This is a genomic window from Streptomyces sp. NPDC088732 (genome assembly GCF_044751205.1).
GTDB lineage: Bacteria > Actinomycetota > Actinomycetes > Streptomycetales > Streptomycetaceae > Actinacidiphila.
Genome location: NZ_JBIVLI010000035.1, coordinates 1 through 54,675, shown reverse-complemented (window position 1 = coordinate 54,675; position 54,675 = coordinate 1). Strand labels below are relative to the sequence as shown.

Annotated in this window: 53 protein-coding genes and 1 pseudogene; 25 read left to right on the top strand and 29 right to left on the bottom strand. The window is 71.3% G+C overall.

Annotation, left to right across the window (positions count from 1 at the left end; all coding sequences use genetic code 11):
• Positions 1 to 134 precede the first annotated feature (134 nt).
• Positions 135 to 1,442: a sensor histidine kinase gene (locus ACIP9H_RS38850; RefSeq protein ID WP_401590704.1), complete on the top strand. Its 1,308-nt coding sequence runs from the start codon at positions 135 to 137 to the stop codon at positions 1,440 to 1,442.
• Between the two features lie 217 nt (positions 1,443 to 1,659).
• Entirely contained in the window at positions 1,660 to 2,547 is an 888-nt protein-coding gene (locus tag ACIP9H_RS38845) for a hypothetical protein (RefSeq protein ID WP_401590706.1), read from the top strand.
• A gap of 19 nt (positions 2,548 to 2,566) precedes the next feature.
• On the opposite strand, the gene ACIP9H_RS38840 is transcribed toward ACIP9H_RS38845, so the two are convergent.
• Positions 2,567 to 3,502 (bottom strand): M56 family metallopeptidase, encoded by a 936-nt coding sequence (locus tag ACIP9H_RS38840; RefSeq protein ID WP_401590708.1) that lies wholly within the window; start codon positions 3,500 to 3,502, stop codon positions 2,567 to 2,569.
• A gap of 11 nt (positions 3,503 to 3,513) precedes the next feature.
• Complete coding sequence (locus tag ACIP9H_RS38835; protein ID WP_401590711.1) at positions 3,514 to 3,897, bottom strand: BlaI/MecI/CopY family transcriptional regulator; 384 nt, start codon at positions 3,895 to 3,897, stop codon at positions 3,514 to 3,516.
• 140 nt (positions 3,898 to 4,037) lie between these two features.
• Here ACIP9H_RS38835 and ACIP9H_RS38830 point away from each other — a divergent pair, with 140 nt between their 5' ends.
• On the top strand, positions 4,038 to 4,703 hold the full coding sequence (locus tag ACIP9H_RS38830) for a DedA family protein (protein ID WP_401590713.1): 666 nt from the start codon (positions 4,038 to 4,040) through the stop codon (positions 4,701 to 4,703).
• Positions 4,704 to 4,786: 83 nt separating this feature from the next.
• Complete coding sequence (locus ACIP9H_RS38825) at positions 4,787 to 5,623, top strand: undecaprenyl-diphosphate phosphatase (RefSeq protein ID WP_401590715.1); 837 nt, start codon at positions 4,787 to 4,789, stop codon at positions 5,621 to 5,623.
• Positions 5,624 to 5,701: 78 nt separating this feature from the next.
• Here ACIP9H_RS38825 and ACIP9H_RS38820 read toward each other — a convergent pair whose 3' ends face one another.
• The 5 genes from ACIP9H_RS38820 to ACIP9H_RS38800 form a co-directional block, all read right to left on the bottom strand.
• On the bottom strand, positions 5,702 to 6,328 hold the full coding sequence (locus tag ACIP9H_RS38820) for a hypothetical protein (protein WP_401590718.1): 627 nt from the start codon (positions 6,326 to 6,328) through the stop codon (positions 5,702 to 5,704).
• Between the two features lie 2 nt (positions 6,329 to 6,330).
• Positions 6,331 to 7,179 carry an iron uptake transporter permease EfeU gene (gene efeU, locus ACIP9H_RS38815; protein WP_401590721.1) on the bottom strand — a complete coding sequence of 283 codons (849 nt, stop codon included), beginning with the start codon at positions 7,177 to 7,179 and terminating at the stop codon, positions 6,331 to 6,333.
• 20 nt (positions 7,180 to 7,199) lie between these two features.
• Positions 7,200 to 8,360 carry an iron uptake system protein EfeO gene (efeO, locus tag ACIP9H_RS38810; RefSeq protein ID WP_401590724.1) on the bottom strand — a complete coding sequence of 387 codons (1,161 nt, stop codon included), beginning with the start codon at positions 8,358 to 8,360 and terminating at the stop codon, positions 7,200 to 7,202.
• A gap of 110 nt (positions 8,361 to 8,470) precedes the next feature.
• Positions 8,471 to 9,430 (bottom strand): M56 family metallopeptidase, encoded by a 960-nt coding sequence (locus ACIP9H_RS38805; RefSeq protein ID WP_401590726.1) that lies wholly within the window; start codon positions 9,428 to 9,430, stop codon positions 8,471 to 8,473.
• Positions 9,427 to 9,798 carry a BlaI/MecI/CopY family transcriptional regulator gene (locus ACIP9H_RS38800; protein ID WP_401590729.1) on the bottom strand — a complete coding sequence of 124 codons (372 nt, stop codon included), beginning with the start codon at positions 9,796 to 9,798 and terminating at the stop codon, positions 9,427 to 9,429. Before ACIP9H_RS38800 ends, ACIP9H_RS38805 begins: the two co-directional genes overlap by 4 nt.
• Before the next feature lie 106 nt (positions 9,799 to 9,904).
• Here ACIP9H_RS38800 and ACIP9H_RS38795 point away from each other — a divergent pair, with 106 nt between their 5' ends.
• Both ACIP9H_RS38795 and ACIP9H_RS38790 read left to right on the top strand, forming a co-directional pair.
• A complete protein-coding gene (locus ACIP9H_RS38795) occupies positions 9,905 to 10,579 on the top strand; it encodes a DedA family protein (RefSeq protein WP_401590732.1) in 675 nt (224 codons plus the stop codon).
• Complete coding sequence (locus tag ACIP9H_RS38790) at positions 10,576 to 11,334, top strand: phosphatase PAP2 family protein (protein WP_401590734.1); 759 nt, start codon at positions 10,576 to 10,578, stop codon at positions 11,332 to 11,334. The genes ACIP9H_RS38795 and ACIP9H_RS38790 overlap by 4 nt, the downstream gene beginning before the upstream one ends.
• Before the next feature lie 13 nt (positions 11,335 to 11,347).
• On the opposite strand, the gene ACIP9H_RS38785 is transcribed toward ACIP9H_RS38790, so the two are convergent.
• The 3 genes from ACIP9H_RS38785 to ACIP9H_RS38775 form a co-directional block, all read right to left on the bottom strand.
• Entirely contained in the window at positions 11,348 to 13,489 is a 2,142-nt protein-coding gene (locus tag ACIP9H_RS38785; protein WP_401590737.1) for a bifunctional polysaccharide deacetylase/glycosyltransferase family 2 protein, read from the bottom strand.
• A complete protein-coding gene (locus ACIP9H_RS38780) occupies positions 13,486 to 13,725 on the bottom strand; it encodes a hypothetical protein (protein ID WP_401590740.1) in 240 nt (79 codons plus the stop codon). The genes ACIP9H_RS38785 and ACIP9H_RS38780 overlap by 4 nt, the downstream gene beginning before the upstream one ends.
• A gap of 239 nt (positions 13,726 to 13,964) precedes the next feature.
• Positions 13,965 to 14,711, bottom strand: coding sequence for a hypothetical protein (locus ACIP9H_RS38775; protein ID WP_401590743.1), 747 nt, complete (start codon positions 14,709 to 14,711; stop codon positions 13,965 to 13,967).
• Between the two features lie 212 nt (positions 14,712 to 14,923).
• Here ACIP9H_RS38775 and ACIP9H_RS38770 point away from each other — a divergent pair, with 212 nt between their 5' ends.
• From ACIP9H_RS38770 to ACIP9H_RS38755, 4 genes and pseudogenes are all read left to right on the top strand, one after another.
• Entirely contained in the window at positions 14,924 to 15,571 is a 648-nt protein-coding gene (locus tag ACIP9H_RS38770) for a hypothetical protein (RefSeq protein ID WP_401590746.1), read from the top strand.
• Positions 15,528 to 15,623 (top strand): annotated as a pseudogene (locus tag ACIP9H_RS38765) (hypothetical protein); the annotation flags it as partial. The gene ACIP9H_RS38770 and the pseudogene ACIP9H_RS38765, both read left to right, overlap by 44 nt.
• A gap of 6 nt (positions 15,624 to 15,629) precedes the next feature.
• Positions 15,630 to 16,166, top strand: a complete 537-nt coding sequence (locus tag ACIP9H_RS38760; RefSeq protein WP_401590749.1) for a hypothetical protein — start codon at positions 15,630 to 15,632, stop codon at positions 16,164 to 16,166.
• Between the two features lie 144 nt (positions 16,167 to 16,310).
• Positions 16,311 to 16,967, top strand: coding sequence for a class I SAM-dependent methyltransferase (locus tag ACIP9H_RS38755; protein WP_401590751.1), 657 nt, complete (start codon positions 16,311 to 16,313; stop codon positions 16,965 to 16,967).
• Between the two features lie 30 nt (positions 16,968 to 16,997).
• On the opposite strand, the gene ACIP9H_RS38750 is transcribed toward ACIP9H_RS38755, so the two are convergent.
• The 5 genes from ACIP9H_RS38750 to ACIP9H_RS38730 all read right to left on the bottom strand — a co-directional run bounded on the left by ACIP9H_RS38750 (position 16,998) and on the right by ACIP9H_RS38730 (position 21,802).
• Positions 16,998 to 17,540 carry a hypothetical protein gene (locus ACIP9H_RS38750; protein WP_401590754.1) on the bottom strand — a complete coding sequence of 181 codons (543 nt, stop codon included), beginning with the start codon at positions 17,538 to 17,540 and terminating at the stop codon, positions 16,998 to 17,000.
• Positions 17,541 to 17,617: 77 nt separating this feature from the next.
• Complete coding sequence (locus ACIP9H_RS38745) at positions 17,618 to 18,127, bottom strand: winged helix-turn-helix transcriptional regulator (RefSeq protein ID WP_401590756.1); 510 nt, start codon at positions 18,125 to 18,127, stop codon at positions 17,618 to 17,620.
• Between the two features lie 85 nt (positions 18,128 to 18,212).
• Positions 18,213 to 19,619 (bottom strand): amidase, encoded by a 1,407-nt coding sequence (locus ACIP9H_RS38740; RefSeq protein WP_401590759.1) that lies wholly within the window; start codon positions 19,617 to 19,619, stop codon positions 18,213 to 18,215.
• Positions 19,620 to 19,949: 330 nt separating this feature from the next.
• Positions 19,950 to 20,900 carry an SDR family NAD(P)-dependent oxidoreductase gene (locus ACIP9H_RS38735; protein ID WP_401590761.1) on the bottom strand — a complete coding sequence of 317 codons (951 nt, stop codon included), beginning with the start codon at positions 20,898 to 20,900 and terminating at the stop codon, positions 19,950 to 19,952.
• A 53-nt stretch (positions 20,901 to 20,953) separates the two neighbouring features.
• Positions 20,954 to 21,802: an SDR family NAD(P)-dependent oxidoreductase gene (locus tag ACIP9H_RS38730; RefSeq protein ID WP_401590763.1), complete on the bottom strand. Its 849-nt coding sequence runs from the start codon at positions 21,800 to 21,802 to the stop codon at positions 20,954 to 20,956.
• A 143-nt stretch (positions 21,803 to 21,945) separates the two neighbouring features.
• Here ACIP9H_RS38730 and ACIP9H_RS38725 point away from each other — a divergent pair, with 143 nt between their 5' ends.
• The 4 genes from ACIP9H_RS38725 to ACIP9H_RS38710 all read left to right on the top strand — a co-directional run bounded on the left by ACIP9H_RS38725 (position 21,946) and on the right by ACIP9H_RS38710 (position 25,102).
• On the top strand, positions 21,946 to 22,791 hold the full coding sequence (locus tag ACIP9H_RS38725) for a helix-turn-helix transcriptional regulator (protein WP_401590766.1): 846 nt from the start codon (positions 21,946 to 21,948) through the stop codon (positions 22,789 to 22,791).
• A 68-nt stretch (positions 22,792 to 22,859) separates the two neighbouring features.
• Positions 22,860 to 23,039, top strand: a complete 180-nt coding sequence (locus ACIP9H_RS38720) for a hypothetical protein (RefSeq protein ID WP_401590768.1) — start codon at positions 22,860 to 22,862, stop codon at positions 23,037 to 23,039.
• A gap of 207 nt (positions 23,040 to 23,246) precedes the next feature.
• Positions 23,247 to 24,266, top strand: a complete 1,020-nt coding sequence (locus ACIP9H_RS38715) for a DUF4331 family protein (protein WP_401590771.1) — start codon at positions 23,247 to 23,249, stop codon at positions 24,264 to 24,266.
• Between the two features lie 119 nt (positions 24,267 to 24,385).
• Positions 24,386 to 25,102, top strand: a complete 717-nt coding sequence (locus tag ACIP9H_RS38710) for a hypothetical protein (protein ID WP_401591114.1) — start codon at positions 24,386 to 24,388, stop codon at positions 25,100 to 25,102.
• 45 nt (positions 25,103 to 25,147) lie between these two features.
• Here ACIP9H_RS38710 and ACIP9H_RS38705 read toward each other — a convergent pair whose 3' ends face one another.
• Positions 25,148 to 25,540 carry a MerR family transcriptional regulator gene (locus ACIP9H_RS38705; protein WP_401590773.1) on the bottom strand — a complete coding sequence of 131 codons (393 nt, stop codon included), beginning with the start codon at positions 25,538 to 25,540 and terminating at the stop codon, positions 25,148 to 25,150.
• Between the two features lie 168 nt (positions 25,541 to 25,708).
• Here ACIP9H_RS38705 and ACIP9H_RS38700 point away from each other — a divergent pair, with 168 nt between their 5' ends.
• Positions 25,709 to 26,671 (top strand): TIGR03619 family F420-dependent LLM class oxidoreductase, encoded by a 963-nt coding sequence (locus ACIP9H_RS38700; protein WP_401590776.1) that lies wholly within the window; start codon positions 25,709 to 25,711, stop codon positions 26,669 to 26,671.
• A 245-nt stretch (positions 26,672 to 26,916) separates the two neighbouring features.
• Here the strand turns inward: ACIP9H_RS38700 and ACIP9H_RS38695 are convergent, their stop codons facing one another.
• The 4 genes from ACIP9H_RS38695 to ACIP9H_RS38680 all read right to left on the bottom strand — a co-directional run bounded on the left by ACIP9H_RS38695 (position 26,917) and on the right by ACIP9H_RS38680 (position 33,818).
• Positions 26,917 to 28,083: an ROK family protein gene (locus ACIP9H_RS38695; RefSeq protein WP_401590778.1), complete on the bottom strand. Its 1,167-nt coding sequence runs from the start codon at positions 28,081 to 28,083 to the stop codon at positions 26,917 to 26,919.
• Positions 28,084 to 28,367: 284 nt separating this feature from the next.
• Positions 28,368 to 31,664 (bottom strand): PQQ-dependent sugar dehydrogenase, encoded by a 3,297-nt coding sequence (locus tag ACIP9H_RS38690; RefSeq protein WP_401590780.1) that lies wholly within the window; start codon positions 31,662 to 31,664, stop codon positions 28,368 to 28,370.
• Positions 31,665 to 31,804: 140 nt separating this feature from the next.
• The gene (locus tag ACIP9H_RS38685) at positions 31,805 to 32,773 is read right to left on the bottom strand and encodes a sugar phosphate isomerase/epimerase family protein (RefSeq protein WP_401590783.1); all 969 of its coding nucleotides are present in this window, start codon (positions 32,771 to 32,773) and stop codon (positions 31,805 to 31,807) included.
• 94 nt (positions 32,774 to 32,867) lie between these two features.
• On the bottom strand, positions 32,868 to 33,818 hold the full coding sequence (locus ACIP9H_RS38680) for a hypothetical protein (protein WP_401590786.1): 951 nt from the start codon (positions 33,816 to 33,818) through the stop codon (positions 32,868 to 32,870).
• A 1,017-nt stretch (positions 33,819 to 34,835) separates the two neighbouring features.
• Between ACIP9H_RS38680 and ACIP9H_RS38675 the strand changes: the two genes are divergently transcribed.
• The 3 genes from ACIP9H_RS38675 to ACIP9H_RS38665 are packed head-to-tail and all read left to right on the top strand — an operon-like array spanning position 34,836 to position 36,350.
• On the top strand, positions 34,836 to 35,201 hold the full coding sequence (locus tag ACIP9H_RS38675) for an ArsR/SmtB family transcription factor (RefSeq protein WP_401590788.1): 366 nt from the start codon (positions 34,836 to 34,838) through the stop codon (positions 35,199 to 35,201).
• The gene (locus ACIP9H_RS38670; protein ID WP_401590791.1) at positions 35,182 to 35,685 is read left to right on the top strand and encodes an SRPBCC family protein; all 504 of its coding nucleotides are present in this window, start codon (positions 35,182 to 35,184) and stop codon (positions 35,683 to 35,685) included. Before ACIP9H_RS38675 ends, ACIP9H_RS38670 begins: the two co-directional genes overlap by 20 nt.
• Complete coding sequence (locus ACIP9H_RS38665) at positions 35,685 to 36,350, top strand: dihydrofolate reductase family protein (protein ID WP_401590794.1); 666 nt, start codon at positions 35,685 to 35,687, stop codon at positions 36,348 to 36,350. The genes ACIP9H_RS38670 and ACIP9H_RS38665 overlap by 1 nt, the downstream gene beginning before the upstream one ends.
• Positions 36,351 to 36,390: 40 nt before the next feature.
• Here ACIP9H_RS38665 and ACIP9H_RS38660 read toward each other — a convergent pair whose 3' ends face one another.
• Positions 36,391 to 37,026, bottom strand: a complete 636-nt coding sequence (locus ACIP9H_RS38660) for a hypothetical protein (RefSeq protein ID WP_401590796.1) — start codon at positions 37,024 to 37,026, stop codon at positions 36,391 to 36,393.
• Between the two features lie 236 nt (positions 37,027 to 37,262).
• Here ACIP9H_RS38660 and ACIP9H_RS38655 point away from each other — a divergent pair, with 236 nt between their 5' ends.
• From ACIP9H_RS38655 to ACIP9H_RS38645, 3 genes are all read left to right on the top strand, one after another.
• Complete coding sequence (locus tag ACIP9H_RS38655; RefSeq protein WP_401590798.1) at positions 37,263 to 37,940, top strand: helix-turn-helix domain-containing protein; 678 nt, start codon at positions 37,263 to 37,265, stop codon at positions 37,938 to 37,940.
• A gap of 174 nt (positions 37,941 to 38,114) precedes the next feature.
• Entirely contained in the window at positions 38,115 to 39,638 is a 1,524-nt protein-coding gene (locus tag ACIP9H_RS38650) for a GMC family oxidoreductase (protein ID WP_401590801.1), read from the top strand.
• A 110-nt stretch (positions 39,639 to 39,748) separates the two neighbouring features.
• On the top strand, positions 39,749 to 41,230 hold the full coding sequence (locus ACIP9H_RS38645; RefSeq protein WP_401590804.1) for an aldehyde dehydrogenase family protein: 1,482 nt from the start codon (positions 39,749 to 39,751) through the stop codon (positions 41,228 to 41,230).
• Positions 41,231 to 41,301: 71 nt separating this feature from the next.
• On the opposite strand, the gene ACIP9H_RS38640 is transcribed toward ACIP9H_RS38645, so the two are convergent.
• From ACIP9H_RS38640 to ACIP9H_RS38630, 3 genes are all read right to left on the bottom strand, one after another.
• Entirely contained in the window at positions 41,302 to 41,808 is a 507-nt protein-coding gene (locus tag ACIP9H_RS38640) for a hypothetical protein (protein ID WP_401590807.1), read from the bottom strand.
• Positions 41,809 to 42,024: 216 nt separating this feature from the next.
• Complete coding sequence (locus ACIP9H_RS38635; RefSeq protein WP_401590810.1) at positions 42,025 to 42,567, bottom strand: HAAS signaling domain-containing protein; 543 nt, start codon at positions 42,565 to 42,567, stop codon at positions 42,025 to 42,027.
• A gap of 222 nt (positions 42,568 to 42,789) precedes the next feature.
• Positions 42,790 to 43,149, bottom strand: coding sequence for a DoxX family protein (locus ACIP9H_RS38630; RefSeq protein WP_401590812.1), 360 nt, complete (start codon positions 43,147 to 43,149; stop codon positions 42,790 to 42,792).
• Positions 43,150 to 43,309: 160 nt separating this feature from the next.
• Here ACIP9H_RS38630 and ACIP9H_RS38625 point away from each other — a divergent pair, with 160 nt between their 5' ends.
• Entirely contained in the window at positions 43,310 to 44,161 is an 852-nt protein-coding gene (locus tag ACIP9H_RS38625; RefSeq protein WP_401590815.1) for a LysR family transcriptional regulator, read from the top strand.
• Positions 44,162 to 44,269: 108 nt separating this feature from the next.
• A complete protein-coding gene (locus ACIP9H_RS38620) occupies positions 44,270 to 45,571 on the top strand; it encodes an amidohydrolase family protein (protein ID WP_401590817.1) in 1,302 nt (433 codons plus the stop codon).
• Here ACIP9H_RS38620 and ACIP9H_RS38615 read toward each other — a convergent pair.
• The 5 genes from ACIP9H_RS38615 to ACIP9H_RS38595 form a co-directional block, all read right to left on the bottom strand.
• Complete coding sequence (locus tag ACIP9H_RS38615) at positions 45,568 to 48,309, bottom strand: AAA family ATPase (RefSeq protein WP_401963619.1); 2,742 nt, start codon at positions 48,307 to 48,309, stop codon at positions 45,568 to 45,570. The two genes, ACIP9H_RS38620 and ACIP9H_RS38615, sit on opposite strands and share 4 nt — an antisense overlap.
• Before the next feature lie 109 nt (positions 48,310 to 48,418).
• Positions 48,419 to 49,147, bottom strand: coding sequence for a YoaK family protein (locus ACIP9H_RS38610; protein ID WP_401590822.1), 729 nt, complete (start codon positions 49,145 to 49,147; stop codon positions 48,419 to 48,421).
• The gene (locus ACIP9H_RS38605; RefSeq protein WP_401590824.1) at positions 49,122 to 49,958 is read right to left on the bottom strand and encodes a fumarylacetoacetate hydrolase family protein; all 837 of its coding nucleotides are present in this window, start codon (positions 49,956 to 49,958) and stop codon (positions 49,122 to 49,124) included. Before ACIP9H_RS38605 ends, ACIP9H_RS38610 begins: the two co-directional genes overlap by 26 nt.
• A gap of 139 nt (positions 49,959 to 50,097) precedes the next feature.
• On the bottom strand, positions 50,098 to 50,661 hold the full coding sequence (locus tag ACIP9H_RS38600) for a GNAT family N-acetyltransferase (RefSeq protein WP_401590827.1): 564 nt from the start codon (positions 50,659 to 50,661) through the stop codon (positions 50,098 to 50,100).
• A 161-nt stretch (positions 50,662 to 50,822) separates the two neighbouring features.
• Positions 50,823 to 51,452: an SMI1/KNR4 family protein gene (locus ACIP9H_RS38595; RefSeq protein WP_401590830.1), complete on the bottom strand. Its 630-nt coding sequence runs from the start codon at positions 51,450 to 51,452 to the stop codon at positions 50,823 to 50,825.
• Between the two features lie 251 nt (positions 51,453 to 51,703).
• Here ACIP9H_RS38595 and alsS point away from each other — a divergent pair, with 251 nt between their 5' ends.
• Together alsS and ACIP9H_RS38585 are read left to right on the top strand one after the other, a co-directional pair.
• Positions 51,704 to 53,389 carry an acetolactate synthase AlsS gene (gene alsS, locus ACIP9H_RS38590; RefSeq protein ID WP_401590832.1) on the top strand — a complete coding sequence of 562 codons (1,686 nt, stop codon included), beginning with the start codon at positions 51,704 to 51,706 and terminating at the stop codon, positions 53,387 to 53,389.
• Between the two features lie 83 nt (positions 53,390 to 53,472).
• A complete protein-coding gene (locus tag ACIP9H_RS38585) occupies positions 53,473 to 54,528 on the top strand; it encodes an NAD(P)/FAD-dependent oxidoreductase (RefSeq protein ID WP_401590835.1) in 1,056 nt (351 codons plus the stop codon).
• Positions 54,529 to 54,675 lie beyond the last annotated feature (147 nt).

The window sequence follows — 54,675 nt, the reverse complement described above, 5'->3', positions numbered from 1 at the left end:
ACGACTTGCCACACCGCCGACGCTAGGAACCGGCCGGTTAAAGGCCCCTTCGCGGAAGGTGAGAGGACGGCAAAACCCGATCATGAGCTGTCGCGGCGACTCCGGAGGTGTCCTGCGGGGGCGACCATGGGGGCATGAGACAGCGTGTGGCCCGGGTGGCTCTGGTTGCCGCCCTCGTGGCCGTCGTTCTGCTGGCCGTGCCCCTGGCCCTGGTGATCCGCGCGGCCCTGTTCGCCGATGAGCGCAACGAACTCGAGCGCGAGGCCCTGGCCGCCGCCGTGCGGGTCAGTCCGCAATTCGCCGCCGGCGACGCGGTGGAGCTGCCGGCAGCCCGGGACGGTGAACTGCTGGGCGTCTACGACACGGCCTGGCGGCGGCGCTGGGGCACGGGCCCCGCCGCGGCCGACGCCGCCGTGCACCGTGCCGCCACAGGGAAGGTGGCACAGCGGCAGTCGGCGGGCGAGATCGTCGTCGCCGTTCCCGTGTCCGACGCCGAGCGTGTCATCGGAGTGGTCCGGGCCTCCACGGACACCGGTGAGGTCTGGAAGCGCATCCTGCTGGCATGGCTGGCGCTGGTGGGCGTTGCCCTGTCCGCGCTGGGGGTGGCCCTGCTCGTCGCCCGGCATCAGGCCCGTGCGCTGACGGGTCCACTGGAAGCCCTCGCTGCCACGTCGGCGAAGGTCACCGAGGGCGATCTCACGGCCCGGGCCGCGCCATCGGGCATCGCCGAGATCGATCAGGTCGGCGCCACGCACAACGACATGGTCGAGCGCCTCGGCGGGCTGCTGCACCATGAACGTGAGTTCGCCACCAACGCGTCCCACCAATTGCGCACCCCGCTCACCGGGCTGCAACTGGGCCTGGAAGCGGCGCTGTCGACATCAGGAGCCGATCTGCGGAGCGCGGCACGCGAAGCGCTGGAGCAGTCGCGGTACCTTCAGCACACCATTGACGAAGTGCTCCGGCTGGCGAGAACCGGGGCATCCGTCCATGACGGGCCCGCGGTCCGCTCCGTCGGCGACGTCCTGGAGCAGGCGGAGCGGCGGTGGCACGGCCCGCTGGCGCAGGACGGCCGCCGCCTGGCCTTCGCACCGGAACCCGGCACCGGTGGCCTCGGTGTTCCCGGTCGGACCAGCGACCAGATCCTGGACGTCCTCCTCGACAACGCCCGCCGGCACGGACGCGGCACGGTGCGCGTGACCGTGCGGGAACTCGGGGGAGTGGTCGCCTTGGACGTGGAGGACGAAGGAACACTCACGCTCGATCCGTCCGCCCTGTTCGCCCGCGGCACCACCACCGGCCAGGGCAGCGGCATCGGCCTGGCGCTTGCCAAGGAGATGGCTGCCGGGGCGGGCGGCCGACTCGGCGTGACCCGCGACCACCCGACGACCTTCACCTTGCTCCTGCCCCACCAGGGGGAGGGCCCCGGCCGGCCGTCGTGAAGTCCTTCGCCCCGGATCCCGGAAGTCACGGCGTGCCCTGACGGAGCCCGGCCGCAGTCCGTCCTACGCTACAGCTCAATGTCTACAAGGCTGTAGGCGTACGAGGGCAGCCATGCTCCGTCCCGCCGAGCCGACGGGTCTCGACGGCAGCGCGGACGGCGACACCGCACCCCACCCTCGACTCCTCCGTGACAGCCGGCATCCCAGGAGGACCGAGATGGAGAAACCGCAATCCCTGGCCGTGCCCCCGGCCGGTGTCGGCGAGAGCGCGGGGGCGTACGCGGTGGAGAAGCTGCCGCAGGTTTCCCTCGCCTTCTGGATCATGAAGATCGCGGCGACGACCCTCGGCGAGACGGCGGGGGACCTCTTCGCCCAGACCCTGAAGATCGGCTACTTCCTCACCACCATCGCCCTGTTCGCCGTCTTCCTGGCCACGCTGGCCGTGCAGCTCCGGTCGCGGCGCTACAACCCCTTCGTCTACTGGACGGTCATCCTCTCGACCAGCACGGCGGGCACCACGATGTCCGACTTCATGAACCGTGACGCCGGCGCCAAGTACCTCTCACCCGGTGCCACGGCACTGGGCCGGGGACCGCAGGGCCTCGGTCTGGGATACCCCACGGGCGCGGCGATCCTGGTCGCGCTGCTGATCGCGATTTTCGCCGTCTGGCGGCTGACCCGGCTGCCCTTCGCCCTCCAGGACATCCGCACCTTCCGCGCGGAGGCGCTGTTCTGGACGGCGATCCTCGTGTCCAACACCCTCGGCACCTCGATGGGTGACTTCCTGTCCGACAGCTCCGGACTCGGCTACGCCGGGGGCGCGCTGCTCATCACGGGCCTGCTCGCGTGTTTGCTCGTCCTGATGTACGTGCCGGCCGTGCCGAACGTCCTGCTGTTCTGGATCGCTTTCGTCCTCACCCGCCCCCTCGGCGCGACCGCGGGCGACCTGCTGACCAAGCCCACCGCGAAGGGCGGCCTCGACCTGGGCACCGCGGGGTCCTCGGCGGTACTCCTCGCGATCCTGCTCGGATTCATGGGCCACGCGTATCTGCGCGAACGCCGAAGTGCCGGTCCCCGGAGCGGGCCGTCCGCCCGAACCGCGTAACCCCCCCCCTCGCGCCGGCTCACGTGCCGACGGCCTCCAGCAGGACATGGAGGTCGCCGACGGCGTCGACGGTCGACAGGGCGGCGACGGCCAGGAACGCCGCGGTGGCGGAGGCGAGCGCCGGGTGGTGGCGGAGCGGCGGGGCGAGCAGCGCGGCCACGCGCCTCGGAACCGGTCCCGCACCGGCGAGCGGCGACGCGCCACGGCCGATGATGCCCAGCGCAGCCCACGCGGGGCGGGCGGGAGCGCGGTGGGCGGCCAGCGCGGCCCTGCCGACCGCGCGCGCGACCCGGCGGCGGTCGCCCGTGCCGGCTGCCGCCTTCTCGTCGGCCCAGCGTTCGATCGTGTAGGTGACGGCGGCGGCGAGAGGGCGCAGGAAGGGGTTGGCGGCGGCGCCGAGCTGGGCGAGGGCGACGAAGGCGTAGTGATGGCCCGACAGGTGGGCCCGTTCGTGGGCGAGCAGGATGTCGCGCTCGGAGACGTCCAAGGTCCGCAGCATGCCGGTGGAGACCACCACGCGGCCGGGCAGGCCGGGGATCGCGAAGGCGTCGGGGACCTCGTCGTCGACCACGACCAGGCCGTCCTGCGCGGGCATGCACGCCGCCTCCAGCACGGCGGCGGCCAGGGACCGGGCACGGCGCCAGAGCATGCGGGCGGCCGTCACCACGGCAGCGCCCAGGAGGAGGCCGGCGATCAGTGCCACGGACAGTTCGGCGGGATCCTTGTGCTGCGCGGCGTGGGCCGACCAATGGCCGAGCCCCGCCAGCGCGGGGATCCGGATCAGCCCGGTGATCGCCAGCAGGCCCAGCGAAACGGTGCTGGCCGCCCCCAGGACCACGCAGACGGCGGTCAGCAGCCAGGTCGCCAGGCGCGGATGGCAGCGGTCCGACAGAGGCCGGGCCCCGAGCGGGGCGAACAGCGACAGCAGCAGCGGCAGGTAGACGGCGATGCGCATCCGGCGCCCCTCTACGGATTCTGGTCGGGGCCGAGCAGCTGACGCAGGAGCTCCGCGTCGGCGGACGACAGGCCGTCGGCGAAGCGCGCGAGCACCGCCTCGCGATCGGGCCGCTCCTCCAGGACGGAACGCATGCGGCGGGCGGCGAAGCCGGGTTCGTCGGTCACCGGGGCGTAGGCGTAGGCCCGGCCGCGCTGCGTGCGGGTGAGCAGGTTCTTGGCGTACATGCGGGTGAGGATCGTCACCACGCTGCTGTAGGCCAGCTCGCCTTCCAGGCGCTCGGCGACCTCGCCAGGGGTCAGCGCACCCTCGGCCCGTTGCAGCACACCGAGGATCTCCGCCTCGCGTTCGCCGTTCGCCCGCTTGGGGCCCCGGCCCTGGGTGGGGGAGCTCATGACGTTTGCCGGTCCTCCTGAAATCTTCTACAGTCACGTAAAACCTCTACGGCGGTGTAGACGCCGTTGCCTCCCGAGTGTGCCATGCGCCCCTACCCGCCGGTCCAGACCCCCCGGCCCGCGCACGGCGGAAAGGCCTGTTGGTGCTCCACGCCCTCAACCCGCTGGATGCCACCTCACTGCTGACGGCGTTCGGCACCGTGGGTGTCTTCCTGGTGCTGTTCGCCGAGACCGGACTGCTGATCGGGTCCTTCCTCCCGGGCGACTCGCTGCTGTTCACCGCGGGACTGCTCTGCACCACCGGCGCCGGCGGCCTGCACCTGTCACTGCCCCGGGTACTGCTCGCGGCGGCGGCCGGGGCGCTGCTGGGAGCGCAAGCCGGCTATCTGATCGGCCGCCGCGCCGGCCGGACCCTGCTGAGCCGCACGCGCAACCGGCATCTGACCGACGGCATGGCCCGCGCCGAGGACCTGCTCGCCCGCTACGGCCACGGCAAGGCCATCGTCCTCGCGCGCTTCGTCCCCGTCGTACGGACCGTGCTCAACCCGCTGGCCGGAATCGTCCGCGTACCCGCCGGGACCTTCGCGCTGTGGCAGGCCGTCGGCGGTGTCGTGTGGACCGTCGGCCTGGTGCTCGGCGGCTACGCCCTCGGCGCGAGCATCCCCAACGTCGACCGCTACCTGCTCCCCCTCGTCGGCGTGATCGTCGCCCTCTCCCTGCTGCCGCTCGCCGTGGAGCTGCTGCGCGCCCGCCGCACCCGCGCCGGCACCGAGCCGGAACGGCAGCCGGAACGACGCTCCGTGTGATGACCCCGTAGCCCCTCGTCCGGCAGCACCGCAGCACCGCCGCACCGCCCGCGACCACCCAGCGACCACAGAAACGGAACCCCATGAGTGCCATCAGCGTCGGCCAGGCCGCAGTCCTGGGAGTCGTCGAAGGAATCACGGAATTCCTTCCCATCTCCTCCACCGGCCACCTGAAGATCACCGAGGGGCTGATGGGTATCCCCGTCGACGACACGTCCGTCGTCGGCTTCACCGCCGTGATCCAGGTCGGCGCGATCGCCGCCGTGCTCGTGTACTTCTTCAAGGACATCGTGCGGATCGTCTCCGCCTGGGGCCGCGGCATCGTCAACCGCCAGGAGCGCTACCACCACGACTACAAGTTCGGCTGGTGGGTGATCTACGCGACGATCCCGGTCGTCGCCGTGGGCCTGGCCGCGAAGAAGCTCATCCAGGGTCCGCTGGCCTCCCTGTGGGTGGTCGCGGGCTCGCTGATCGTGGGCAGCGGTGTGATGTGGGCCGCCGACCAGATGGGCCGGCACAAGCGCGGTGAGGACGACACCTCGCTCAAGGACGCGATGCTCGTCGGCTCGTCCCAGATCCTCGCGCTGCTCTTCCCCGGCTTCTCGCGGTCCGGCGCGACGATGTCCACCGCGCTGATGCTCGACCTGGACCGGGTCGCCGCCACCCGTCTGTCCTTCTTCCTCGGCATCCCCGCCCTGACCGGCGCCGGCCTGTACGAACTGAAGGATGCCGCCGGCGCCGGGACCGGCCTCGCCCCGCTCGTGGTGGGAACCGCGGTCTCCTTCGTGGTCGCCTACGCCTCGATCGCCTGGCTGCTGAAGTTCGTCGCCAAGCACTCGTTCAACGCCTTCGTGGTCTACCGCGTCGTCATCGGCGTGGTGCTGCTCGGCCTGCTCGCCACCGGCGCGGTCAACGCGTGAGCCGGCGCCCCGGATGAGGCCGGTGCGGTCCTGGCATGCAGGCGGCCAGGACCGCACCGCTGTCCGGGCTCAAGCACGTCAGTCCTGATCGGCAGGCGGGGGCGAGAGCACCGGGTCGTCCATGCGGAGCAGGCGGTACCCCTCGCCCTTGCCCGGGGACCGGCCCGGGCGGCGCGGACGGTAGGAGGCCGGCACAAAGTGCTTGGACTTCCGAGGCCGGAGCCTGCGCGCGGCGCGCGTCATCGCCGCGAAAGCGGGTGAGGCGCCGATCAGTTGACGGAAGACCCACGGGGTGAGTCCCGCCAGCCGGGCGGCGGTCTGCCAGCCCTCGCCCCGGCTGATCGCCAGCACGGCGACGCGGACCATCGCCGGCGTGACCACAGGGCCAGGACGCAGGCCGTGCGCGGCGGCCAGCGCGGCCGCCGATTCGACGGCCGCCGCGAAGGCGGGGTCCAACTCCAGCCAGCTCCGCAGGACCTGGCTAGGCACGCCTGCCCACACTGCGGCCGCCTCGGACCCCAGCCCGAGAGCCGTGGCCTGAAGCACGTCGGCCATCCTGGCCGTCGTGGCGTCCCGCTGACCGGGGTCGCGGCCGAGGGCCGCGTGCAGCCCGCGCTCCATCTCCTCCCGCGCGCACAGCCACGCCACCACCTGGGCAGCCGTGGCCTCGGGATCTTCGGCGGCACGGCCTTCGGGTTCGTCCACTGCTACTCCACGGGCGTGGGCTCGGCCGCCTTCTCCGGCCGCGGAGCGGACCGGGTGCGCTCCGGGGCGAGGAAGAAGGCCATCACCGGGATCAGGTACAGCGCCCAGACGAGCACCTGGATCAGGGTGGGGTCGGGCTGGAAGTTGAAGACGCCCTTGAGCAGGGTGCCGTACCAGGAGTCCGGCGGAATGGTGGAGCTGATGTCGAAGGCGAGGTGACCCAGCCCGGGCAGGATGTCGGCCTCCTGGAGGTCGTGGATGCCGTAGGCGAGGACCCCGGCGGCGACGACGACGAGCATCGCGCCGGTCCAGCGGAAGAACTTGGCCAGGTTGATGCGGAGCGCGCCCTTGTAGAACAGCCAGCCCAGGACGGCCGAGGTGGCCAGACCCAGCAGCGCGCCGACGAGGGGACGGATGCCGTCGCCGGTGGCCTGCACGGCGGTCCAGATGAACAGGGAGGTCTCGAGCCCTTCGCGGCCCACGGCGAAGAACGAGGTCACCACCAGCGCGCCGGTGCCGACGGCCAGCGCGGCGTCGAGTCTGCCCTGGAGCTCGCTCTTGAGATGGCGTGCGGTGCGGCGCATCCAGAAGACCATCCAGGTGACCAGTGCGACGGACAGCACCGACAGGCTGCCGCCGAGCGCTTCCTTGGCCTGGAACGTCAGGGTGGAGGAGCCGAACTGGAGCAGCGCGCCGAAGGCGAGACTGAGGCCGACCGCGAGGCTGACTCCGGCCCACACGGGCACCAGTCGGCGTCGGTTGCCGGTCTTGACGAGATAGGCGACGAGGATGCAGACGACGAGGCTGGCCTCGAGGCCTTCCCGCAGGCCGATGAGGTAGTTCCCGAACATGAGGTGGTGTTTCCCTTCCGCTACTTGGCGACCACGACGGCGGCGAGCCTGGACAGCGGCTCGGCCAGCCCGTTCACACCGTCCGAGAGGTCCTTGCGCCGGCTTTCGGGGACCTTGTCGTAGGAGACGTACGCGTGGTCGCCGGAGCCGGTCCGGTACGTGCCCAGCAGCGCGGTCAGGGCGGCGAACTGGTCGTCGAGTTCCCCGGTGAGCGCGGGGTCGTTCCTGGACGCGAGGGGCCTGAGGAGTTCGTAGGACTTCCGGGCACCTTCGAGGTTGCCCTCGAAGTCGACGAGGTCGGTGTGGGAGTAGCGCTCCTCCTCGCCGGTGACCTTGTTGTGGGCGACCTCGTCCAGCAGGCTCTTGGCGCCGTTGGCCATGGAGGTGGGGGTGATCTCGGCGGTGCCGACCTTCCTCACCCAGGTGTTCAGATCGGTCATGAGCCGGTCGGCGAGCTGCTTCTCCCTGTCGCCGATCCTGCCGTCGTGCCACAGCGCCTTCTCGAGCCGGTGCCAGCCGGTCCAGTCCGTGGCCGGGTCCTGGCCGGGGTCCAGACCGTCCTCGCGGAGGTCGACCTTCGGGTCGATGTCGCCGAACGACTCGGCGACGGGCTCGGTGCGCTCCCAGCCGATCCGCGACACGGCGTACAGCCTCTTCGCGGACCGCAGATCGCCCGCCTTCACCGCTTCGGTGAAGGCCTTGGCCTTCGGGAGGGTCTCCTCGGCCTGGGCGAGGACGTAGCTGCGGTAACCGGCGACGGCGGCATCGGCTTCGGGGCTGCGCTTCGCGGCGGTGGTGTCCTGACCGCCGGTGGCCCGCACCTTCTGGCGGATGCCCGCACCGGTCATGCCCGGTTTGCAGGCGACCTCGTAGTCGCCGGGCCTGATCTCGGTGGTGAGCGAGGTCTTGGTGCCCGGGCCTATGTTCTCGCGCTCCGCCGCGATCCGGTCATCGGGGTACAGCACGTACACCTCGGTGATCTTCGAGCCCTTGTTCTCCACCTCCAACGTGACGTGCCCGGAGGGGAATTCGGTCGTCGAGACCTCGCATGCGGTGTCCGAAGCCGTGACCTTGACGGCGCCGTCACCGCTCGCGGCTTTCTGCGCGCATCCGGACAGCGTCGCAACCGCTGCCACGGTGGCGGTGGCGCCGGCCAGCAGGCGCCGAGAGGTGGCGGACATGGGGGTGCCTCGATTCGCGCGGGGAGTGCAGGGCAGACAGGTGGCCCGGCCGCGCTGGAGTCTACAGATCTGTAGACGATAAGGAAAGGCTCCCCTTATTTGTGAGGGTGTCAGCGCAGCGATACGGGGCAGTGGGAGGGGTCTTCCCCCTGGGCCACCTCGACCCCGTCGTGCAGCCAGATCGCCCCGACGGACGAGGAGACGGCCGCGGCACCGCACACCAGGACCATGGCCAGCAGCACCGGGGCGAGGCGGCGGGTCGGAGCCTGCGAGAAGAGGGCCTTCACCCGCGCGGGTACCGGACCGCCGGCCGCACCGGTCGCGAACGAGGGCAGCGGGGCGCGCTCCTGATCACGCGTGACGGCCAGGGCGGCACGGCCGATCGCCCGCGCCGTCAGGGTGCGGTCGCCGGAAGCCTTCGCCGCGGCCTCGTCCGCGGCCCGCTCGGCGGCGAACGACACGTGCGCCACGGCGGCCGCGAGCCCCGGATGGCACCAGCCGGCGAGCTGGGCGACCGCCAGGAACAGATGGTGACGTCCGGCCAGGTGGGCGCGCTCGTGCGCCAGCAGCGCCTCGCGCTCGTTCGGGGCCAGGGCGCGGAGCATTCCGGTGGTCACCACGACGCGGCCCGAACGCAGACGCGCGCCAGGCAGGGCGTAGGCGTCCGGGCGGGAGTCGTCGAGCACGTACAGCCCGCCGGCCTCGGGGGCGCCGGCCACATGGTCGTGCGCCGCGCGGAACCTCCGTACCTCCGCGGTCGCCCGCCGCACGCCGGTCACGCAGGAGACCGCGAGCGCGCCGGTCGCCAGCGCCGACACGGCCACCGCCACGACGTGCGGACCCGCCTCCAGGGGCCGGACGACCTCCGCCCACTCCGCGACCGCCGGCACCTTCAGGGCCAGCGGAAGCAGGAGCACGCCCAGGCAGGCGACCACCCCGACCGCCAGCGCGGCCGACGTCACGGTGACCGCCCACAGCGCCACTTCGGGCCGCACCTGGAGCACGGCCCGCCGCGCCAGCGGCAGCAGGGCGAAGGGAAGCGCCAGCGGAATCAGCAGGAGCGCGATCATCGGCCGCCATCCTCGAGCAGCCTGCGGAGCTCGGCCTCGTCCGCCGGGCTGAGGCCTTCCACGAACCGGGCCAGTACCCGGCCGTGGTCCTTGTCCTGGTCGAGCTCCCGGTGCATCCGGCGAGCGGTGAGGCCGTGGGAGTCCTCCACCGGAAAGTAGGCGAATCCGCGTCCCCCCGGGCTGCGGTCGACCACTCCCTTCTCGTGAAGGCGCGCCAGCAGGGTCGCCACTGTGGTGCGGGCGAGTTCCTGCGGGATCGCCTCTCTGACCTGGGCCGCCGTCTGCGGTTTTCCCGCCGCCCACAGTGCCGCGAGCACGCTGGCCTCCAACTCGCCGGCCGGTCGCCGCTCGCTGTCCGCGTCCGCCATGGAACTGCCCTCTCCCCTCGATCGTCTACAGTGCTGTAGACGACTACTTCTCTGTAGACGCAAGTGTGTTGCCGCCCCGACGCCATTATCAAAGGGACCCGCACCGATGATCCTTCACCACCCCGTTTCACCGCAGGCAATGGACCTGGCCGTGAACGTGCTGGACGCCCAGTCCCTCCTCGCCGCCTTCGGCACGCTCGGCATCGCGATCGTCCTGTTCGCCGAGACCGGCCTGCTCGTCGGATTCTTCCTGCCCGGTGACTCGCTGCTGTTCACCGCCGGGCTGCTGTGCGCCGGTTCCGCGACCGCCCCGGGGCACCTCTCGCTGCCCTGGGTCCTCGCCGCCGCCGCGGCCGGGGCACTCACCGGAGCCCAGACCGGCTACCTCCTCGGACGGCGCGCCGGGCCGGCCTTCCTGAACCGCGTGAAGTCCCGCAAGATCCACGAAGGAGCCGACAGGGCCGGCGAGATCCTCCAGCGCTACGGATACGCGAAGGCGATCGTCCTCGCGCGCTTCCTCCCGATCGTACGCACGGTCCTCAATCCGCTCGCGGGCATCCTCGACGTCCCCGCACGCACCTTCGCCCTCTGGCAGGTCCTCGGCGGCCTGCTGTGGACCGTCGGCCTGGTCCTCGGCGGCTGGGCGCTCGGCGCGTCCGTCCCGAACGTCGACCGCTACCTCCTGCCGATCATCGCCGTCATCGTCGTGATCTCGCTGATCCCCGTCGGCCTGGAACTGACCCGGTCCCGGCGCACCCGCCGCGCCGAAGGCGGTGCATGAGCCGTCCCATGACCGGCCACGCCAACCCCACCCCCGCACTGAGCGAAGCCGAACCGGCCGCATCCGGCAGGCCGGTTCTCCGCTACGGCGGCACAGCCGCGATCGCCTTCGCGGCACTCGCCGCAACCGTCCTGATCTCCGGCGCCCGAGCGTTCCCCGCGGACCTGGACGTCCACCGGTTCCTGCTGGCACACCGCACCGCACCGGTCGTGACCGCTCTGCGCGCCGTGACCGCCACCGGCACCGGCGGTTGGCCCTACCTGCTGGCTGCGGCCGGTGGCCTGCTGGCGGCACCTGCCGTACGTCTTCCCGTCCCACGCGGGCGGGCGGTACGGACCCTGCTGCTCTGCCTCGCCTTCACCGGGTGGCTGGCTCTCGGGCAGGCGGTGAGGTTCGCCCTCATGACGGCCATCGCCCGGCCGCGGCCCCCCGGCGAGGACTGGATCACCCATGCCTCCCGCTGGTCCTTCCCCTCCGGCCACGCCACCACATCGGCGATGGCGGCAGGCCTCCTCGTCACCGCGCTCGCCGTCCGCCGCCCGCCGGCGTGGCGGCTGTGGGCCATCCTGCCGCTGTGCTGGGCCGTTCTGGTCGGGGTCAGCCGCTTGTGGCTCGGCGTGCACTGGGCCAGTGACGTGGTGGGCGGATGGCTGCTGGCGACCACGTGGATCCTCCTCGGCGTCGCGATCGCCGCGGCCTCGGGCCTGTTGACCACACGAACGAGGGGCCGCGGTGACGAACAGGGTGAGAGCTGATCGCCGCGGCTCCTCAGACCGTGGCGAGTGGTGATTCCACGGCGCCGGTGCGGCGGAGTTTCTGCCAGCGCAGACGGCCGCCGGTCAGCGCCGTGATCCAGGACTGCAGCAGGACCAGGTACATCAGCTGCCGGTACAGGATCTGCTGCAGCGGCAGCCAGACGAGGTGGCGCGGTGACTCGCGGTCCAGCCGGAAGGCGTACGCCGCGCAGCCCGCCTGGAGGACGAGCATGAGGCACCACGCCGCCGCGGTGCGCAGGGTGGGCCCGAACACCAGGCCGTAGAGGAGGAAGATGTCGACCAGCGGCGCCAGCAGCGGGGCGACGACCATGAACAGCGACACCAGCGGCAGACCGAGCCGCCCGAAACGCCCCGAGTGCCCGCCCTCCCGGACGGCCCGGCGGTGCTTCCAGATCGCCTGCATGGTGCCGTAGCTCCAGCGGTAGCGCTGCGACCACAACTGCCGCACGGTCTCCGGGACTTCGGTCCACGCGCGGGCGTTCTCCGCGTACACCACGCGCCACCCGGCTCGGTGCAGGGCAATAGTGACGTCGGTGTCCTCGGCGAGCGTGTCGTCGCTCATGCCCCCGACGTCGCGCAGCGCGGCCCGGCGGAAGGCGCCGACCGCCCCGGGGATGGTCGGCATGCAGCCGAGCACGTCGTACATACGGCGGTCGAGGTTGAAGCCCATGACGTACTCGATGTGCTGCCAGGCACCGAGCACGGTCCCGCGGTTGCCGACCTTGGCGTTGCCCGCGACGGCCCCCACGGCGGGGTCGGTGAACGGCTGCACCAGGGCGCGGACGGTGCCGGGTTCAAAGACCGTGTCCCCGTCCATCATCACCACGATGTCGCCGGAGGCGTGTGCCACCCCGTTGTCGAGCGCCACGGGCTTGCCCCCGTTGGGCTGCCGGATCACCCGCACCCCGGGCAGCGCGAGGTCCTCCACGATCCCGGCGGTCCCGTCGGACGATCCGTCGTCGACGACCACGATCTCCAGCGGGTAGTCGCTCGCCGCCAGCGAACGCACCGTGTTGGCGATGCACGCGGCCTCGTTGTAGGCGGGCACCACGACGGTGACGGGCTCGGCGAACTCCTCGGTCCGCCGCGCGTCGCGTTTCCGCGCGCGCCGGGCGTGGACGGCCGAGAGCAGCACCATCAGCGCGAACCGCGCCAGGACGAGCACGCCCACCGCGGCCAGGAGGACCGTGAGCACGCTCATGGTGTGCTCGGAGAGCGTGACGGCGAGGACGAAGGCCTTCCCCTCCCACAGCTGTGGCCCACTGACCGGGATGTTCGCGCTCGGCGCGCCCAGTGCCTGGGTGAGGGTGGGGAACGCATACCCCTGGGCGGTCATCTCCGGCAGCAACCGGTCCAGTGCCGCCACGGTCTGCGAACGGTCGCCGCCGGCGTCGTGCAGGAGGACGATCTCCCCGGCGCCCGGTTCGGCCGGCTCGGCCGCGCGCACGATGGCGTCGACCCCGGGGCGGGCCCAGTCCTCGGTGTCGGCGTCGATGAACACCGTGAGGTATCCGCGCTCGCCCACGTACCTGGTCACGGGCCACGACAGGTCGTCCAGCGCGTTCGCCGTCGACGAGTACGGGGGGCGGAACAGGAAGGAGTGGATGCCGGCCGCGCCGGCCAGGGCCAGCTGGTTCGCGGCGAGTTCGCGGTCGACGCGGGCCCTCGACTGGTACACCAGGTCGGGGTGGTCGAAGGTGTGCAGGCCGATCTCGTGGCCCTCGGCGACGATCCGGCGGACGAGGTCGGGGTGGCGCGAGGCCATGGTGCCCGTCACGAAGAACACCGCGTGGGCGTGGTATTCGGCGAGTTTGTCGAGGACCTCCGGTGTCCACCGCGGGTCGGGCCCGTCGTCGAACGTGAGGACCATGGTGCCGCGAGGGACGGACAGGTTCCGCGGCACGCCACCGCGGGCGTCGACGATCGGGCCGCCGTCAAGGACGGACTCCGGCACCCGGCCGGTGGCGACGGGCGGGTGGACGCGGTGGTCGGCGCCGATCTCGCTGTGGACGACACCGCGCAGGACCAGCATGCCGAGCACCGTCGCCAGCAACAGGGCCGGCAGGACGAACCGCAGCGGGACCGCTGTACGGCGCCTGGCCCGCCGGGACGTTGGGGCCGGGGCGCCGGTCACCCGCCGCCTCCAGTTGTACCCGGGGAGGGGGCAGGTTGCACTGGGTGGCCTTCGGCCGGGATCGTGAGCCGGGGAGCCCGGGGGTCCGCGTCGGCCAGGCCGATCGCCAGCGTCACGGCGCAGCCGGCCCACAGCCCGCCGACGACCCAGCCGATGCCGCGCAGCGTACGGCGCCGCCGCCCACTGGGGTCGACGAACACCGGCCGGTCCGTGGCTTCGGGTGTACGCGACTGCACCGCTTCTGGCCCCTTCCGCGCGAAGCAACCTGACTGCGCGGAAGGGGACGTGCGTGAGCAGCGGTCCGCCGGACGGCGGACCACGAACCCCCGTCGGTGGATCACCTGAGCGCTCTTGGAGCGGTGAATCTACCGGATCCTTGGCCAATTGTGTGCGGCCAGTGAACGATGCGTGGGTTAACTGTGGTGCTCTGTCCGGCGTGGCTGTGCGTCTGTGTCTCTGCGTGCGGCGCCCCGGCTTATGAGCGCGCGGCGGCCGATTCCGGTGCGCCGGCCGGCTCGGGCACCCGCTGGACGTCCTGGACGTCCGCCTTGGTCACCGCCAGGTAGCCGACCACCACGACGATCAGGGCCAGCAGGACCAGGGTCACCGGCCCGTCGCCGAGGCCGAGGCCTCCGACGGAGCGGGGCTTGCCCAGGCCGTCCGCGATCGATGCGCCGAGCGGGCGCGTGATCACGTAGGCGGACCAGAAGCAGAACACGGGATCCCAGCGCAGCAGGCGGTAGCCGGCGGCCGGGACGAGGATCAGCACCGCGAAGACGAGTGCGGAGGTGAAGTAACCCAGGTGCAGGGTGAAGGCGGTGAAGTCGCCGAGCGCGGTGCCCATGGCGAACGTGGCGACGACGGTCGCCCAGTAGAACGCCTCGCGGCGCGGGGAGTCGATGGTGTGGATGGACAGTGTGCCCTCGGTGCGCCGCCACAGCCAGAACACGGCCAGCAGCAGTGCTCCGTACAGCAGGCTGGAGAGGGTGTACGGCACGCCGATGGCGACGTGCATCACGTCGGCCGCCATCGTCCCGAAGACGCCGACCATGGCGACGGCGAACCAGTACGTCCACGCCCGGTAGCGGGCCTGGCGGAACTGGATCACCAGCGCGATGAGGAATCCGGCGAATCCGAGTACGACCGCGAGTTCGGGCGCCATGGCCTGGACGAGATAGTCCGAGGCGCCCTCGCCGAGCGCCGTCGACAACCCCTTTCCCACCCAGAAGGCCGTGACGATCGCGGGAACGCGAACCGCGCCTGAGGAGACGCTTGCGGCGGTGCCGCCTGAATGAGCATGACGCGCTGTCGAAATCACGTGAGCACCCTAGGGATCAAGGCCGCGCTTGTCTACACGGGTGTAGATGGTCTAGCGTTCCGCGGACGAGAGGGACGCCCTCTTCGTCCCGTTACCCGTTGTACGTGAGGGGTTCCATGACGACCACGACGACGCCAGAGCATCGGACGCCCGCCCGGGAACTGCTGAACAAGGTTCCCGAGGTCACCATCTGGTTCTGGGTGATCAAGATTCTCTGCACCACGGTCGGCGAGAGCTTCGCCGACTGGATCAACATGAACCTCGGTGTCGGCTTGATCAACACCGCACTGATCTTCACCGCCGTTCTGGCCGGCGTCCTGGCCTGGCAGCTCAGCGCCACACGCTACATCCCGTTCGTGTACTGGCTCACCGTGGTGGTGGTGAGCGTGACGGGCACGCTCTACACCGACATCCTCACCGACAGCCAGGGTGTCCCCCTCGCGCTGAGCAGCAGTGTGTTCGCCTGCGTCCTCGCTCTCGTCTTCGGGATCTGGTTCGCCCGCGAGCGGACCCTGTCGGTGCACACCATCACCACCCGGCCCCGGGAACTGTTCTACTGGCTCGCCGTCCTGGTGACCTTCGCGCTCGGCACCGCGACCGGCGACTGGACCCTGGAGCTGACCGGCTGGACCCCGGACGTCTCCGTGCTGCTCCCGCTCGGGTTGATCGTCGCGATCGTGTTCGCCTGGCGCCGGGGCGCCAACGCGGTGCTCCTTCTGGCTGGCGTACATCCTCACCCGCCCGCTCGGCGCCAATCTCGGTGACTGGCTCGGCTCACCCAGTGGCGATGGCGGCCTGGGCCTGGGCACCGCGGCGACCAGCGTGATCTTCCTGGCCGCCATCCTCGCCACGGTGCTGTACCTCACGTACAGCCGCAGCGACGTCATCGAGAAGTCGGAGCCGGCACCCGGTGCGGTGAACCCGGCGCGTGAGCGGATGATGCTCGGCTACTACGCCGTCGTGGCGATCGCAGCCGGGGCGCTGCTCGTCTGGGCACACCAGCAGCCCCACGCCGCCGTGGCCGGCGAAGGCGACGCCCCGGCTGCCACGACCGTCCATCTCACGCCGGCGCAGGCGACGTCGTCCTTCCCTCCGGCCGAGATCGCGAAGTTCCGTACCGTTGCGTCGGACACGTTGGCGAAGCTCAACTCGGGTGACCAGGCGGCCGCGACCACCCGGGTGGGCGACCTCGAGACGGCGTGGGACGACGACCAGGCCACCCTGGAGCCCAAGAACGAGCAGGCCTGGGGCTTCCTCGACAGCGAGATCGACCAGGTCCTGACCGCGCTGCGCGATCCGCACCCGGACCAGGCCGCCGAGGTCAAGGCACTCGACACGCTGCTCACATCGCTCAACTGACCGGGCGACCACGGTCGATCGTCCCGGGACCGGCACGCGGCCGCAGTGAATGCGTGCCGCGGCCGGTCCCGGAAGGCCGCCAGGCCGGACGGCGCAGGCCGCCCACTTGCCCGGCGGGCTGTCGGCGTGATGGAGTCGTCCGCCATGTCCGACCTCGACCGTCAGACCGCCTACTGGGACGCCGCGGCGGCGACCAAGACGTTCACGCATCCCCTGCACCTGCCGTGGCTGGACGGCACCGACCGGCAGGCCGCGATCCTGGACTACGGCTGCGGCTACGGACGTACCATGCACGCCCTCGAACAGCACGGCTTCACCCGTCTCTTCGGCGTGGACACCTCACCGGGCATGATCTCCCGGGCACGCGGCTCCCACCCCGCCATGCGCTTCGCCGTGCTGGACGCACCGCCGCTGCTGCCGGCCCATCCGGAGGCGAGCTTCGACGTGGTTCTCCTCTTCGCCGTGCTGACCTGCGTACCCGGCAGCGACGCCCAGCGACGGCTGGTCGGTGAACTGAACCGCGTCCTCAAGCCGGGCGGCATGCTCTACCTCAGCGACGTGCTGCTCCAGGACGACGCGCGCAATCGCGACCGCTATGCCCGGTTCGCCGAACGCTACGGCACCTACGGTGTGTTCGAGACCGGCGACGGTGCGGTCTGCCGCCACCACCCGGGGGAGTGGTTCACCTCTCTGCTGGCCGGATTCGAGGTCGCCGACGCCCGCCACATCACCGTCGCCACAATGAACGGACACGAGGCGAAGGGGATCCAGATCCTGGCCCGTCGAGGGCAGGTCCGCTGAGGCCACCGCCTCGTGCCGACGCGGCCCCCGTCAGGTGAGTTCGTCGGGCACGGGGACGCCGAGGTGTGCGAGAAGCGCGCCGACCTTGCGGTCGAGCTCGCGTCCGACGTCCGTGATCTCCGGCCGGCCGAGCACGGAGACCGTGTCGCTCGGGCGGTCGATCGCGAACACCGCCTCGCCGTAGGGGGCTTCGTGGATCGTGGTGCGCAGTGGCGCGTACATCAGGGCCCCGGCGTCGTGCCGGTACATGCGCTCGGCGATGGTGTGATTGCCCATCAGGTACTCGGTGCAGCGGGCCTGATCGTCGGCCATGCCGAACAGCGGCTGGGCGTCGAACTTCCAGTAGATCATGAAGCCCAGTGGGGCGTTCTCGTCCGCGAGTGCGAGTACGGCGCTCCACGGCGCGCGCTCGGTGACCAGCTCGAAGGTGCGCTGGTAGTCCAGCGGAGGGACGGCCTGCTCGAAGCGGGCGCGGAACTGCTCGTAGTCCGCTCCGACCGGGATCTCCAGTCGCGTGACGGAACGGGGGAGTGCGTGGATCGCGGGGTGCGTCGTCGTGGTGTGGTGGGCCATGACCTGCTCCCTTCTGGCTTGCCTTGCAGGAGCCAGTCTAGGACGCGAAACGGATATATGTGATTTAAGTGAGCACATCAGGCATGGGCGGTCGTGGCGGCGCCGAGCACTTGGGCGAGGTCGCTTTGCCAGGGCCTGACCCAGGCGGCCTCGGAGCGCGGCACCCGCCTGCGGCAACGCGGGCATCGGCGGCCGGGTTCGAAGGACTCACCACAGGTCGTGTGCACGAGGCGCATCGGCTGCGTCGGTGACGCGGACGCACTGTGGGTGTTGCCCCACACCATCATGGCGTGCAGGACGGGAAGCAGGTCCTCACCCGCCCTGGTCAGCCGGTACTCGTCGCGGGTTCGCCCGCCGCCCTCGGGCCGGTACGCGACACGTGCGAGCAGCCCCGCCTCGACGAGCTGCCGCAGACGGCCGGACAGGACGTTGTCCGCGATGTCCAGTCCGGCCTTGAACTCGTCGAAACGCGTCATCCCGACGGTGGCGTTGCGCATGATCAGCAAGGTCCACCGGTCGCCCAGGATGTCGGCGGCCCGTCCGATCGGACACGGCCCATCGGCGGTTCCGCGGTGGGGTCCTGGCATGTCGTACCTCCAGGCTTGCTCAACGCAAGCCTACGTCCGTCGCCGCCGGCCGATGTGACCGTGGAGGCGGATGCGGCGGAGGTGGTCAGAGGGCGGGGTGCCGGTCGCGGACCTCGCTCAGTGTCTCCAGCAGCGAGGCGAGGTGCAGGATCGTCGACTCCGCGTGCCAGGCGGCGACCAGTTGGACACCGATGGGCATGCCGTCGCCGGTCGTGCCGAACCGCATGGACAGGGCGGGGAGCCCTGTCAGGCTGAACGGGACGGTCGTCGAGCTCACGTGGAAGGGGCCCACCGTGCGGCCGTCGAGGACGAAGTCCCCGAGCCCGTGTTCGTGGGCGGGGATCGTCGTCACCGGCAGCAGCAGCGCGTCGTGCTCCTGGAAGTACTCCGCGAAGCCGTCCCGGAGCCGCTCGACACCCTGCTCGGCCCGGACGTAGTCCGCCACGGACGTGTCGGGTGTGCCGAGCAGCGTCTTGGAGTAGGTGAACATCTGGTCCTCGTGGCCTGCGGTGACCTCGCGGACGGCGGGTTTCATCTCCATGACGTGCTGCCGCGCGAAGAGGTCCAGGGGGTTGTCCCGTTCAAGGGCCGGAATATCGACGGCCTCGACCCGGACCCGAGCTCCCCGCAGGGCGTCGGCGGCCTTCCGCACGGTCGCCGCGACCTCCGCGTCGACCGGGCCGAGCCCCGAGTCGACCAGCCAGCCGAGCCGTACGGGCCGGTCCGGTGACGCGCCCAGGCCGGCGTCGAACTCACGCGGAACCACGGAGAAACCGTCGGCGCCGTCCGGACCGGCCAGCAGCGAATACGCCAGCGTGACGTCCCGGACGGTGCGGGCCATGGGTCCGGCGTGCCAGTCACGGCGCGGGGCCCGCGGCCAGAAACCCGTCATCGGGATGCGCCCGTGCGTCGGCTTGAGGGACGTGATGCCGGTGTCGGCGGCCGGACCGCGCACCGAGATGGACAGGTCGCTGCCAAGACCGAGCGGCGACATGCCGGCCGCGATGGCGGCGGACTCCCCGCCGCTCGAACCGCCCGCCGAGCGGTTGAGGTCCCAGGGGTTGTTCGTCTTGCCCGTCAGGAGGTTGTCGGACTCGACCCAGTACGAGAACTCCGGAAGGTTGGTCTTCGCCAGAAGGATTCCGCCGGCCTTCTTCAAGCGCGCCACGGCGGTGGCATCCGTGTCCGGGATCCGCCCGGCGAAGATCGGCGAACCGCGCTGGGTGAGCACACCGGCGGTGTCGTAGGCGTCCTTGACCGTGAAGGGCACGCCGTGCAGCGGCCCGATGTCCCCGCCCGCCGCGAGTTCCTCGTCCGCCGCCCTCGCGGCCTCCAGTGCACCGTCGGCGAGCGTGACAACGGCGTTGATCCTCGGATTGGTGGCCTCGATGCGGTCGAGGTGCGCCTGAACCACCTCGACGGAGGACACCTTCCCGGTCCGGATCAGCTCGGCCAGTTCGCTCGCGTCGGCGTGAATGAGATCGGTGGTCATGGTGACTCCTGTCCTGGGCCGGTCCACTGCTTGGGGCGCTGCCCGGCCTCGGTGAGCCGCGGGCAGCGGGGGCGGGGCTCGTCAGACCTGCGGTCGTCTGGGGCGGCCGCCCGGGAGTCGCCATCGGCCGCGACGCGCACGGCCCGCGACAGGACGGAGATCTCCGCACCCAGTGTGACGACCGGACATCCGCCCGGGCGGTTCTCCGCGGCCTGCGTGTCGCGGAAGCAGCGTCAGGGAGCGCCGGCCTGTCGCGGGCCGGTCGGGCCGGATCATGGGCCGCTCGGCCTGCCCCGCGCGAGGCGCCGGCGGGGCGGAACCGAGGGCGCCTCAGTGCAGTGCGCCCTCCACGACGGGGAGCGCGAGATGCCACAGGCGGTCCGCCGTCCCGGGGTCAGCCGACCACTCGGCGACGCCCGTGGCGGGCTCGGGGCCGCCTGGGACGACCGGCTGCTCCTGGTTGTCCTCGAAGTAGCCGCCCGTCACGCCTTCCAAGAGAGGTGACGCGGCCAGCAGCACCGTGGTCGCCGCTCCCTGCTCAGGGGTCTTGGCGTAGTCGGGGATGATCAGGTTGCCGTCCCCGTCCATCACGCCGATGGCCTTCAGGACTTCGGGCGGAATGTGCCGCCCGAGGTTCGTGCGGGGGATGGCGCCGGGGGCGCAGGAGGTCGCGGCGATGCCCGCATCGCCCCAGTGACGGGAAATGCCCACGGCCAGCAGCACATCGGCGGCCTTGGACTGCGCGTACGCGGTGAACGGATCGTAGGGCCGCCGCTCGAACTGGGGGTCCTCGAAGTCGACACCGGCGCGGAGCTGCGCGCCGGAGCTGACGACGACGACCCGGGACCGGCCCGCCGCCGCCAGCGCGGGTCGCAACCCCGCGGCCAGGGCGAAATGGCCGAGGTAGTTGGTGGCCAGCTGCATCTCCCAGCCCTGGGCATTGCGCTCAAGGGTGGGCAGCATCATGATCCCGGCGTTGGCGACGAGTATGTCCAGGGGCCCCTCCCATGTCTGGCAGAACGCCCGCACCGACGCCAGGTCGGCGAGGTCGATCGGCACCGCGTCGACCTGGGGGAACATCTCGACGATCTCTTTCGCCGTGCCCGGGTCACGCGTCGCGATCGTGACCCGGGCGCCGGCCGCGGCCAGGGCCCGGACCGTTTCCGCGCCGAGTCCGGAAGCGCCGCCGGTGACGATCGCACGCCGTCCCGTGAGGTCGACGTCCGCTGTCACCTCCATCGCGGTGGCCCGCGGCCCGAACGGTGTGGTGATGAGTGACATGCAATGCCTTTCAGGAGGAGGGGAAAAACGCCGCCGCGATCGGGCGGGATTTCTCACGAGCCGCTGGGCTTGCCCTGTGCGAGGCGCGAGAGGTGGTCCCACTGCTCCAGCCCGGCGAGCCGGCCGGCGTACTCGGTGCGCAGGGCCTCCAGACCGCCCGTCCCGAACAGGACCCGCAGGGGCGGCTCGGGCGCGTCCACGAGCGCGAGGAGGGCCGCGGACGTCGCCGCGGGATCGCCCGGCGTGAATCCACTGGCCTCCGCCCCCGCGTAGAGCGCCTGCCGGGTATGGGCGTATGCCGGGTCCTGCGGGATCTGCGGGGAAGCGGACGCCAGACCGGTGGGGAACATGAGCGGCTCGATCAAGGTGATGTGGATGCCGTAGGCGGCCACTTCGGCGGCGAGTGATTCGCTCATCGCCTCCAGGGCCCACTTGGTGGCCTGGTAGATGCCGAGCGCCGGATAGGCGACCAGGCCCCCGAACGAGGAGACCTGCAGGATCCGGCCCGCACGGCGCTCGCGCATCCCGGGCAGCACTGCCCGGGTGGCGGCCAGCGCGCCGAAGTAGTTGACGTCCATCTGGGCCCGGGCCTGCTCCTCCTCGATCTCCTCGACGGCGCCGACCAGCATGTGGCCCGCGTTGTTGACCAGCACGTCGATCCCGCCGAACGTCGCCTCGGTGCTCCGTACGGCGTCGCGGACGGCCGCGGTGTCGGAGACGTCGAGTCGCAGCGGCAGGAAGCGGTCGCCGTAGCGCTCGGACAGCGGCGCCAGCGCCGCGGTGTCGCGGGCGGCCGCCGCGAGCCGGTCGCCGCGGGCGAGCACCGCCTCGGCCCAGTGCGCGCCCAGCCCGCGGGACGCTCCGGTGAGGAACCAGGTCCGGTCGGTCGTTGCCTTGCTCATGGGGTCTTCTCCGTCGTCGTACGACCGGGCGGCTCCCGGTCCGGCGACCAGCGTTCCGCTGATCGGAGCCGGCAGGCAGAGTCGCCCTAACCAGGGATCGGCAGTCTCTGGCTGCCGGTGCGGTCGTGCCGCAGACTCGAAGGGTGGACACCAAGGAGCTGGCCGACTTCCTGCGGGTGCGCAGGGAGGCGCTCGACCCCGGGGACGTCGGCCTTCCCGGCACGGGGCGCCGGCGCACCCCCGGGCTGCGCCGTGAGGAGGTCGCGCGGCTGGCCGACATCTCCACGGACTACTACACCCGGCTCGAGCAGGACCGTGCGCCGCAGCCGTCACCGGGTGTGCTGCGGGCCGTCACCAGGGCACTGCGTCTGACGCTGGACGAGCGTGACCATCTCTTCCGGCTGGCCGGGCACCGTCCGCCGGACCGCATGCGGTCGGACGAACATGTCGCGCCGAGCCTCCTCGCCGTGCTGGACCGCCTTGCCGACGTCCCGGCCCAGGTGATGACCGACCTCGGTGTCACGCTCGTGCAGAACGACCTGGCACGGGCCGTCTTCGGCGATCTCACCCGGCTGCGCGGTGCCGCGGGCACGGTGGTCCACCGCTGGTTCACCGATCCCCGCGTCCGGGCCGGATATCCCGTCCAGGACCACGCGACGGAGTCCCGGGCACTCGTCGCCGACCTGCGCGCCGCGGTCGTCCGCCGCGACGACGCGCAGTCGCGGGACCTGGTCGAACGGCTGCTGGAGGCGAGTACGGAGTTCGCGGCGCTGTGGCGTCTGCACGCGGTGGGGGTGATGCGCGACAGGCGCAAGCGGATCCAGCACCCCCAGGTGGGCCTGCTGGAATTCGACTGCCAGATGCTCCTCGACGAGGAGCGCACCCAGATCCTCGCCCTGTTCTCACCGGCGGCGGGCACGCCGACGGCGGAGCGTCTCGCGCTGCTCGTTTCCCTGGGACCGCTCGCCGCACAGCGCTCTTCCCGGTGAGGCCGTCCGCCGGGGGGCCGGCCGCGCCGTGGGGGTATCGTCGTCCGCTGCGGACCTCGGAGGAGCGGATGGACGACATACTCGGCGCGATCATGCGCCCCATCGTTCGCGGCGTCGTATCGCTGATCATGGACCTGGTCGGCGAGGCGGTGCTGGAACGCCTGGTCAAGATCATCAAGCGCACGTTCAGGTCGCTCCGGCGTCGCCGGGTGCCGTACGCGGCCGAGGTCTCGCTGGAGAAGCCGTAACGGGCGGAACGGGGAACCCCGGGGCATGGCCCCGGCCCCCGTCCGTGGCCCATTCGAGGGGTGTTCGCCACTCCCGCTTGTCCGATAACCGGTCGGACTCGTGCGGCGGGCTAGCGTGACTTCGCACCGCCCGGGCACCGCAGGATCTGCGCGACGGCCGTGGCGCCCCGGCGGTCCTTCACCGTGCGAGCAGAGGAAGGACCCCCCATGTCCAACCACTTCACCGGCCTCAGCCTTGGACCGCCGCTCGGCGACCAGCGTCTCGATCTGTGCGACCTCTTCGCCTTCGCGGCCCCCGGCGATCCCAGCAGGACCGTTCTGATCCTCGATGCCAACCCCAACGCGGATGCCCTCCACCCCGACGCCGTCTACCGGCTGAACATCGACAACGACGGCGACTACCTGACCGACATCGCCTTCAGCTGGGTCTTCAGCGCGCCGGGAGCGGACGGCTCGCAGACCTACAGCGTGTTCATGGCGACCGGCGCCGAGTCCCGCAAGCCGGAGGCGGTCGGCACCAAGATCGTCTCGGACGCCGCGGTCTCCTTCCGCCAGGAGGCCAACGTGGTCAGCAGCGGTGACTACAAGGTGGCCGCGGGCAGCCGCAGTGATCCCTTCTTCTTCGACTTCGACGGCATCAAGAATCTGTTCGACACCAGCGGCAAGAAGAATTTCACCGCCCCGCATCTGGGCGGGAAGTCCCCGTGGACCGGCGTCGACTCCAACACCACGGCCAACATCTTCTCCATGGCCGTCGAACTTCCGACCGCGGAGCTGGCTCCGAAGCCCGTACTCCACATCTGGGGCCGGTGCAGCGTGCGGCGCGACGGTGAACTCGTCCACGCGGACCGGGCCGGACACCCGTCGGTGAGCAGCTTCTTCAACACCGACGACACCAAGGAGGAGTACAACGCGAGCGAGCCGGTCAACGACCGGGCCAGGTGGACGGACCAGTTCGTCCACCTCCTCGGCCACACCGGCGGCTACACGTCGGAGGAAGCGGTCGCCGCGCTCGACGAGCACGGCATCCTGCCGGACGTGCTCACGTTCGACCCCGCGAAACCCGCCGCGTACCCCAACGGCCGGACCTTCACCGAGGACGTCATCGACATCCGCGTCGCCTTCCTCACCAAGAACGAGGCGCCCCCCACCGGCCTCACCCCGCACACGGACACCCTCGACCGCTTCCCCTACCTCGGCAACCCGCACCCGGCCGCGACCTCCTGAAGTTTCCGGGCGACCGCTCGCCTGAGTGGACAGGCGAGCGGGTCCAGGCACACGACGGGCTGACGGAAACCCCTTCGACGGACCGGGCCAGGACGGGCCATGATGCGCCCGTGACGGCGATGCAGCAGCACATGACCCGGGCCGCGGCCCGCAACAACGCCGAATGGTGCGCGTCGATGTGCCGATCGCACGGCCTGGCGGGCGAGTTCGGGTCGCAGGCCTGGGCCGTCCCGTCCCGGCCGCCGCGGTACTACCCCGACGCGGTGACGCTGGTGCGGGGGGCCGATGCCGCCGCGCTGGTGGACCGGATCGACACCGCCGCTCCGGGCGCGTGCGTCAAGGACAGTTTCGCCGACCTCGATCTGACGGGGGCCGGGTTCAAGGTGCTGTTCGAGGCGCAGTGGATCCACCGCCCGGCGAGCGCGCCGCACACCGCCCCGGATCTCGCCTGGGACGTGGTCGGCAGCCCGGACACGCTGCGGGCCTGGGCCCTTGCCTGGGATGACGGGGACGGCGACGCGGACCTCTTCCGGCCCGAACTGCTCGACGACCCGGCCACGTCCGTGCTCGCCGGGCGCTCCGCCGACGGCCGGGTGGCCGCGGGGGCGGTGGCGAGCCGCAACGGTCATGTGGTCGGCGTCTCCAACGTCTTCGCGGTGGACGGCGGCGCCGACCGGGCCTGGCCGGTGGTGCTGGACGCAGTGCACCGGCTGTTCCCGGCCCTGCCCGTGGTCGGCTATGAGCACGGCGCGGACCTGGATGCCGCCGTGCGGCACGGCTTCGAGGCGGTCGGCCCGCTGCGGGTCTGGCTGCACGGCCAGGCACTGTCTCCTTGACCGTCTGCACGGCGGTCCACCCTTCCGGCACCCCGAGCGCCCCACTTATGGTGTGTCACCGCTCCCGGTGTGCGCCGACGTGACGCTGAGAACCGTGTCGAGGTATTTGGCGATGGCGTCCCTGTTGCGGGTCAGGAACTCGATGCGTTCGGACAGTCCGGCCTGTTCGCGTTGCAGCGTGGCGATCATTTCCGGTGTCACGTAGGGGACATAGATGGTCTGCGGCTTGTCCAGGCAGGGCAGGATCTCCTGAATGATGCGCGTCGGCAGTCCGGCTTCGAGCAGCCCCTTGATCTGCCGCACGCTGTCCACATGCGCCTCGCCGTACTCGCGGTAACCATTGTCGGCGCGACTGGGTGTGATCAGCCCTTGCTCCTCGTAGTAGCGCAGTAGCCGACGGGATACGCCGGTCCGCTCCGCGAGCTCTCCGATTCTCATGTGCCCCAGCCTACGGCTTGACCCTCACATTAATGTGAATGTTCGAGACTGTATGAGATGGGCAAAGAACTGCCGAAATCAGCGCCCTGTCGGAAATTAGGGGTATGTCAGATTCTCGGCTCAGTCCTGTGCCTGCCACGACCATCACGACGACATCGAAGGCTTGACATGAAACTCGGACTTCGTCTTCCCCAGCGGCTGGGAGTCGACCTGCGACACGACGTGGTCGAAGCGGCCAGAACGGCCGAAGCGGCCGGTTACGCCAGTGTGTGGACGAACGAACGGCTGCTTTTCCCGGAGACGCCCGTCGAACCTTACGCCTACGCCCCGCCGGACGCGCCGTGGCCGGAGATCGCGCGGCAGGCCGCCGACCCACTGGCGCTCCTCACGGCAGCGGCGGTGGTGACCGAACGGGTACGCCTCGGTACCGCCGTCCTGATCGCCCCCCTCCACGCCCCCGTCCAACTGGCGAAGGCACTGGCCACCATCGACCAGATCAGCGGCGGCCGCATGATCGCGGGTATGGGCGCCGGCTGGTCCACCGACGAACTCCGGGCCACCGGAGCCACCCGGGCGGACCGGGGCAGATTCCTCGATGAGACGCTGGACGTCTTCGACGCCGTGTGGGGGCCGGACCCGGTGACCTTCCGGAGTCCCCGCGTCATCATCGACAACGCCTCGGTCCTGCCCAAGCCCGCGTCGAAAATCCCCGTGATGCTGGGCGGCGGTGTCAGCAACGTGGGCGGCGGTACGAGTTCCAAGGCGGTGGAGCGCATCGCCAGGCGCGCGGACGGCTGGCTGCCGTTCTTCACCACAACCGGGCCCGCCGGAGCCGCGGAACTGCGCGCGAGCTGGGACCGTATCCGGGAAATCGCGTCCGGGTACGGCCGGGACACGAGTCGGATGGAGTTGGTGGCGGTGGGCAACGTCACCTTCACCGACCGTCCGGCAGGACCTGACCGATCGGCGTTCGTCGGCACCCTCGACCAGATCATGGACGACATCCACACGGTCGAGGAGGCGGGCGCGGACGAGCTCATCGTGGATCTGAATCTGCAGGACTGGTTCACCAGTACCCCGCAGATGCTCGAGACGGCGGTGGAGATCCGCGAACGGATCGCGGCTGCCTGACCGGGGGTGCCATCGGTCAGCACGGCGGGCGGAGGCGGTGAAGGGGCTCGGGTCCTGTGATGAGGTTGCTCGGGCGGCCTGGCTACGGGATCGGTGGGGAGCCCCTGCACCCGATCATTCACATCGCGTGCAACAGGAGCCCGACGAAGAACTCGCCTGGAGGATCGGCAGCTTCTTCGCCCGCAAGCCCGCTGCTGCCAACGGCAGTCGGCCCTCAAGGCGCTCACAGGGTGGAGCCCTGTCCCTCAGAGATGGCTCTCGAAGTCGAGCTCACTGGCCAGGAGTGCCGCGCCGGCCACCCCGGCGCGCGGGCCGAGTTCCGACAGCACGATCTGGAGGTTCCCGGTCGCGAGGGGGAGCGAGCCCTTGTAGACGACGCTGCGGATCTCGGCGAGCAGCAGGTGGCCGAGCCCGGAGACGCCGCCGCCGATCACGATCATCGACGGGTTGATGAAGCTGACCAGCGTGGCGAGGACCTGTCCCACCCGGTGGCCGCCGTCCCGGATGAGGTTGACGCACGTGACGTCCCCGCCGGCCGCGCACTCCGCCACGTCCACCGCGGTGAGGGCGCCCTCCGCGGCGAGGCGTTCGGCCAGCGCCGGCGACTGCCCCGAGCGGGCGGCGGCGGTGGCGTCCCGGGCCAGGGCCACACCGCCGAAGAAGGCCTCCAGGCAGCCGGTCTTGCCGCACGAGCAGGCCGGTCCCTCGGTCTCGACCTGAATGTGGCCGATGTCGCCCGCGGACCCTTCCGACCCGCGATAGATCTGGCCGTGGACCTGGACCCCGCAGCCTATGCCGCTGCCGATCTTGACGAACAGCAGGTTGTCGACGGCCTTGGCGACCCCCGCGTACCGCTCGCCGAGTGCCATCACGTTCACGTCGTTGTCCACCACGACCGGGCAGCCGTGCGCGCGGGTGAGGGTGTCCCGGACGGGGAAGCGGTCCCAACCCGGCATGATCGGCGGGGAGACCGAGATCCCCTCCTTGAAACTGACCGGACCCGGCAGCCCGATGCCGATGGAGTTGAACCGCGCGCACCCGGCCTGGTCCGCCATTTTGTTCAGGAGTTCGTTGACCCTGTCCAGGACGGCACGGGGGCCTTTGCGGATATCGGCTGCCTCGGCATAGGAGGCGATCGGCTTCAGCCCTCCGTCGGTGATCTCGATGTCGATCGAGCTGGCCCCGAGGTCCACCGCCGCGAACCGTATGTCGGGGTCGAGTTGGACGAGAGTGGAGGGGCGGCCGCCGCGAGAAGTGGCCCGCCCCGCCTCGAGCACCCTTCCGGCGGCGATCAGGCGGTCGAGTTCAGCCAGCAGCCTCGGCCTCGCCACTTCCAGCTCGTCGGACAGCTGTGCGCGCGACAGCGGCCCGAGGTCGCGCAACAGGCTCAGCACGCGGTACTGGATGCTCACGGGCTCACTTCCTGGGTATCGGCCGAATGTGTGACAAAACGTTAGGGGCGTTGATTCACAAGCGTCAATGGCTTTCACGCGAATTGTCGAAAGTTAAATTCGAAACGAAGAAAGCATCAGTGGGTCGCAAAGTTACGCGAGGAGATTTTGAGTTCGGGGGTGCCGGGTACGTGGACGGACTCCAGGGCGGGCGGCCGACGTTCCGCGACGGCCGCTGGTGAGCCCTGGAGCCACCGGCAGGGTGCTGCCCGCCGCCGTGCGGCGGACGGGCAGCACTCCTCGCATCAGCCGGCCAGGCCTCCCTTCACGGCGAGGGCATCGCGGGCCAGCGCGGTCCGCGCGGTCGCGTCGGTCACCAGCTTGGTGTCCGCGGCCAGTTGGGCGACCTGGTCCAGGACGGCGGCCGCCTGGTTGGTGCGCCCCGCGTCGGCGTGCGCCCGGGCCTGGTCGAGCCGGACCGTCAGGCGCTGCCGGCCCTGCTCGGTCAGCCGGTTCTCCGCGCGCAGCTGGGTGATCAGGGTGTCCAGCTCGTCGAAGGAGGTGGTGGTGGTGAAGTGCACGGTGCGCGTGGTGGTGTTGCCCGCCGCGTCACGACCCGTGACCACCAGGTCGTGGCCGCCCACCGGCAACCGCCACAGCAGCAGGGGCTGCCCCGGGGTGACCGCCGTACCGTCCAGCTGCGCGGTCGCGGTCGGCCCTCCGGAGACGGCGTCCGTGACCGTGACCACCGGCGTCGGACGCTGGGAGTCCCCGTAGGCGGTGTCGGCCGTCACCCCGGTGACCGTCACCGCGGGTCCGGTCTTGTCGATCCGGACGGCGACGGTGCCCACGGCGGAGACGTTGTTGGCCGTGTCCGTCGCGCGGTACCGGATGGAACTCATGCCCTCCGTGGAGAGGGTGACCGCGCTGTTCGCGCTCAGCCAGGTCGTTCCGCCGTTGAGCGAGTACTCCCGGCTCTTGATGGCCCCGTTGTCGGTGGCGTTGACGCTCAGCGACACATTGCCGGTGTACCAGCCGTTGCTGCCGTTGGGCTGTGCCGGGTTGAGGGTGGCCGTCACCGTCGGCGGGGTCCTGTCGGCGACACCGGACCCCTGGAAGGTGAAGGAGTCCACGTCGACGCCGCCCGAGGAGGTGACGTAGAGCTGCCCGGTGCCGGTGGGAGCCGAACCCAGCGCCGTGTTGACGGTCTGCCAGCCGTCGCCCGCCGGGACCGTGATCGTGGCGAACGGGTCGGACCTGGGCGTGCCCCAGCGCAGCGACAGCGTTCCGGCGCCGGTGGCACGGGTCTGCACCCCGGTGATGCCGGCGAAGGACACCGGGTCGTAGCCGATCCAGTCGCCGGCGTCGAAGGCGGTCAGCTTGCGCTGTCCGGAGGCGGTGGTGTCATCGGTGATCGTGACGCCCTGGGCCGAGTCGTAGTGCTCGCCCTGCATGAGAGCGGGGTTGAGGACGACCTGGGCGTCGCTGGTGGCCGGGGGCACACTGCCGGCGCCGCGGTCGGTGTAGGTGAGACCGAGGACGCCGAAGACGTTCTCCGTGTCACCGTGGCCGGCGTCGGTCGGGGTGGTGATCGCCCCCGAGCAGCCGGTCCCGCTGCTGACCGGGTGGCCGTGCTGGTTGTGGCCGAGGCCGAGGGTCCAGGCGGCCTTGGTGCAGTCGATGTTGGTGCCGTCCTCCGGATCGTCGATCCGGGTGGCGTACGGCACCACGTCGCCCCAGGTGAAGAAGCCGCCGTTGGGCGGGGAGGTGAACGCCACCGTCGGAGCGGTGTTGCCCACGGTGATCTGCTTGCTGGTCAGGCCGGTCTTGCCCTCGGGGTCGGTGACCTTGAGGCGGGCCTGGAGCTGGCCGTTGTCGGGATACGTGCGGCTGGCCGTCGGGCCGGTGGTCTCGAACGTGCCGTTGCCGTCGAGGTCCCACTGGTAGGTGAGGGCGGAGCCTTCCGGGTCGCTGGAGCCGGTGGCGCTGAAGGAGACGGTCAGCGGTGCCTGGCCCGAGGAGGGACTGGCGCTGATCACCGCGGTGGGGGCCTTGTTGCCCTCCGCGTAGTCGATCCGGTAGAGGCCCGCGTCCGGGTTCTGCCGGAAGAAGCCGTCGCCGTAGTCGAGGACGTAGAGCGCGCCGTCGGGGCCGAACTCCAGGTCCATCGGGTTGTCCCACGGCGGGATGCCGTTGCCGGCACGTTCGCTGTTGGGCAGGACGTTCTCCAGCTTGGTGACCGGTCCGTCCGGGCCGGCCAGGGTCAGGGCGGCGACATAGTCCTGGGAGAACTCCCCGAAGAACGCCTTGCCGTCCCAATACGCGGGGAACTTGCCCGGAGCCGGATTGGACGCGTCGTAGTGGTAGACCGGGCCGCCCATCGGGGCCTGGCCGCCGGGGCCGCCGGGACCGCGGAAGGCGGTCAGTTCAGGCCAGGGCTGGTCGGTGTCGCGGTCGCCGTACCACAAGGTGGCCGCCCTCGCCGGGGGCAGATCGGTGAGGCCGGTGTTCCAGCGGGAGTCGTTGACCGGCGCGGCGCAGTCGAAGGCGGGGCCGGGAGTGAGGGTGGCGAAGTCGAAGTCCCTGTAGGGACGGGTGTTGTCACCGGTGCAGAACGGCCAGCCGCTGTTCATGGCCGTCGTGGTGGTGTCCCACTCGACATAGCCCATCGGCCCGCGGTTGGCGTCGGCGTTGCCGGCGTCGGGGCCGTAGTCGCCCCACATCACGGCGCCCGTGGCCTTGTCCACCGTCATCCGGTAGGGGTTGCGCAGGCCCATCACGAAGATCTCGGGACGGGTCTTGGGCGTACCGACCGGGAACAGGTTGCCCGACGGGATGGTGTAGCTCCCGTCGTCCTGGACGTGGATGCGCAGGATCTTGCCGCGCAGGTCGTTGGTGTTGCCGGAGCCGCGGCGCTCGTCGAGGCCGGGGTTGTAGGTGGCCGCGTCGTTGATCGGCGTGTAGCCGTTCACGTTCGGACCGGACGCGGGCGTGTTGCCGCCGGTGGACAGGTAGAGGTTGCCCTGCGCGTCGAAGTCGACGTCGCCGGCGACGTGGCAGCACTGACCGCGGTTGGTGGTGACGCGGATGATCTCCTGGGCGGTGGACAGATCGAGCTGGTCGCCCGTCCACTTGAAGCGGGTGAGGGCGTCGTAGCCCTCCCACTGCTTCCAGTACGCGTCGGTCTGCCCGGCCGGCAGCCGCTCGGGGGCCGAACCGGTGGGAGTGCTCAGCGGCGGCGAGTAGTAGAGGTAGACCCAGTGGTTGGTGGCGAAGTCCGGGTCGAGGGTGACGGTCTGCAGACCCATCTCTGAGTTCTGGTAGACGTCGAGGTGGTTCACGACCTTGGTGATGCCGGTGCCGGGGTCGGTCATCCGCAGATCGCCGTTGCGGGCGGTGTGCAGGACGCGCAGATCGGGCAGCACGGCGAGGTCGATCGGCTCGCCGGTGTTCTTGCTGAGCGTGACCTTCTCGTAGTTCGACCAGTCCACGGCGGGGTCGGCGGCCGCGGTCGCGTGGGCGTCGTCCGGGTGCGCCTGCGCGGCCGGTGCTAAGGCGAGACCGCTCAGCATGGGCAGCGATGCGAGGAGCACCCCGGCCATGAGGCCTCTCAGGGTACGGTACACAGTGATGCGTCTCCTTGGTCTGTTCCGGTCAGGAGGTGCGCAGCCGGGCCGGCCCGCCGGTTGCGCCGTGGCAGCGGTACGCCAACGGCGGGCCGGGCCCGGTGGGGTGCCTGCGATCAGGCCAGCAGCTGCTTCAGCGCCGTGAAGCTGCGCTGCGCGGCGCCGAACGAACCCGGCGGGTTCGGCTGGGTGTTGGGCGCGGTGTCCTGCTCCCAGATGCCGACGTGGCTGCCGCGGGCACCGATGTCCCGGATGAACTGCTGGTAGGGCAGGACGCCGGCGCCGAACTCGACGATGGAGTAGCCGTCCGCGCTCGAGTTGGCGGCGCCGTCCTTCATGTGGAACAGCGGGTAGCGGTAGGGCTGGTTGCGCACGTAGGCCGCGGGGTCGAAGCCCGGCCAGCGGTGCTGCCCGACATACGCCCAGTACACGTCCATCTCCAAGTAGACGTAGCGCGGGTCGGTGTTGCGCAGGAAGACGTCGTACAGCCGGACCGACGGCTGGTCGGTGGCGAAGGCGAACTCGCCGGCGTGGTTGTGCTGGTACAGCTTCAGACCGCGGGCGGCGGCCGCCTGGCCCCAGGTGTTGAACTCCTCCGCGGCGGCGAGGTAGCCGGAGACCGTGTTGGAGTTCGACGGCGCGTTGGCGGTACCGACGTGCGGCATGCCCAGGATCTGCGCCGCGTCGAGCTGGCCCTGGAGGTTGGAGCGGAAGTCCCCGATGCCGACGTGACTGCCGATCGCCTTCAGGCCGTTGTCGTCGAGCAGCTTCCGGATCTCCTGGAGCGTGATCTGCCGGCCGAGGATCGAGGTGTTCTGGGTGTAGCCCGCGAACTCGATCTCCTTGTAGCCGATGCGTGCCATCTCCTCCAGGACGACCCGGAAGCCGAGCGACGTGACCTTGTCACGGACGCTGTAGAGCTGCAGGGAGATGCGGTCCTTCGGGATGGACAGGATGCTGGGCGCGGCGGAGGCGGAAGTCGCCGTCGCGGCGCCGACCACGGAGGCGGCGGCGACCGCCACGGTGGCACCGGCGGTGGCCCGCAGGAAGTCTCTGCGGTCGAAGGATTTGTCCAGGTGGCCCACGGTCACTCCTTGGTGGATGCGGCGAAGAAGAGTGCGGTGCGAGGTGCGCGGTGCTGGCGGTGCGGAGCGCTTGTCGCCCGTGGCCGGGCCGGGATCACAGCCCGGTGCCCGCGGCGGCCGCTGCGGCCTCCGCCTGCGCGGTACGCTCGGCCACCTTCGCGGCGAGGTCGGCGCCGCGGTCCTGCGAGGCGGCCTTGGCGGCCCGGGCGAGCGACGTCGCGGGGGCGGTGGTGGTCGCGGTGATGCCGCCGCGCACGCGGGCCAGCGGGCCCACCTGGAGTGCGGGGCTGTTGTCGCTGGCGGTGAGCTTGCCGCGGACGATGGTGTTGTCCAGGACCGCGTTCGCGTTGTTGCCGGTGACCGCGAGGTCGCCGCCGAGGTAGGTCGCCCCCGCGCAGGAGCTGAGCGGGCCGTCGCCGCCGAGCTGCAGGTTGTCGGAGTTGTTCTGGTAGACCGTGTCGCCCTCGACCTCGCTGGCGCACAGGACACCGCCGAGCGTGTTGCCGCTCACGGTGAGCGTCTTGCCGACCGTGGTGTCGTAGACGTCGGTGTAGAGGTTCGCGTCGCCGGCGACGGCGCCGGAGACGGTGGTGCCCGAGATGTACAGCTCGCCCGAGGAGGCTCTGACGTCTCCCCTGACCGTGGAGTCGACGCTGTACAGGAAGCCGTCGACGGCCGAAATGCCGCCGCTCGCCGCGGTGTTCTGCACGTGCACGCCGAAGGCGCCCTGCTCGGTCACCGCGCCCTTGACGCTGCTGTCGGTGATGTCCAGGTAGGCGTTGTTCCCTACGGCGACAGTGCTGCTGAAGGTGACGCCCTTCGCCACGAGGTCGGCGCCGGCCTCGATGGTCACCGCGCCCTTGACCTTCGTACCGGTCAGCGTGCAGGACGCGCCGGCCGGCACCACGAGGGTGCCGTTCACGGTGACGGCCCCGCCCTCTCCGACACAGGTGGTCGTGAGCGCCGCCTGCGCGGGCGCCGCAATCGTGACCAGCCCGCCCGAGGCCACCAACGAGGCTGCAACAAGGTAGGAACGGATCTTCATGGGGCTTCCCTTTCTGCTGCGGTTACGGCCACGGCGGCATGCCGCGGCCGGGAACCCCCGCCGGGGCGGGGTGCTGCGGAGTGCGGGACATCTGTGCGGGGGGGAAAGCCGCCGCTCGCGGGCGGGTGGGAGGTCGGCTTCTCGTCGGCGGTGAGGACGCGTCGCATACGGCCCCGGCGAGCGGGGCGGGTGGGTTGCAAGGCCGCACTGGCGTTACATCGACGAAACATCGTGTCGATCGGCTGGAACGCTAACCGGGGTCCCCAGTGGTGTCCAGAGCTTTGGACGGAGTCATCAAAATCTTTTTGGTGAACCGTCAAAAGATCGCCGTCATCCGCGAATTGAATCCAACGAAATGCTGGATAGCACCTTGACAGGGGTGACGCTCTGCCGCACGCTCGTGACGCTTCGCCACTCGGTCGGCGCTTCCGCGCACCGTCGTCGTCCCTGACAGGAGCGCTCATGTCGAGCGGATTGTGGATCATTGGCGCGCGCCCGTGGCTCCGTCGCCACCGCGGCCGCGCCTCCCCCTTCGCCGATGCGGGCCGTCGCGGCCGGTCCGGCCTGGTCCCGGCGTAGTCGAATCCGCACCCGGCGGCCCACTGTGCGGTCGGCGGATGATCCCCTTCCTGACCCGCGGCCCGGCGCAACTCGCCCTCGCTGTCGCCGGCTTCGCCCTCGTCGTGACCCTCGGCTGGTACGGCACCGAGACCGTGCACCCCGACTGCGCCTACGGGTATGCCACCGTGCGCGGTGGCGACGGGAAACCCATGCCCGGCGCGGACGGGAAGGTGCGGACGGATGGGAAGTGGCCGACCTCGCCCGCCGGCGGGCCTATGAGTCAGGTCAGTGCGTCATGCCGCACCCCCGCTGGCGCGACTGGCTCGGCTGAGTCGAGGAGGGGCGTCGCTGCAGCCGTACCCGCCGCAGGGTGAGCTGTGTGAGCCGTGACCGGCCGGAGCCGGGCGGGCGCCGCGTGTGCATTGACGCATTCCGATATAGGCATATGATGGTGCCATGGCACGAGCGGCGACGACCTCGGACACGTTCAACGCGATCGCCGAGCCGCAGCGGCGCGAGATCCTCATGCTGCTGCGGGCCGGCGAGCGACCCGTGACCGCACTGGCACGGGACCTCGGGATGAGCCAGCCGCAGGCGTCCAAGCACCTGCGGGTGCTCCGCGAGGTCGGCCTGGTGCGCGTTCGCGAGGCGGGCAAGCGGCGGCTGTACGGGCTGGACGCCCGGGGGCTGCGGCCGGTTCACGAGTGGGTGGGCGGCTTCGAGGAGTTCTGGAACGGGACCTTCGACCGGCTGGACGCGTTCGTGCGAGACCTGGAGCAGGAACGGCAGGAGGAACCACCGGATGACGACGACCAGCAGTGACGGCGAACCCGGCCGTACGACCGCGGACCGCGAGATCGTGATCTCCCGGGCGATCGGCGCCCCACGGGAGCTGGTGTTCCAGGCGTTCACGGAAGTCCGGTACCTGTCGCGGTGGTGGGGACCGGACGGCTTCACCACCACGACGCGGTCCTTCGAGTTCCGCGCGGGCGGGGTCTGGGCCTTCGTGATGCACGGGCCGGACGGGACCGACTACCAGGAGTGGATCACCTGGACCGAGATCGTCCCGCCGGAGCGGATCGCGCTGGTGCACGGCGAGTCCCGCGACGACCCCGACGCCTTCGAGTCGGTCCTGACGTTCGAGCCGGCGGGGGAGGAGACCCGGATCGTGATGCGCACGGTGTTCCCCACGAAGGAACTGCGCGACGAGGCGGCGGAGAAGTACCACGCGGTCGAGGGCGGCGAGCAGACGCTGCGCAACCTGGCGGCCTACGTCGACGAGCTCACGAGGAAGGCGGTGGGCTGATGGCCGGGAAGGTGTTCTTCAGCGTGACGATGTCGATCGACGGCTTCGTGGCGCCGGAGCCCGTACCCGTCGAGGACGTCTTCGCGCCCGGGGGCAGCAGCGACCCCGGGGTCCAGCGCTGGATGGCCAAGTGGTCGGAGCTGCAGGCGTGGGTGTTCCCGCAGCGGTGGTTCCGGGAGAACCTCAAGCTCGGCGAGGGCGGCGAGGAAGGACTCGACAACGACATCGTCCGCGCGACGTACGAGCGCACCGGCGCGAGCGTCATGGGCAAGCGCATGTTCGACGCCGGCGAGCGGGCATGGCCGGAAGAAGCCCCTTTCCACACCCCGGTGTTCGTCGTCACCCGCACCGAGCGCGCCCCGTGGGAGCGGCCGGGCGGCACGACGTTCCACTTCGTCAACGACGGCATCTCCAGCGCACTGGACCGGGCTCGCGAGGCCGCCGGTGACCGCGACGTCCGCATCGCCGGCGGCGCCGAGACGATCCAGCAGTATCTGGACAGCGGCCTGGTCGACGAGTTCTCGATCACCCTCGCACCCGTGCTGTTCGGCACCGGCATCCGCCTGTTCGACCACGTGGACCCGGCCCGGTTCACCCTCGACCAGACCCGCGCGGACGCCTCGACCCGGGTGACCCACCTGACGTACGGCGTCGGGAAGCGGTAGCGGGATCCTGCCGGCGGGGCGCGGCCCCCAGGAGTTGCCGTCAGTAGCAGAGTGTGAGCCCGACGGCGCCTGATCCCGTGCGCGCCGCGTGACGCAGCACCCGCAGCGGGCCGTCGATGAGCTCGTCGATGTCGCGATTCGGGTCGTCCGCCATCTCGTCCAGCCACAGCCGGACCCGGGCGGCCACGTCGGCCCTGCGCGGCAGTTGAACGACGAGCGCCTGCTCGGCTGCGGGAAGCGCGGCCCGTACCTGGGCGGCATCGAGCAGGAACTGTCCGCAGCAGCCGGGAAGTCGGAGCGTCGCGTCGAGGCCGAGCGCCCACATGAGCGCCGCCGCTCCGTCACTCCTGGGTACGGCGGCGCAGAACATGTCCTCACCCTCCTGTTGCGGGGCCGTGTGCAGCAGATGGTCCTGGAACGCGTCCACCTCTGGCGCGCTGTTGCGGACCTCGTCGACCGCGTGGGCGAAGAGCGCGATCTCGTTGGCGCGCGACGGCTGCCCAGGCGTCACCTCGAACGTCCCCACAGGCCCGAGACGCTCGTACCACTGGCTCTGGTCGTCGAACGGTTCCGGCCAGATGCCGTGGGCGCGTGCCGCGACGGGGAACCGGCGACGCGCTTCCGCGATCGCATCGTCCGTCACGACGCCGACGACCCAGACCCCGATCACGCTCATCCTCGCCCCTTCGTATGCACGTCGCTCATGTGCGGCGAAGGGAAAAAGTTAGCGCTGTGACCGAGGGTGAACGTACCTGGGGCCGTGTTACCCAGTGCTCCAAGGTGACTTCGTTGAGTGTCCCCCTCGTGTCGCCGGCCAACCGGAGCGGAACGCGAGAGGGGAGACACCGGCTTACGATCGATGAAGGGTGAGATGTGCGGCCGGCGCCCTTCCGGCGCGGGAAAGAGCGGACGATGATGGACGACTTCGCCTCGGAGCGCGTCCCGGCATCAGGACGCGCGGGCCAGAACGACGGCGTCGTGCGCAGTGCGTTCGCGCTCATCCGGGTCCTCGTCCAGGCCCGGCGTCCGATGGGCGTCACGAGTCTGGCGGCGGCGGTGGGCCTGCCCAAGACGACGGCACACCGGATCCTGGAGCAGCTGGCCCGCGAGGGTGTCGTGAGCCGTCGCGACCACGCATGGGCCCTGGGCGCGGGGCTGGGCGACCTGTCGCAAGTTCCCTACCGAGCCGACCTGGCAGGTGTGGCGCACGTTCGCATGCATGCCCTGAGCCGCGCCACGGGGGCGACCCTGTTCCTGTACGTGCATGCCCCGGGACAGCCGCTCAACGCGCTCTCCCGGGCCTACGGAGCTCGGGTACACGGCGCCGTGACCGCCCCCGAGCAGCGACGCTCCGCCGAGCATCCGGCCTCGGCCGTCTGGCGCGCCCTGGAGCGGGGACAACTGGCGGCCGAGTACGGAGAGGCACACCCGGACATCGACTGCATCGCCACGCCCGTGACCGTTCCCTGCGGCGACACGGCGATTCTCACCCTCGCCGAGCCCAGGGGCGTGGACCTGGAACCCTTCAAACGCCCCCTGGACCGGACCATCGCGCTGATCCTCTCCGACCTGCGCCGCCTGGAGCACTGAAAGAACCCGCGCGAGCCCTGCTCACTGCCCTGCCGCGCCGCCGGGGGGCACTCACCGTCCCGTTTCGCTGAGCGGAACGAAAGTCCTGCCGCCCTCTCTTTCGCGTTACCCCGGTAGGAGCGCACGTGAGTGCCCAGACATCCCTGACGGGGGATTTCGACGGTGGGAGAGACCATGCCAACCACGACCGACGGGTTCGACTACATCGTTGTCGGCGGAGGGACGGCCGGCTGTGTGATCGCCGCGCGGTTGTCCGAGGACGACGGCTCGCGGGTCCTGCTGCTGGAAGCGGGCCTGGCGCGTACCCCGGCTGCCAAGTCCGCGCCTCCGGCGTGGCCGACGCTGCTCCAGACGTCCGCGAACTGGGGGGATGTGACGGTCCCGCAGCGGACCACCGGCACGAGGATCCCCATCGGGAACGGGCGGGTGCTCGGCGGTGGGTCGGCCATCAACGCGATGAACTACGTCCGGGGCCATCGCAGCAGCTACGACGCGTGGGCGAAGGCGGGCCTCACGGAATGGGGGTTCGAGGACCTGCTGCCCTACTTCATGCGGAGCGAGAGCACGGTCGGACGGGATCCTGAACTGCGCGGCACCTGCGGGCCCTTGAGGGTGGGACCCCCTGATCCTCCGAACCCGGTCGTGGCGGCCATGCTGGAGGCGGCGGCGGAGTCCGGCCATCTCCGCGCGGCCGACATCAGCGGGGGAGCGGAGGAGGGGTTCGGCTGGTCCGATCTGAACATCGTCGACGGAAAACGGCAGAGCGCGGCTGATGCCTATCTGGCGCCCGCGATGGACCGGCGCAATCTGACGGTGGTGACCCAGGCACTGGTCCACCGGTTGCGGATCAGCGGCGGCCGGTGCACGGGAGTGGAGTACAACACCGGGGGCGACACCGTCTCGGTCGGCTGTACGGGCGAGGTGGTCCTCGCGGCCGGCAGCGTCGGGTCGCCGCAGTTGCTGATGCTCTCCGGGGTCGGCCCGGCACGGCAGCTGCGGCAGGCGGGCGTCGACGTCGCGGTGGACCTGCCGGATGTGGGGGAGAACCTGCACGACCACCCGATGTCCGACGTCGTCTACCAGGCGGCACGTCGTGTCCCGGCGGCGATGAACAATCACGGCGAGGCGTTCGGCCTGGTGCGCAGCCGGCCGGGGCTCGACGGACCCGACCTGCAGATACTCTTCATCGACGTTCCGGGCCACATCCCGGATGCCGACGTGCCCGAAACGGGGCGGGGCTACACGATCGCCGTCGCCCCGATGCTGCCGCTGAGCCGGGGCACCGTCCGGCTGGCGAGCGCGGATCCGGGGGTACGGCCCTTGGTGAACCCCAACTACTTCGGCGACGACCGGGACTTGGAAGCGGTCGTCCGGGGACTGCGCCTGGCACGTGAGATCGGCGAGGCGCGTGCGCTCGGCGAATGGCGTGAGCGTGAAGTGCAGCCGGGGCCGAGGGTGACGGACGACGTCGATCTGCGGCGGTTCGTGCTCACCACCCTGACCACCTACAACCACCCCGTGGGCACCTGCCGGATGGGTGTCGATCCGCGGGCTGTCGTCGACGACAGGCTGCGCGTGCGGGGTGTCGAGCGTCTGCGGATCGCCGACGCCTCGGTCATCCCGTCCATCCCCTCGGCCAACACCAACGCCACTGTCTGCGCCATCGCGGAACGGGCCGCCGAACTGCTGCGCTCCTGACGGCTCCGGCCCGTCGCACCACGCACCGGCCGGAGACCACGGCCCCCACCCCACCTTCGGGCGCCGCGGCCCACGTACGCCACGACGCCCCCGAGCACGGAGAACCACCCATGACGCTCACCACTGAGAACACCTTCCAGCACCTGCTGATCGACGGCATGTGGCAGCACGCTTCCCACGCGCGTACTTACACGGCACGCGACCCGTTCACCGGCCATGTCGCCTCCCAGGCCGCGGCGGCTGCTCCCGAGGACGTCGTGCTCGCGGTCGATGCCGCCGAGCGGGCCTTTCCCGCCTGGGCGGCGCTGGCACCGGGCGAGCGCCGCCGCATCCTGTGGACGGCGGCCGAGACGATCGAGGCCCGATCGGACGAGATCTCCCGGGCGATCACCGCCGAGATGGGCGGCCCCGCCGGCTGGGGCCACTTCAACACCACGGTCCTCGCCGACAACTTCCGCTACGCGGCGGGCGCCGTCCATGAGACCCTCACCGGCGAGATCATCCCCTCCGACATGCCGGGTCGTACCTCGATCGCGATCAGGAAGCCCGCCGGCGTGGTGGCCTGCATCGTCCCGTGGAACGCGCCGGCACTGCTGGTCGGCAGCTCGGTTCCCCATGCGCTGGCCGCGGGCAACACCGTGGTGATGAAGGCGGCGGAGCAGACTCCGCGCACCCACGGTCTGATCGCCGAGTGCATCACCGAGGCCGGGCCTCCGGACGGGGTGTACAACCTCGTCACCAATGCCCCTCAGGACGGCCCCGCCGTCGTGGACGCCCTGATCGCCCACCCGGCCGTACGGCGCGTGCACTTCACCGGGTCGTCCCGGGTGGGCCGCATCATCGCGGAGAAGGCCGCCGCGCACCTCAAGCGGGTCATCCTCGAACTCGGTGGCAAGGCGCCCGTTCTGGTCCTCGCCGACGCCGACCTCGACCAGGCGGTCAGCGCCGTCGCCTTCGGCTCGTTCGCCAACTCCGGCCAGGGCTGCATCACCACCGAACGCATCATCGTCGACCGCACCGTCGCCGATGAGTTCACGCGGCGCCTGACCGCCCTCGCCGTCATCCTCACCTACGGCGACGGTCGCGATCCGCGCACGGTGCTCGGCCCCCTCGTCGGACCGGACAGCATCAGGCGGCTGTCCGACATGGTCCACGACGCCGTGGCGGGTGGCGCACGGCTGCTGACGGGCGGCACGGCTGACGGTGCCTGCTACGCACCCACCGTACTGGCCGATGTCACGCCGGCCATGCGGGTCTGGCGTGAGGAGTCCTTCGGGCCGATCGTCGGAGTCGCCGTCGCCGACGGACCGGAGGAGGCCGTGCGCATGGCCAACGACAGCGACTACGGGCTTTCCGCGGCCATTTTCACCCGCGACATCCCCCTCGCGCTGGACCTCGCGAAGCGCATCGACGCCGGCATGTGCCACATCAACGGCACGACCCTCGACGACGAACCCCAGATGCCCTTCGGCGGGGTCAAGGGCAGCGGCTACGGAAAGTCCGGTGGGCGCGCCGGCATGCAGGAGTTCACGGAACTCCAGTGGGTCACCATCGAAGGCTCCCCGCCGCCGCGCTACCCCATCGCCGAATGACCGTCTCCCGGGAAGGGAGACATGCCCCTCGGAGACCGACTCCGAGGGGCACGGTCAGCGATTCGGCACGGTCAACGGGGCGACGCCGGCGGCCACTGACCGCGGGACAGGTCGTGATCGAGCAGCCGCTGACCGACGTCGCCCTGGTAGAACAGGTCCGGCCCGAACTCGTCACCGAAGTGCTTCGCCAGCAAGGACGAGAACAGCAGGGCGGCCGACTGCGGCCGGTGGTTCATGACGAGCTGACTGGTCTCGCCCGCCTCGTTGAAATACACGACGACGAAGTTGTAGATTTCGATTCCGCCAGGGCGGTAGTCCTCGCTGCCGCGGATGCTGGAGCGGTAGTCCTCCAGGAAGAGTTCGCCGCGCGGGCCGTAGAAGCGGAAGTCCTGGAAAGCGTAGATGCTCCGCGCGAAGCCCAGCAGCTTTGCCACCTTTTCCTTGCCGAGAACTTCGCCATTGGCGAAATTGCCCTGAAGAATGACGTCGTCGGCAAGGTTGTCGAGCCAGTGCGGGTAATAGTCGAGATGCGGTGCCTGGTTGATCGACCCGCGAGTGGACTCGTTCGGTGTGGTCACGGCAGTGTCTCCTCGTTCCCGGTTTTGACCAGCTATTCCGATGAACAGAATCACTCCGTGCACCGGCGGGTGTCCAACGCAATTTCGCGATTGCCCCGATCTCTCGGAGAGATGCCCTCGCGTCCCCGGTCGTCCGGGAATTCCCGCGGAACCTTATTGCCATTGAAATCAAAAAGTGTCCGGTGTGCCGGGCCGACAGGGCCAGAACCCTCGCCGCTATACCGGCATGCGGCGACCGGCCCGGAAGAGGTACAGCGATGCGGCTGCCGCAACAAGCGCTATGGCGGCGACAAGGGTGATCAGAACCGGCTCGGTGAGGCCCCCGGTCGCAGCGAAGGCCAGGCCGACGAACGCGACGCCCACGGGGACCAGAAGCGCCGCCGCAGTGCCGATGATCTTGTCGCGCCGGCCCCAATGAGGTGCCCCCCACAGCAGCACGACGCTCGCGATCATGACGATGCCGCCCAGGAGGGGGGTGACGGCCAGAAGTAGCCCACCGAGCGGCAGCAAGATCAATGGTGCGAGGCTGTGCCACGTAACGGGCGGCGGCGCGATCGTCTCGCCGTCCCGGGCCGCGGCCACGACGGTGCGGGGGTCGCCGAGGCGATCCAGCACGGCCTCCACCTCGGCGTCACTGCGGGCCGGACGCTCGGCGAGAGCCATCTGCAGGCGCTCTGTCAGATCGGCAAGCAGCGCGGTGCGGCGCTCCGGTACCAGGTCTGCGGCCTCGCGTGCCACAGCGTCCAGGTAGGCCACCACAAGCGGATGCTCGATGTTCTGCAGGGTGAATCTCCGGGTCTACGGTGTGAGTTGGTTGTTCCATCGGTGGTGAAGCGGTTGCCGCGGACGTGCGGCTCCTTATCGGCGACCTCGGTGTCGCGCCGCGATCCGTACTCCACCCTGCGGCGATGTCCCCTGTGTGCTTGCGAATTGAAAGTACGGGTAAGTCCTTGCCCGGTCAAGCACGTCCTTCTGGTGCGATCACAGCGTGGTCGACAGCCAGACGGCCACGGCCGCGGTGGCCGTGAGCCCGAGGTTGAGGGCGATCCGGCGGTCCTCGCCCGTCAGGTGGACGGCGATCGCACCGGCCTGCAGGAGGACGAAACCGATGGCCGCGACCCCTGCCAGGAACGGCGCGATGCCGGTCAGGGGCGGCAGGACCAGGCCGGCCGCGCCGAGTACTTCGAGCGTTCCGAGCGTCCTGACGACGGGCAGGGGCACGCGGTCGACCCAGGCCATCATGGGCCGGAGCCGATCGCGGTCGCGGAGCACCTTCAGGGTGCCGGCGTAGAGGTAGAACGAGGCGAGCAGTCCCGCCACGATCCAGTAGGCGATGTCCATGTTCTCCGTTCGCGGCCGGGCTTCAGGCAGGTTCGGTCGCGTAGCGGCTCATCGCGTCGACGTTGGCCTCTCGCGCCATGCCCACGAGTGCACCGCCGAGACCCTGCCGGTGTCCAAGACCTGTCCCGCGATTGCGATACCTCGTGGGTATCATCCCAGCGTGGAGCTTCGTACCCTGCGCTACTTCGTGACGGTCGCCGAGGAACTCCACTTCGGCCGGGCCGCCACCCGACTGCACATGAGCCAGCCGCCGCTGAGCCGGGCGATCAAGCGGTTGGAGGCCGAGGTCGGGGCCCCGCTCTTCGTCCGCTCGCCGGCCGGCGTCACGCTCACCGCGGTGGGCACGGTGCTGCTCGACGAGGCGCGCGCCCTGCTGGAGCATGCCGACCGTCTCCGCGTCCGCGTGAGCGCGGCCGCCGGCGTCGCCACCGTCACCGTCGGCATTCTGGGCGACGGCACCGACCCGGGGATGACCAGGCTGGCGGCCGCCTACCGGCAGCGGCACCCCGGCGTCGACATCCGCATCCGCGACACCGATCTGACCGACCCGACGTGCGGGCTGCGCGCCGGGCTGGTCGACATCGCCCTGACCCGGGCGCCCTTCGACGAGAGCGCCCTGACGGTGCGTACGCTGCGGGCGGATCCGGTCGGCGTGGTCCTGCGCGCCGACGACCCGCTGGCCGGCCGCACCGAGCTGCGGCTGGCGGAACTGGGCGACCGCCGCTGGTTCCAGTTCCCGCAGGGCACCGACCCCCTCTGGCAGGCGTACTGGAACGGCGGCAGGCCCCGCCGGGGCCCCGTTGTGCGCGCCGTCCAGGAATGCCTCCAAGCCGTCCTCTGGAACGGCACGGTCGGCCTCGCCCCGCTCGGACACGACCTGCCCGCGGAGCTGGCCGTGGTGCCGCTGACCGACATGGTGCCGAGCCGGGTGGTCGCGGTGTGGAACGAAGGCGACACCAATCCGTTGATCCGGTCCTTCGCCGAGATCGCGACAGCCGCGTACCGCCACTGAGCGCCGGCCCGATGGGCCGGCGGACGGCCGAGGAAAGTTGACCTCACGTTGCGTGACGCCCTAGCGTCCCGCCCCTGACCGTCAAGCGCATCCGTCCGGGAGGGGCTCGTGCCCAAGGCAACGGCGATCGTCAACGCGAGAGTGTTCGACGGCACCCGGCTGCGGGACTGGACGTCCGTCCGGTTCGCCGACGGTGTCATCACCGACTGCGCCACCGGCCCCGCCGCCCGGGACGGCGACGAGGTGATCGACGCCAAGGGCGGCACCGTCCTGCCCGGGCTGATCGACTCGCACATCCACCTGGTGCCGGGCGCTCTGGCGCAGGGGCTGACCTTCGGTGTGACCACCGCGCTGGACATGTTCAGCCAGGCCGACGTGATGGCCGCGGCCAAGCAGCAGGCCGGCGCCCGGCCGGACGTGGCCGACGTGCGCTCCGCGGGCATCGGCGCCACCGCGCCGGGCGGGCACCCCTCGATGATGTACGACCCGTTCCCGACCCTGACCGGCCCGGAGGAGGCCGAGCAGTTCGTCGCGGACCGGGTCGCCGAGGGCTCGGACCACCTGAAGATCTTCGGCCCCTCGGGCGCCGCGGGTCCGTGGGCGGCTCCGTCCCTGGGCCTGGAGACGATCACCGCATTGACCGGGGCGGCACATCGCCGCGGGCTCGTGGTCGTCGCGCACATCCACTCCGTGGCCGGGATGCGCGAGGTCGCCGCCGCGGGCGTCGACGTCCTGGCGCATGTGCCCGTGGACGGCGAACTCGACAGGGACCTGGCCGAGCGGATCGCCGACGCCGGGATCGCGGTCGGCCCGACGCTGGCGACCCTCGAGAACGTCCTGGGCGAACCGGGCGGGGCCGCTGTGGCCGCGGACCCGCGACTCGCCGGGGCACTCGGCGACGCTCAAGTGCGGCGGCTGGCCTCCGGCGCGTCGGGACGCGGGCGGGGGGTGCCGCCGTACTCACGTGCGGAGGAGAACGTCGGCCGCCTGGTCGACGCGGGTGTCACGATCCTGGCCGGCACCGACGCCCCCAACCCGGGGACCGTGTTCGGGGCGAGTCTGCACCGTGAGCTCGAACTGCTCGTCCGCTGCGGCCTCACGCCCGCTCAGGCGCTGCACGCCGCGACGTCCGCCCCGGCACGCGTGTTCCGTCTCGCCGACCGCGGGATCGTCGCACCCGGTTGGCGCGCGGACCTCGTGCTCGTGTCCGGCGACCCGACGACGGACATCACCGCGACCCGGGCCGTCGAAGGGATCTGGCGGGCGGGCGTCCCCTGCGAGCGGCGTGTGTTCGTCGCCGACGCGGCCGAGGCCGCGGAACTCGCGGCCTTCGACGCACGGGTGGCCGAGGTCGTCGCGGCCGTCCGTGAACGCCGCTACGGGTCCGGCCCGATGGACCGCCGACCCTAGGACGTGGGGAGCCGCCGGGCGAGCTGGGTGCGCGTGGTGACATCGAGCTTCCGGAACACCTTGCGCAGGTGGTAGTCCACCGTGCTGGCGCTGATGAACAGCCGTGAGGCAATAGCGGCGTTGGTGGCCCCTTCGGCGGCCAGGACTGCCACGCGCCTTTCCTGCGCGGTGAGTTGTTCGTCGGGCGCGGGCCGGTGCGCACGGGTCCGCTCGCCCGCCGCCGACAGTTCACTGCGGCTGCGCTCCGCGAAGCCGTCCATGCCGAAGCGCAGGAACATCTCGTAGGCCTGCCGAAGTTGTTCCCGCGCCATGACCAGTCGGCGCCGGCGCCGCAGCCACTCCCCGTACAGCAGATGCGTACGGGCCAGCTCGGCGTGCACACCCGTCTGCCGCAGCCGGTCGAGGGCGGTGCGGTACAGCTCATCGGCCTGCGGGTCGGCGGCGAGCAGGGCCCGGCAGCGCGCCTCGACCCCCGCGGCCCAACCGGTGGAGCAGGGACGGGTCGTCCGGCACAGCGCGTGCAGCGCCTCCTGCGCCGTGTCGCGCTGCCCCGCGCGCACGGCCGCCTCGACGAGCTCGGCAAGGGCCCAGTTGCCGAACCGCTGCGCGCCGGCCTCGGCACCGGCCTGCCGGGCGGACTCGAGCGCCCGGTCGTACCGGCCCGTCCCGTTGTGGAGCACGGCGGCGGCCCATTCCAGGAACGTCAGGGCCACGCCTTCCCCGCGGTCCCTCGCATCGCGGGTCGCGGTCCGGATCGCGGCTGTCGCCGCCTCCTGCTGACCGCGGAAGGCGGCGAGCCCCACTTCGGCGTAGGGGGCCAGGCCGGCTCCGGTCATCGCGGTGACGTCGGCGGCGGTCTCCGCCAGCGACGCGGCCTGCTGAAGTTCGCCGGCGAGCAGGTGCAGTCCGGCGCGGGTGGCCGCCGCCATCGGCAGGATGCTCAGCGCGCCGCGCTCCTCGCAGGAGCGCAGCAGCCGTGTGGCCAGCACCTGCCACGCGTGGTCGTCCCACAGCAGCCCGGCGGCGTGGCCCGCCAGCCACAGCCAGCGCATTTCCTCCTCGGAGGTCAGGTTCTCACTGGTGAACGCCGCGACAGCGGTGCGCAGTGCGGGCACGCCGGCGTCGTGCCCCTGCGCGATGAGGAGCGTCAGCCCGTCCAGCAGCAGGTCGGGCGCGCGGGGGACCGGCGCCGCGGCCGCCCGGCGGGCGGCTCGGGCGACCTCGGTGATCCCGCAGTCCCCGCCCAGCCGGCCGGCCAGCAACGCCGCGGCCAGGGCCTGCAGATGGACATCCCTGGCCCGGGACGCATCGATCGGCTCGAAGCGGCGTGCCGCCCGGAGCAGCGCCGGTGCGGCGCCGCTGCCGAAGCTGCGGGCGAAGGCGATCTGCCCGCGCAGCAGTTGACTGCCGGCGGCCCGCAGATCGTCGGCGGGTCCTCGCTCGGCGAGGCTGAGAAGGTGCAGGGCGCTGTCGTACGCGCCCGCCTGCTGCTTGGCGCGCGCCGCGGCCAGGGCCCGCTCCGCACGGACGGCGGGGTCGGGGCTCAGCGCCGCCGATCGTTCCATGAACGCCGCCGCGGCGGCGATCCCGCCACGTGCCTGGGCCCGGTGGGCCGACCGTTCCAACTCCGCCGCGGCTGCCTCGTCGAAGCCGGTGGCGGCCTGCGCCCGGTGCCAGGCGCGCCGGTCGGGATCGGCGGGACTGGTGACGTCGGCCAGCGTCCGGTGCACCGCCCGGCGCTGCGCCGGTGTCGCCGCCCGGTAGACGGCCGACCGTACCAAAGGGTGGCGGAAGACGACCTGGGTGCTGATCGACAGCAGCCCGTCGGCCTCGGCCGGCACCGCGGCCGCGGTCCCGATCGCCAGTTGCCCGGCCGCCCGCCACAGGAGCGCGGAGTCGCCTGTCGGCTCCGCCGCGGCCACCAGCAGCAATGTGCGGGTGTCCGGCGGCAGGCGGAGGACCCGGCTGCGGAAGCTGTCCTCGATGCGGCCGGGCAGCGCCTCGGTGTCCCAGGGGTCGAACCCGCCCGCGAACGCGGTGGCGGTCATGGTCCGCGGCAGTTCGAGCAGGGCCAGCGGATTGCCCCGGGCCTCCACCGCGATCCGCTCGGCCACCGCCTCGTCCAGCGGTACGTGCAGAGCCGAGTGCAGCAGGGCGCGGGCATCGCCGGGGCCGAGCCCGGTCAGCGCCAGCTCCGGCACACCACGCAGCCCGTCCCCGGTACGACGGGTGGCGAACACGAGGCCCAGCGGTTCCGCCCCGATGTGGTGCGCCACGAACGCCAGAGCCTGGGCGGAACCCGGGTCGAGCCACTGGGCGTCGTCGATCACGCAGATGAGCGGCTGGCTGCCGGCCGTCTCGGACAGCAGGCCGAGCACGGCCAGTCCGACCATGAAGCGGTCGGGCACCGCCCCTGCCCGCAGCCCGAAGGCGACGGCCAGGGCGTCCTGCTGCGGTTTCGGGAGATGCTCGAGCGCGGCGAGCGCCGGTGTGCACACCTGATGCAGCACCCCGAAGGGCAGATCTGTTTCCGCCTCGACCGCCGCGGCCCGTACGACACGGAAGCCGGCCGCCGTCGCGACGACGTGGTCGAGCAGCGCGGACTTCCCGATGCCGGGTTCCCCGCGGACGACGAGCGCGCCGCCGCGTCCGGAACGGACCGTGTCCTGCCATCGATCGAACAGCGCACATTCGGCACGCCGACCCAGAAACACCGCGGGACGCCCCGGCGTCAGCATGATCCCAATTTACCCGCCCCGATCGGTACTTGCCTTCCCATGGGCCGCCGGGTGCGGAAGCGTACTTCTGGTATGCGGAAGGGCGACGGGATTGCGGACGGAGCCCCGTTCAGCGTCCGGAGACGGCCGCCACCGCCGCCACCGCCGCGACGAACAGCGCGCAGCCCGCGGCTGCCGCGATGCCGACCGCGGGGCCCGAGTGCAGGACGACGAGAGCGCCGGCGACGGCCCCGGCGATCAGGGCCAGGACGCTCAGCACCTGGCGCACGGCGAGCGGTGACGGGTGCCTGCCGACGCCGCCGATCAGGCCGACCAGGGTGCGGGTCATGACGGTGGTGGTCAGGCCGCTGACGCGCAGCCGCCCGGCCATCCCGTTCTGCAGGCCCAGCGCGACGGCGCAGACGGCGACGAGCACACCGTGCGGTGCACCCCACCCGGCCAGCCCCGCCGCCGTGCCGAGGAGCGCCGTCTCGCAGACCGCACCGGCCCGGATCAGTGCTGCGGGCGGGTGCAGCCCGCCGACGGTCGCGCGGCACAGAAGGACGCCGGCGACGAATCCGCCCAGGGCGACCAGCGACGTGCGGAGGGAGAAACCGGACACGCCTGCCAGGCCCAGGCTGACGAAGACGAGGTTGCCCGTCATGTTGGCCACGAAGACGTGTCCCAGCGCGATGACGCTCACGGCGTCGATCATCCCGCTCAGCACGGTGAGGACGAGCAGCAGCACGGGTGCCAGGTGCGCCGCCTCTGTGCGGGGGCCGCCGGCCGTGTTGACCTGCGCTGGACGGGCGCGGAGCTTCGCCGAGTCCGCGTCAGGTGAAGGTCTGATGGAGTTCACCGATGCCCTCGATCCAGGTGTCGAGCCGGTCCCCGGACTGCAGGAAGACCTGGGGCCGGCGACCGTAGCCGACGCCGGGGGGAGTGCCGGTCCAGATGAGGTCGCCGGGGTGCAGCGGCATGATGCCGGTGACGAAGGCCAGCAGCGCGGGCACGCTGAAGATCATGTCGCTGGTGCGGGCCTTCTGCCGGATGTCCCCGTTGACCTGGCAGCCGATCTCCAGATCGTCGGGGTCGGAGAACTCGTCCAGGGTGACCACGGCGGGGCCCATGGGGCCGAAGTCCGGGTGGGACTTGGCGATCGACCACTGCGGGGACGGCCCGGCGAACTGCAGCGTGCGTTCGGACAGGTCCTGGCCCGCGGTCAGTCCGGCCACGTACGACCACGCGTCGTCCGGCGACACGTGCCGGGCCTCCCGCCCCATGACGACAACGAGTTCGGCCTCCCAGTCGATCGTGCCCTCCGGCAGCGCGACCGGGCCCTCCGGACCGGTGAAGCACGAGCGGAACTTGGTGAACACGTCCGGGTCGTGCACTTCGGCGAGATGGGTCTCCTCGCGGTGCCCCTGGTAGTTCAGGCCGATGGCCACCGCCTGGACGGGTTCCGGGACGGGCGCGCCCAGGTCCCGGGAGGCGCAGGGGACGGCGGCCGGCGCGGTGCCGGCGTCCCTGGCCCAGCCGGAGAACGCCTCCCAGTCGTCGTACAGGCTCTGCGGGCCCGGGCCGAAACGGCCCCCGCTGGCGGTGGCGATGTCCGTGGCGCCGGCACCGTCCAGCAGGACGGCACGGCCGGAAAGGTTGGCGATACGCATGGATCCGCTCCTCTGCGTGCGTGTCCGGTACGAGAGAGTGCGGCCGCACTGAGTTGCTGTCGCCACCGTAGGCACGTGCCGCCGCCCGGCGGCACCACGTAAACACGTAGTCGGTCCCCTGCGCACGTGTGCCGGCTGATCAGCCCCGATCGGCCCGCCACTCGCGGGCGAGCGTCGCGTAGACGTACTCGCTGCCCCAGCGCCCCTCGTCGAGGTCGTTCTCGACAAGGTGCGCCTCCCGGCGCATACCGAGCCGCTCGCACACACCCACCGACCCGGTGTTGAGCACGTCGAGCCGGGCGAAGAGCCGGTGGACGTCCAACTCGGCGAAAGCCAGGCCGGCCGTCGCACGCGCCGCCTCGGTCGCGTAACCCCGCCCAGAAAAGGCCGGGTTGAAGACCCAGCCGATCTCGGCCTGGCGCGCCCGCGCACTCGCCAGCTTCAGGACGACCTCGCCGACCACCTTTGCCTCGTCGAGCGGGCAGACGGCGACCACCAGATCGTCACCGTCCTCGGCCCACGCCGAGCCGGCCGCGCGCCGCGTGAGGCTCTCCACGCACTGTTCACGGGTGAGCGGCTGCCGGTAGAGATAGCGGGCGACGTCGGGGAGGCCTTGATACGCGTGCAGGTCGTCGAGGTCGTCCGGGGTGAACAGACGCAGATGAAGCCGTTCGGTGGTGATGGGCAGCGAGATCGTGGGCATCGATCAGGTGGTCCTCTCCCGAGGGGCGCCCCGCCGGCCCGAGTGACCGGTCGGCGAAGCCCTCAACGACGTGTCCTGGGCAACAACGCCGTTCTAGATCACGGGTTGTTGGCCGCGCAATCGCAATTCGCCGGGGATGCCACCCACGCGCACACCGCGGGTCAGGCGGGCTGCCCCAGGCCGGCGTGTCCGGTCTCCGGGACGAGGCCGCACGTGGCCTCGGCGGCCGTGAGCCACCCGAGGTACCAGGAAGCGAAGTCCACAGGAGAGCCTTCGGCGTCCCGCAGCGGATGCAGATCCATGCCGTCGCTGCGCGGGTCACGCCACATGCGTCCGCGCTCCGGGCCCGTCACGACCAGCCATACCGTCAGGCCGCAGCCTTCGTCGCACAGGCAGAGCGCCCCGGCGGTGAAGCGCGGATCGTACTGGACCTCCGCCAGACGCTCCTCCCACACCTCCAAGGCCGCGTCGAGGTCCGCGAGGTCGTCGAACGCCTCCGGCGACGGCTGCTCGGCCAGGATCCTTGTCGCCGCCGCCGGATCCGCCCCTCCCGGGAACAGCTCGGCGAGCTCGCTCGGCTCGACCTCCTCGGGGGCGTCGCCGCTCCACCGCCAGCACCCGGAATCCTCCCGCCGCACCGGAAAGACGCCGTAGGCCGGGCCCGCACCGCCCGCTCCGACATGCAGCAGGAACGAGCGGTAGTCGTCGGGCAGCTCAACGCCCAGCCATGCCTCGAGATCCGCCACCTCGGCGGCCGCCATGGGGGCATCGAGCGCGAAGCCGTGCCCCATTGCGCCGAACACCCTGTCGCTGCCCGGCGCCGGGGCCAGTGCCAGAACCCGCTCGCTACCCCGGTCCAGTCGGTCATGGCGCCCGACACTACCGGCCGCCGCCGACACTCGGGTCCGACGCCCGTCCCGCGCGTGAAGGGACTACGCGTTCACGTGGTGCCGAGAGGGGGCGCCGCGTGCCTACCGTGAGCAGTGGTCCGGCGCCGGACGACCGCGCCGCGCCCCACACCGCGGAAAAGGTGGCGAGAGCCATGACGAACGTGTCCGTCCGCTCGGCCCAGCGCGTGGTCGAGACCCTGTCGCAGTACGGGGTGCCCTACGTCTTCGGCGTCCCCGGGGCCAAGATCGACGCCGTCTACGACGCCCTGGTAGACGGCGGTCCCGAGCTGGTGGTGTGCCGCCACGAGCAGAACGCGGCCCTGATGGCGGCCGCCGTCGGGCTGCTGACCGGTACGCCCGGTGCGGCCCTGGTCACTTCGGGTCCCGGCACCACCAACCTGATGACCGGGCTGGTCACCGCGACGACCGAGCAGTACCCGATGGTCGCGCTGTGCGGGGCCGTGCCCCGCCGGGACCGGCTCAAGCGGACCCACCAGTCGATGGACGCGGTGGCCGCGCTGCGGCCGGTCACCACCTGGGCCGGCGAGGTCAACGACGCCGACAACGTCCCCGAGGCCGTCGCCAACGCCCTGCGGGCCGCGGTCACCGAGCCCCGCGGCGCCGCCGCCGTGGTGCTGCCCGCCGACATCGTCGGCGCCCCCACCGCCACGGCCGTCGTCCGGCCCCCCAGGCCCCCCGTCCTGGGTCCCGCGCCGGCCGCGTCCGTCCACCGGGCCGCCCAGATGATCCGCGCCGCACGGCGGCCCGTGCTGCTGGTCGGGCTGCGCGGTGCCGATCCCGAGGCGTGCGCGGCGCTGCGCGACCTGATCGCCGCGACGGGGCTGCCCGTGGTGGAGACCTTCCAGGCCGCCGGCGTCGTTCCGCGCGAACTGGAGGAGCAGTACGCCGGCCGGGTCGGCCTCTTCCGCAACCAGCCGGGGGACGTGCTCGTCGCGCACGCCGACGTCCTGATCACCGTCGGGTTCGATCCCGTCGAGTACGACCCGGGCCTGTGGAACACCGACCCCGACCGTCCGCTCGTCCACATCGACACGATGCCCGCCGCCCTCGACAACCGCTACCAGCCCGCGCTCGAACTGCGCGGGGACGTGGCCGCGACGGTCGGCGAGCTGACCGGGCAGTTGTCCGGGCTCGATGTGGGGGACGAGGCCCGTGCCGCGCTGGCCGAGCAGCGTGCCGAGCTGGCCCGCGTCGACGAGGAAGCCCGGTCGGCCCCGCCCACCGCTGCCGGCCTCAACCCCGCCGCGGTCGTCCTGGCGATCCGCGACGCGGTGAACGACGCCGCGACCGTGGTGTCGGACGTCGGCTCGCACTGCATCTACATGGCCCGCCACTTCCGCGGCTACCAGCCGCGGCACGTGCTGTTCTCCAACGGCCAGCAGACACTGGGCGTCGCTCTGCCGTGGGCGATGACCGCCGCGCTGCTGCGGCCGGGAACACAGATCGTGTCGGTGTCCGGGGACGGCGGATTCCTCTTCAGCGCACAGGAGTTGGAGACCGCCACCCGGCTCGGCCTGCGCTTCACGCATGTGATCATGCGGGACAACGGCTACGACATGGTGGCCTTCCAGGAACTTCTCAAGTACGGCAGGACCTCGGGCGTCCGGCTGGGCGACTACGACGTCGCCCAGTACGCAGGAGCGTTCGGCGCGCGGGGAGTACGGGCCGACACCATGGACGCCTTCGAGACCGAACTGCGCACATCCCTCGCCCCGGACACCCTCTGCGCACCAGGAGTCACGGTCATCGACGTCCGGGTCGACTACACCCGCAACGCCGAACTGTTCGCCCGGCTCCACGACGGCGTCCTGGAATAGACGGCCCCGGCGGCCGGAGGCGCTTTTTGCCGAAACGGCAGGAAACTTTGCCGGACGCCCACGGGCCGGGCGATCGTGCGGGCATGGACGAGAAGAGCAGCATGGAGATATCGGGTGGCGTGTGGGACGTCGTGGTCGTCGGGGGTGGCGCCGCGGGTCTGTCCGCCGCGCTGACCCTGGCACGGGTACGGCGGTCGGTGCTGGTGATCGACGCGGGCGAGCCCCGCAACGCCCCGGCCGCCGCCGCGCACGGCCTGCTGGGACGCGACGGCATCGCCCCGCTGGAGCTGCTGCGCAAGGGGCGGGAGGAGATCGCGTCCTACGGCGGTCGCGTCGTCCCCGGCAGCGTCGCGGCGATCCATCGCGACGGCGGCCGCTTGACGGTGGTGTGCGGGGACGGACGCCGGGTGGTGGCGCGGCGGCTGCTGGTGGCCTCGGGCCTCGTCGACGAGCTGCCGGACGTGCCGGGGCTGGGGGAGCGGTGGGGCAGGGACGTGGTGCACTGCGTGTTCTGCCACGGCTGGGAGGCGCGGGACAGCGCGATCGGGGTACTGGGGAATTTTCACCAGGCCCTGATGTTCCGGCAGTTGTCGCAGGACGTGACACTGTTCCCGCACGAGGGAGCCGACCTGACGCCCGATCAGTGGGAGCAGCTCGCCGGCCTGGGGGTCGGCGTGGTCGAGGGCGACGTTGCCGGACTGGAGATCGACGACGCGGACCGGCTGGCCGGGGTGCGCCTGGCGTCCGGACACGTGGTGCCCGTCCGTCTGCTCGTGGTCGCCCCGCGCTTCACGGCGCGGGCGTCCTTTCTCGGCGACCTCGGGCTCGCCGTGCGCGAGCATCCCGCAGGCTTCGGGGAGCAGCTCACCGTGGACGCCCTCGGCTTCACCGGCGTCGACGGGGTGTGGGCCGCGGGGAACGTCAGCGACCTGATGGCGGGCGTTCCGGCAGCCGCGGCGGCCGGGACGACAGCAGCGGCAGCCGTCGTCATGGACCTGCTGGCGGCCGACGCCCGCGCCGCCGCCCGGGCCCGCGAGGTCGGTGCCGCGGACGTGTTCAGCGGGCCGATGGAGGCCGAGGTGTCACGGCGGGTCCTCGGCGTCCGGGCACACGGGCTGGACCTGCCGCCGAAGGCGTGAAGCACCGAGGGCGAGCACGTGGTGTGTGCTCGCCCTCGGTCACGCGGTCACGCGGTCACGCGGTTGCGTGGGTCACCCGGGTGCGGGTCAGCCCTGCGGCAGGACCTGGATGGTCTTGGAGGTCGTGATCGGCGCGAGCGACGCGTC

What these genes read in the sequence shown, in the direction of transcription:
- ACIP9H_RS38850 (WP_401590704.1), top strand. Translation starts at nt 135, where the DNA reads ATGAGACAGCGTGTGGCCCGGGTGGCTCTGGTTGCCGCCCTCGTGGCC.
- ACIP9H_RS38845 (WP_401590706.1), top strand. Translation starts at nt 1,660, where the DNA reads ATGGAGAAACCGCAATCCCTGGCCGTGCCCCCGGCCGGTGTCGGCGAG.
- ACIP9H_RS38840 (WP_401590708.1), bottom strand. Translation starts at nt 3,502, where the DNA reads ATGCGCATCGCCGTCTACCTGCCGCTGCTGCTGTCGCTGTTCGCCCCG.
- ACIP9H_RS38835 (WP_401590711.1), bottom strand. Translation starts at nt 3,897, where the DNA reads ATGAGCTCCCCCACCCAGGGCCGGGGCCCCAAGCGGGCGAACGGCGAA.
- ACIP9H_RS38825 (WP_401590715.1), top strand. Translation starts at nt 4,787, where the DNA reads ATGAGTGCCATCAGCGTCGGCCAGGCCGCAGTCCTGGGAGTCGTCGAA.
- efeU (WP_401590721.1), bottom strand. Translation starts at nt 7,179, where the DNA reads ATGTTCGGGAACTACCTCATCGGCCTGCGGGAAGGCCTCGAGGCCAGC.
- efeO (WP_401590724.1), bottom strand. Translation starts at nt 8,360, where the DNA reads ATGTCCGCCACCTCTCGGCGCCTGCTGGCCGGCGCCACCGCCACCGTG.
- ACIP9H_RS38805 (WP_401590726.1), bottom strand. Translation starts at nt 9,430, where the DNA reads ATGATCGCGCTCCTGCTGATTCCGCTGGCGCTTCCCTTCGCCCTGCTG.
- ACIP9H_RS38800 (WP_401590729.1), bottom strand. Translation starts at nt 9,798, where the DNA reads ATGGCGGACGCGGACAGCGAGCGGCGACCGGCCGGCGAGTTGGAGGCC.
- ACIP9H_RS38795 (WP_401590732.1), top strand. Translation starts at nt 9,905, where the DNA reads ATGATCCTTCACCACCCCGTTTCACCGCAGGCAATGGACCTGGCCGTG.
- ACIP9H_RS38790 (WP_401590734.1), top strand. Translation starts at nt 10,576, where the DNA reads ATGAGCCGTCCCATGACCGGCCACGCCAACCCCACCCCCGCACTGAGC.
- ACIP9H_RS38770 (WP_401590746.1), top strand. Translation starts at nt 14,924, where the DNA reads ATGACGACCACGACGACGCCAGAGCATCGGACGCCCGCCCGGGAACTG.
- ACIP9H_RS38755 (WP_401590751.1), top strand. Translation starts at nt 16,311, where the DNA reads ATGTCCGACCTCGACCGTCAGACCGCCTACTGGGACGCCGCGGCGGCG.
- ACIP9H_RS38750 (WP_401590754.1), bottom strand. Translation starts at nt 17,540, where the DNA reads ATGGCCCACCACACCACGACGACGCACCCCGCGATCCACGCACTCCCC.
- ACIP9H_RS38745 (WP_401590756.1), bottom strand. Translation starts at nt 18,127, where the DNA reads ATGCCAGGACCCCACCGCGGAACCGCCGATGGGCCGTGTCCGATCGGA.
- ACIP9H_RS38740 (WP_401590759.1), bottom strand. Translation starts at nt 19,619, where the DNA reads ATGACCACCGATCTCATTCACGCCGACGCGAGCGAACTGGCCGAGCTG.
- ACIP9H_RS38735 (WP_401590761.1), bottom strand. Translation starts at nt 20,900, where the DNA reads ATGTCACTCATCACCACACCGTTCGGGCCGCGGGCCACCGCGATGGAG.
- ACIP9H_RS38730 (WP_401590763.1), bottom strand. Translation starts at nt 21,802, where the DNA reads ATGAGCAAGGCAACGACCGACCGGACCTGGTTCCTCACCGGAGCGTCC.
- ACIP9H_RS38720 (WP_401590768.1), top strand. Translation starts at nt 22,860, where the DNA reads ATGGACGACATACTCGGCGCGATCATGCGCCCCATCGTTCGCGGCGTC.
- ACIP9H_RS38715 (WP_401590771.1), top strand. Translation starts at nt 23,247, where the DNA reads ATGTCCAACCACTTCACCGGCCTCAGCCTTGGACCGCCGCTCGGCGAC.
- ACIP9H_RS38710 (WP_401591114.1), top strand. Translation starts at nt 24,386, where the DNA reads ATGCAGCAGCACATGACCCGGGCCGCGGCCCGCAACAACGCCGAATGG.
- ACIP9H_RS38705 (WP_401590773.1), bottom strand. Translation starts at nt 25,540, where the DNA reads ATGAGAATCGGAGAGCTCGCGGAGCGGACCGGCGTATCCCGTCGGCTA.
- ACIP9H_RS38700 (WP_401590776.1), top strand. Translation starts at nt 25,709, where the DNA reads ATGAAACTCGGACTTCGTCTTCCCCAGCGGCTGGGAGTCGACCTGCGA.
- ACIP9H_RS38690 (WP_401590780.1), bottom strand. Translation starts at nt 31,664, where the DNA reads ATGGCCGGGGTGCTCCTCGCATCGCTGCCCATGCTGAGCGGTCTCGCC.
- ACIP9H_RS38680 (WP_401590786.1), bottom strand. Translation starts at nt 33,818, where the DNA reads ATGAAGATCCGTTCCTACCTTGTTGCAGCCTCGTTGGTGGCCTCGGGC.
- ACIP9H_RS38675 (WP_401590788.1), top strand. Translation starts at nt 34,836, where the DNA reads ATGGCACGAGCGGCGACGACCTCGGACACGTTCAACGCGATCGCCGAG.
- ACIP9H_RS38670 (WP_401590791.1), top strand. Translation starts at nt 35,182, where the DNA reads ATGACGACGACCAGCAGTGACGGCGAACCCGGCCGTACGACCGCGGAC.
- ACIP9H_RS38665 (WP_401590794.1), top strand. Translation starts at nt 35,685, where the DNA reads ATGGCCGGGAAGGTGTTCTTCAGCGTGACGATGTCGATCGACGGCTTC.
- ACIP9H_RS38660 (WP_401590796.1), bottom strand. Translation starts at nt 37,026, where the DNA reads ATGAGCGTGATCGGGGTCTGGGTCGTCGGCGTCGTGACGGACGATGCG.
- ACIP9H_RS38655 (WP_401590798.1), top strand. Translation starts at nt 37,263, where the DNA reads ATGATGGACGACTTCGCCTCGGAGCGCGTCCCGGCATCAGGACGCGCG.
- ACIP9H_RS38650 (WP_401590801.1), top strand. Translation starts at nt 38,115, where the DNA reads ATGCCAACCACGACCGACGGGTTCGACTACATCGTTGTCGGCGGAGGG.
- ACIP9H_RS38645 (WP_401590804.1), top strand. Translation starts at nt 39,749, where the DNA reads ATGACGCTCACCACTGAGAACACCTTCCAGCACCTGCTGATCGACGGC.
- ACIP9H_RS38630 (WP_401590812.1), bottom strand. Translation starts at nt 43,149, where the DNA reads ATGGACATCGCCTACTGGATCGTGGCGGGACTGCTCGCCTCGTTCTAC.
- ACIP9H_RS38615 (WP_401963619.1), bottom strand. Translation starts at nt 48,309, where the DNA reads ATGCTGACGCCGGGGCGTCCCGCGGTGTTTCTGGGTCGGCGTGCCGAA.
- ACIP9H_RS38605 (WP_401590824.1), bottom strand. Translation starts at nt 49,958, where the DNA reads ATGCGTATCGCCAACCTTTCCGGCCGTGCCGTCCTGCTGGACGGTGCC.
- ACIP9H_RS38600 (WP_401590827.1), bottom strand. Translation starts at nt 50,661, where the DNA reads ATGCCCACGATCTCGCTGCCCATCACCACCGAACGGCTTCATCTGCGT.
- ACIP9H_RS38595 (WP_401590830.1), bottom strand. Translation starts at nt 51,452, where the DNA reads ATGGGGCACGGCTTCGCGCTCGATGCCCCCATGGCGGCCGCCGAGGTG.
- alsS (WP_401590832.1), top strand. Translation starts at nt 51,704, where the DNA reads ATGACGAACGTGTCCGTCCGCTCGGCCCAGCGCGTGGTCGAGACCCTG.
- ACIP9H_RS38585 (WP_401590835.1), top strand. Translation starts at nt 53,473, where the DNA reads ATGGACGAGAAGAGCAGCATGGAGATATCGGGTGGCGTGTGGGACGTC.